General features: G+C 63.8%; 47 protein-coding genes (1 of these 47 running past the window's edge). 16 read left to right on the top strand and 31 right to left on the bottom strand.

From position 1 onward, the window contains the following. The 3 genes in view from FXB38_RS30935 to FXB38_RS30925 are tightly spaced (at most 40 nt apart) and all read left to right on the top strand, a layout consistent with a single transcriptional unit that may run on beyond the window. Window positions 1-201 carry the 3' portion of a K(+)-transporting ATPase subunit C gene (locus tag FXB38_RS30935; RefSeq protein WP_148754767.1) on the top strand. Its footprint begins 405 nt before the window's first position, so 201 of the gene's 606 nt are visible here — the last part of the coding sequence; its start codon lies beyond the left edge, outside the window; the stop codon is at window positions 199-201. 40 nt (window positions 202-241) lie between these two features. Next, window positions 242-2965, top strand: a complete 2724-nt coding sequence (locus tag FXB38_RS30930) for a sensor histidine kinase (protein WP_148754766.1) — start codon at window positions 242-244, stop codon at window positions 2963-2965. Then, window positions 2962-3651 carry a response regulator gene (locus FXB38_RS30925; protein ID WP_148754765.1) on the top strand — a complete coding sequence of 230 codons (690 nt, stop codon included), beginning with the start codon at window positions 2962-2964 and terminating at the stop codon, window positions 3649-3651. The genes FXB38_RS30930 and FXB38_RS30925 overlap by 4 nt, the downstream gene beginning before the upstream one ends. Window positions 3652-3674: 23 nt before the next feature. Here the strand turns inward: FXB38_RS30925 and ku are convergent, their stop codons facing one another. After that, window positions 3675-4559, bottom strand: a complete 885-nt coding sequence (gene ku, locus FXB38_RS30920; RefSeq protein WP_148754764.1) for a non-homologous end joining protein Ku — start codon at window positions 4557-4559, stop codon at window positions 3675-3677. Window positions 4560-4678: 119 nt separating this feature from the next. On the opposite strand from ku, the gene ligD reads away from it, so the two are divergent. Then, the gene (ligD, locus tag FXB38_RS30915; RefSeq protein ID WP_148754763.1) at window positions 4679-7348 is read left to right on the top strand and encodes a DNA ligase D; all 2670 of its coding nucleotides are present in this window, start codon (window positions 4679-4681) and stop codon (window positions 7346-7348) included. Window positions 7349-7444: 96 nt separating this feature from the next. Here the strand turns inward: ligD and FXB38_RS30910 are convergent, their stop codons facing one another. Next, window positions 7445-7609: a DUF3309 family protein gene (locus FXB38_RS30910; RefSeq protein ID WP_084292022.1), complete on the bottom strand. Its 165-nt coding sequence runs from the start codon at window positions 7607-7609 to the stop codon at window positions 7445-7447. Window positions 7610-7790: 181 nt separating this feature from the next. On the opposite strand from FXB38_RS30910, the gene FXB38_RS30905 reads away from it, so the two are divergent. Next, complete coding sequence (locus FXB38_RS30905; protein ID WP_148754762.1) at window positions 7791-8108, top strand: polyhydroxyalkanoic acid system family protein; 318 nt, start codon at window positions 7791-7793, stop codon at window positions 8106-8108. A 3-nt stretch (window positions 8109-8111) separates the two neighbouring features. On the opposite strand, the gene treY is transcribed toward FXB38_RS30905, so the two are convergent. From treY to FXB38_RS30875, 6 genes are read right to left on the bottom strand one after another with little or no spacing between them, the layout of a single operon-like run. Further along, window positions 8112-10895 carry a malto-oligosyltrehalose synthase gene (gene treY / locus FXB38_RS30900; RefSeq protein WP_148754761.1) on the bottom strand — a complete coding sequence of 928 codons (2784 nt, stop codon included), beginning with the start codon at window positions 10893-10895 and terminating at the stop codon, window positions 8112-8114. A gap of 1 nt (window position 10896) precedes the next feature. Continuing rightward, window positions 10897-12651 carry a malto-oligosyltrehalose trehalohydrolase gene (gene treZ / locus FXB38_RS30895; protein WP_148754760.1) on the bottom strand — a complete coding sequence of 585 codons (1755 nt, stop codon included), beginning with the start codon at window positions 12649-12651 and terminating at the stop codon, window positions 10897-10899. Then, window positions 12648-14726, bottom strand: coding sequence for a glycogen debranching protein GlgX (gene glgX / locus FXB38_RS30890; protein WP_148754759.1), 2079 nt, complete (start codon window positions 14724-14726; stop codon window positions 12648-12650). The genes treZ and glgX overlap by 4 nt, the downstream gene beginning before the upstream one ends. A gap of 3 nt (window positions 14727-14729) precedes the next feature. Further along, on the bottom strand, window positions 14730-16877 hold the full coding sequence (glgB, locus tag FXB38_RS30885; protein WP_246230258.1) for a 1,4-alpha-glucan branching protein GlgB: 2148 nt from the start codon (window positions 16875-16877) through the stop codon (window positions 14730-14732). After that, complete coding sequence (gene treS, locus FXB38_RS30880; protein WP_148754757.1) at window positions 16870-20163, bottom strand: maltose alpha-D-glucosyltransferase; 3294 nt, start codon at window positions 20161-20163, stop codon at window positions 16870-16872. The genes glgB and treS overlap by 8 nt, the downstream gene beginning before the upstream one ends. Window positions 20164-20174: 11 nt before the next feature. Further along, a complete protein-coding gene (locus FXB38_RS30875) occupies window positions 20175-22121 on the bottom strand; it encodes a maltotransferase domain-containing protein (protein ID WP_148754756.1) in 1947 nt (648 codons plus the stop codon). Between the two features lie 204 nt (window positions 22122-22325). On the opposite strand from FXB38_RS30875, the gene malQ reads away from it, so the two are divergent. Both malQ and FXB38_RS30865 read left to right on the top strand, forming a co-directional pair. Then, window positions 22326-24287 carry a 4-alpha-glucanotransferase gene (gene malQ / locus FXB38_RS30870; RefSeq protein WP_148754755.1) on the top strand — a complete coding sequence of 654 codons (1962 nt, stop codon included), beginning with the start codon at window positions 22326-22328 and terminating at the stop codon, window positions 24285-24287. A 30-nt stretch (window positions 24288-24317) separates the two neighbouring features. Next, a complete protein-coding gene (locus FXB38_RS30865) occupies window positions 24318-26123 on the top strand; it encodes a glycoside hydrolase family 15 protein (protein ID WP_148754754.1) in 1806 nt (601 codons plus the stop codon). A 4-nt stretch (window positions 26124-26127) separates the two neighbouring features. On the opposite strand, the gene FXB38_RS30860 is transcribed toward FXB38_RS30865, so the two are convergent. The 6 genes from FXB38_RS30860 to FXB38_RS30835 are packed head-to-tail and all read right to left on the bottom strand — an operon-like array spanning window position 26128 to window position 33623. Then, window positions 26128-26940: an HAD family hydrolase gene (locus tag FXB38_RS30860; RefSeq protein WP_148754753.1), complete on the bottom strand. Its 813-nt coding sequence runs from the start codon at window positions 26938-26940 to the stop codon at window positions 26128-26130. Next, the gene (locus tag FXB38_RS30855) at window positions 26937-27473 is read right to left on the bottom strand and encodes a gluconokinase (protein WP_148754752.1); all 537 of its coding nucleotides are present in this window, start codon (window positions 27471-27473) and stop codon (window positions 26937-26939) included. Before FXB38_RS30855 ends, FXB38_RS30860 begins: the two co-directional genes overlap by 4 nt. Further along, entirely contained in the window at window positions 27460-28209 is a 750-nt protein-coding gene (gene pgl, locus FXB38_RS30850; RefSeq protein ID WP_187435264.1) for a 6-phosphogluconolactonase, read from the bottom strand. Before pgl ends, FXB38_RS30855 begins: the two co-directional genes overlap by 14 nt. Beyond that, entirely contained in the window at window positions 28209-29720 is a 1512-nt protein-coding gene (zwf, locus tag FXB38_RS30845) for a glucose-6-phosphate dehydrogenase (RefSeq protein WP_148754750.1), read from the bottom strand. The genes pgl and zwf overlap by 1 nt, the downstream gene beginning before the upstream one ends. 41 nt (window positions 29721-29761) lie before the next feature. Then, window positions 29762-30760 (bottom strand): phosphogluconate dehydrogenase (NAD(+)-dependent, decarboxylating), encoded by a 999-nt coding sequence (gene gnd / locus FXB38_RS30840; protein ID WP_148754749.1) that lies wholly within the window; start codon window positions 30758-30760, stop codon window positions 29762-29764. Between the two features lie 13 nt (window positions 30761-30773). Then, window positions 30774-33623, bottom strand: coding sequence for a bifunctional transaldolase/phosoglucose isomerase (locus FXB38_RS30835; RefSeq protein ID WP_148754748.1), 2850 nt, complete (start codon window positions 33621-33623; stop codon window positions 30774-30776). A 212-nt stretch (window positions 33624-33835) separates the two neighbouring features. On the opposite strand from FXB38_RS30835, the gene FXB38_RS30830 reads away from it, so the two are divergent. The 4 genes from FXB38_RS30830 to FXB38_RS30815 all read left to right on the top strand — a co-directional run bounded on the left by FXB38_RS30830 (window position 33836) and on the right by FXB38_RS30815 (window position 39385). After that, entirely contained in the window at window positions 33836-34228 is a 393-nt protein-coding gene (locus tag FXB38_RS30830; RefSeq protein WP_246230256.1) for a hypothetical protein, read from the top strand. A 384-nt stretch (window positions 34229-34612) separates the two neighbouring features. Further along, window positions 34613-36556: a PrkA family serine protein kinase gene (locus FXB38_RS30825; protein ID WP_148754747.1), complete on the top strand. Its 1944-nt coding sequence runs from the start codon at window positions 34613-34615 to the stop codon at window positions 36554-36556. 19 nt (window positions 36557-36575) lie between these two features. After that, on the top strand, window positions 36576-37853 hold the full coding sequence (locus tag FXB38_RS30820; RefSeq protein ID WP_187435276.1) for a YeaH/YhbH family protein: 1278 nt from the start codon (window positions 36576-36578) through the stop codon (window positions 37851-37853). Continuing rightward, window positions 37850-39385, top strand: a complete 1536-nt coding sequence (locus FXB38_RS30815; RefSeq protein WP_148754745.1) for a SpoVR family protein — start codon at window positions 37850-37852, stop codon at window positions 39383-39385. Before FXB38_RS30820 ends, FXB38_RS30815 begins: the two co-directional genes overlap by 4 nt. Window positions 39386-39602: 217 nt before the next feature. Here the strand turns inward: FXB38_RS30815 and FXB38_RS30805 are convergent, their stop codons facing one another. The 6 genes from FXB38_RS30805 to FXB38_RS30780 form a co-directional block, all read right to left on the bottom strand. Beyond that, the gene (locus FXB38_RS30805) at window positions 39603-40040 is read right to left on the bottom strand and encodes a DUF1801 domain-containing protein (protein ID WP_148754743.1); all 438 of its coding nucleotides are present in this window, start codon (window positions 40038-40040) and stop codon (window positions 39603-39605) included. Further along, window positions 40037-40249 (bottom strand): hypothetical protein, encoded by a 213-nt coding sequence (locus FXB38_RS30800; protein ID WP_187435263.1) that lies wholly within the window; start codon window positions 40247-40249, stop codon window positions 40037-40039. The genes FXB38_RS30805 and FXB38_RS30800 overlap by 4 nt, the downstream gene beginning before the upstream one ends. Before the next feature lie 45 nt (window positions 40250-40294). After that, a complete protein-coding gene (locus FXB38_RS30795; protein WP_148754742.1) occupies window positions 40295-40726 on the bottom strand; it encodes an SRPBCC family protein in 432 nt (143 codons plus the stop codon). After that, window positions 40723-41046, bottom strand: a complete 324-nt coding sequence (locus tag FXB38_RS30790) for an ArsR/SmtB family transcription factor (protein ID WP_148754741.1) — start codon at window positions 41044-41046, stop codon at window positions 40723-40725. Before FXB38_RS30790 ends, FXB38_RS30795 begins: the two co-directional genes overlap by 4 nt. A 133-nt stretch (window positions 41047-41179) precedes the next feature. Further along, window positions 41180-41623, bottom strand: coding sequence for a DsrE family protein (locus tag FXB38_RS30785; RefSeq protein WP_148754740.1), 444 nt, complete (start codon window positions 41621-41623; stop codon window positions 41180-41182). A 40-nt stretch (window positions 41624-41663) separates the two neighbouring features. Next, on the bottom strand, window positions 41664-42284 hold the full coding sequence (locus FXB38_RS30780) for a hypothetical protein (RefSeq protein WP_148754824.1): 621 nt from the start codon (window positions 42282-42284) through the stop codon (window positions 41664-41666). A gap of 197 nt (window positions 42285-42481) precedes the next feature. On the opposite strand from FXB38_RS30780, the gene FXB38_RS30775 reads away from it, so the two are divergent. From FXB38_RS30775 to FXB38_RS30765, 3 genes are all read left to right on the top strand, one after another. Continuing rightward, window positions 42482-43066 carry an STM3941 family protein gene (locus tag FXB38_RS30775; RefSeq protein WP_148754739.1) on the top strand — a complete coding sequence of 195 codons (585 nt, stop codon included), beginning with the start codon at window positions 42482-42484 and terminating at the stop codon, window positions 43064-43066. Window positions 43067-43348: 282 nt separating this feature from the next. Beyond that, window positions 43349-44881: an SUMF1/EgtB/PvdO family nonheme iron enzyme gene (locus tag FXB38_RS30770; RefSeq protein ID WP_148754738.1), complete on the top strand. Its 1533-nt coding sequence runs from the start codon at window positions 43349-43351 to the stop codon at window positions 44879-44881. A gap of 16 nt (window positions 44882-44897) precedes the next feature. Beyond that, on the top strand, window positions 44898-45347 hold the full coding sequence (locus FXB38_RS30765) for a DUF4399 domain-containing protein (protein ID WP_148754737.1): 450 nt from the start codon (window positions 44898-44900) through the stop codon (window positions 45345-45347). 98 nt (window positions 45348-45445) lie between these two features. Here the strand turns inward: FXB38_RS30765 and FXB38_RS30755 are convergent, their stop codons facing one another. The 11 genes from FXB38_RS30755 to pqqA all read right to left on the bottom strand — a co-directional run bounded on the left by FXB38_RS30755 (window position 45446) and on the right by pqqA (window position 56921). After that, window positions 45446-46777, bottom strand: a complete 1332-nt coding sequence (locus FXB38_RS30755) for an adenylate/guanylate cyclase domain-containing protein (RefSeq protein WP_148754736.1) — start codon at window positions 46775-46777, stop codon at window positions 45446-45448. A 124-nt stretch (window positions 46778-46901) separates the two neighbouring features. After that, window positions 46902-47957 (bottom strand): 2-oxoacid:ferredoxin oxidoreductase subunit beta, encoded by a 1056-nt coding sequence (locus tag FXB38_RS30750; protein ID WP_148754735.1) that lies wholly within the window; start codon window positions 47955-47957, stop codon window positions 46902-46904. Further along, window positions 47954-49801: a 2-oxoacid:acceptor oxidoreductase subunit alpha gene (locus FXB38_RS30745; protein WP_187435262.1), complete on the bottom strand. Its 1848-nt coding sequence runs from the start codon at window positions 49799-49801 to the stop codon at window positions 47954-47956. Before FXB38_RS30745 ends, FXB38_RS30750 begins: the two co-directional genes overlap by 4 nt. Further along, the gene (locus FXB38_RS30740) at window positions 49771-51570 is read right to left on the bottom strand and encodes an FAD-dependent oxidoreductase (RefSeq protein ID WP_148754734.1); all 1800 of its coding nucleotides are present in this window, start codon (window positions 51568-51570) and stop codon (window positions 49771-49773) included. The genes FXB38_RS30745 and FXB38_RS30740 overlap by 31 nt, the downstream gene beginning before the upstream one ends. Window positions 51571-51810: 240 nt before the next feature. Beyond that, the gene (locus tag FXB38_RS30735; RefSeq protein WP_148754733.1) at window positions 51811-52488 is read right to left on the bottom strand and encodes a DUF4286 family protein; all 678 of its coding nucleotides are present in this window, start codon (window positions 52486-52488) and stop codon (window positions 51811-51813) included. Between the two features lie 25 nt (window positions 52489-52513). Next, window positions 52514-53500, bottom strand: a complete 987-nt coding sequence (gene pip / locus FXB38_RS30730) for a prolyl aminopeptidase (RefSeq protein ID WP_148754732.1) — start codon at window positions 53498-53500, stop codon at window positions 52514-52516. Continuing rightward, window positions 53490-54683, bottom strand: coding sequence for a pyrroloquinoline quinone biosynthesis protein PqqE (gene pqqE / locus FXB38_RS30725; protein WP_148754731.1), 1194 nt, complete (start codon window positions 54681-54683; stop codon window positions 53490-53492). Before pqqE ends, pip begins: the two co-directional genes overlap by 11 nt. After that, entirely contained in the window at window positions 54680-54991 is a 312-nt protein-coding gene (gene pqqD, locus FXB38_RS30720; RefSeq protein WP_148754730.1) for a pyrroloquinoline quinone biosynthesis peptide chaperone PqqD, read from the bottom strand. The genes pqqE and pqqD overlap by 4 nt, the downstream gene beginning before the upstream one ends. A 12-nt stretch (window positions 54992-55003) precedes the next feature. Beyond that, window positions 55004-55771 (bottom strand): pyrroloquinoline-quinone synthase PqqC, encoded by a 768-nt coding sequence (gene pqqC / locus FXB38_RS30715; protein WP_430640196.1) that lies wholly within the window; start codon window positions 55769-55771, stop codon window positions 55004-55006. Window positions 55772-55791: 20 nt separating this feature from the next. Next, window positions 55792-56721: a pyrroloquinoline quinone biosynthesis protein PqqB gene (gene pqqB / locus FXB38_RS30710; RefSeq protein ID WP_148754728.1), complete on the bottom strand. Its 930-nt coding sequence runs from the start codon at window positions 56719-56721 to the stop codon at window positions 55792-55794. Between the two features lie 119 nt (window positions 56722-56840). Then, window positions 56841-56921 (bottom strand): pyrroloquinoline quinone precursor peptide PqqA, encoded by an 81-nt coding sequence (gene pqqA, locus FXB38_RS30705; RefSeq protein ID WP_007595659.1) that lies wholly within the window; start codon window positions 56919-56921, stop codon window positions 56841-56843. A 263-nt stretch (window positions 56922-57184) separates the two neighbouring features. Here pqqA and FXB38_RS30700 point away from each other — a divergent pair, with 263 nt between their 5' ends. Next, complete coding sequence (locus FXB38_RS30700) at window positions 57185-57442, top strand: DUF6894 family protein (protein WP_187435261.1); 258 nt, start codon at window positions 57185-57187, stop codon at window positions 57440-57442. An 11-nt stretch (window positions 57443-57453) separates the two neighbouring features. Then, window positions 57454-57671: hypothetical protein (locus FXB38_RS43490; protein WP_210250960.1), on the top strand; the 218-nt coding region annotated here is incomplete at its 3' end.

Below are 57671 nucleotides of genomic sequence, written 5' to 3'. Positions count from 1 at the left end.
AGCGGGCTCGACCCGGATATCTCGCCGGAAGCGGCGCAATTCCAGGTACCGCGTGTGGCCAAGGTGCGGAATATGCCGGAAGCCGCCGTCAACCAGCTCGTGGTTTCCAATACAGAGGGCCGTCTGCTCGGCCTGCTCGGCGAACCGCACGTTAACGTATTGGCCCTGAACCTCGCGCTCGATCGCGCCGCCGCGAAGTAGCGGTCTAGGCTCGCGGCGCTCCGGTGACTATATTGGCCTGATGGTACGAGAGCGCCGCGATCCCGAACAACGTCCGTCTCCCGAGGCGCTGCTGGAAGCTGCGCGCCGGGAGGAGGGCGCGATCGGCAAGCTGAAGATCTTCGTCGGGGCCGCTCCCGGCGTCGGCAAGACCTACGAGATGCTGCAGAGCGCCCACGCCAGGCGCAAGGCCGGTATCGATGTCGTGGTCGGATTCGTCGAGACCCATGACCGCGTCGAGACCGAGGCGTTGGTGCGCGAACTTGAAGTGGTCCCGCGCAAGCTGCTCGATTACCGCGGCCAGATCGTCGAGGAGATGGACCTCGATGCCGTGATCGCACGGCGCCCGAAGATCGCATTGGTCGACGAACTAGCCCACACCAACGCGCCCCTTTGCCGCCATCCCAAGCGCTATCTCGACGTCGAGGAGCTGCTTTCCCACGGCATCGACGTCTACACCGCTGTCAACATCCAGCACATCGAGAGCCTGAACGATGTCGTCGCCCAGATCACCCATGTGCGGGTGCGCGAGACCGTGCCGGATTCGATCTTCGACCGTGCCGATGCGATCGAGCTGATCGACCTCACGCCCGACGATTTGATCCAGCGCCTGCGTGAGGGCAAGGTCTATGTCCCCAAGCAGGCCGAGCGGGCGCTGGAGCATTATTTCTCGCCGGGCAATCTGACCGCGCTGCGCGAGCTCGCGCTGCGGCGTACGGCGGAGCGGGTCGACGAGCAGCTGCTCACTCACATGCAGGCGAACGCTATCGCCGGTCCCTGGGCCGCGGGCGAGCGCATTCTCGTCTGTGTCAGCGAGGATCCGCGCGCGGCCGGCCTTGTGCGCTACACCAAGCGGCTGGCTGACCGGCTGCACGCGCCGTTCACTGCGATCTCGATCGAGACGCGGCGCTCGCTCCAGCTCTCTGATGAGGAGCGCGACCGGCTGGCCGATACGCTGCGGCTCGCGGAGGCGCTCGGCGGCGAGGCGCTGACCATTCCCGCCATCGGCCGCCGTATCGCCGACGACGTCATCAACTTCGCCCAGGGCAATAACGTCACCCAGATCGTGATCGGAAAGTCGACGCGCTCGCGCTGGTTCGAGATGGCGCGCGGCTCGGTCGTGCATGATCTGGTGCGCCGCGCCGGCAATATCAGTGTTCACGTCATCCCCGGCAATGAGCTGCCGGACGAGGCGGCGCCCAAGGCGGCGGTGCAGACCGCGGCGCGGTCCGAGCCGTTCAATCCGCGGCCCTATCTGAAGGCGCTCGGCATCGTGCTGGTCGGCCTCGGCGCCGCGGTGCTGCTGCAGCCGCGCTTCGGCATCGAGAACGTGGACCTCGTGCTGCTCACCGCCGTGGTGGCGGTCGCGGTGCGCTATGGCTTGTGGCCGTCGCTGCTCGCGAGCCTCGCAGCGTCGCTCGCCTACAATTTCTTCTTCCTGCCGCCGGTCTACACCTTCACCATCACGGATCCGACCAACGTCGCGGCGTTCTTCTTCTTCATGCTGATCGCGATCCTGGTGTCGAACGTCGCCGCGCGCGTGCGCACGCAGGCCGACACCGCGATCGGCCGCATCAGGACCACCGAGCAGCTCTACGCCTTCAGCCGCAAGCTCGCCGGCACCGCCACGCTCGACGACGTGCTGTGGGCGTCTGCCTATCAGATCGCGCTGATGCTGAAAGTGCGCGTCGTGCTGCTGCTGCCGGAGGAGGGTCTCTTAACGGTGAAATCCGGCTATCCGCCGGAGGACCAGCTCGACCAGGCCGATCTCGCCGCCGCCAACTGGGCCTGGAGCAACGACCGTCCCGCCGGCCGCGGTTCGGATACGTTGCCGGGCGCCAAGCGCCTGTTCCTGCCGATGCGCACCGGGCGCGGCCCGATCGGCGTCATCGGCATCGACAACGACCGCACCGGACCGCTGCTGACACCGGACCAGCGACGGCTGCTGGACGCGCTGGTGGATCAGGGCGCGCTCGCGATCGAGCGCGTGCTGCTGGTCGAGGACATGGACCGGGTCAAGCGTACTGTTGAGTCCGAGCGGCTGCGCTCGGCGCTGTTGACGTCGATTTCGCACGATCTGAAGACGCCACTCGCCTCTGTGCTGGGCGCAGCGTCGACCATGCGCGATCTCGCCGGCGCGCTGTCCGACACCGAGAAGCGCGATCTGCTCGCCACCGTGATCGACGAGTCCGAACGGCTCAATCGCTTCATCGCCAATCTGCTCGACATGACCAAGCTCGAGTCCGGCGCCATCGTGCCTAACACGGCGCTGCACGATCTCGGCGAGATCGTCGGCAGCGCGCTGCGGCGGGCTTCAAAGATCCTGACCGCACACAAGGTCGAGCTGGTTCTGGCCGCCGATCTGCCGATGCTTGAGCTCGACGCCGTGCTGTTCGAGCAGGTGCTGTTCAACCTGCTCGACAATGCCGCGAAATACTCGCCGCCAGAGACAACGATTGCGATCAAGAGCCGGCGCGAGCACGATCAGGTGGCGCTGGAGATCGCCGACGAGGGCGCCGGCATCCCGCCCGACGAGCTCGAGAGCGTGTTCGACAAGTTCTATCGTGCGCAGAAGGGCGACCATGTCCGTCCCGGCACCGGGCTCGGGCTTGCCATCTCGCGCGGCTTTGTCGAGGCGATGCGCGGCACGATCGCGGCCGCCAACCGCACTGACCGGAGCGGCGCGGTCCTCACCATCCGTCTGCCCGTTCCGGCGCAGATCCACGCATTGGATACCGCCGCATGAGCGCCGCCCCGATCAAGGTTCTTGTCATCGACGACGAGCCGCCGATCCGCAAATTGCTGCGGATGGGGCTTTCGACCCAAGGCTACGAGATCCTCGAGGCGTCGAACGGCAAGATCGCGCTGGAGAAGCTCGCCGAAGAGCCCGCGCTGATCATCCTCGATCTCGGCCTGCCCGACATCCAGGGCCACGAGCTGCTGCGCACCATCCGCGCGCGCAATGAAGCCGTGCCGATCGTGGTGCTGTCGAGCCGCGGCGACGAAGCCGGCAAGGTGCAGGCGCTCGATCTCGGTGCCGATGATTATCTGACGAAGCCGTTCGGCATGGACGAGCTTTTGGCGCGCCTGCGTGCAGCCTTGCGCCACCAGCTTCAGGTGCAGGGCGAGCGCCCGATCTTCCGTTCCGGTGATCTCTCCGTTGATCTGGTTCGCCGCATCGTTAGGCTTGGCGAGCGCGACGTCAAACTCTCGCCGAAGGAATACGACCTTCTCCGCGTGCTGGTGCAGCACGCCGGCAAGGTGCTGACCCATCGCTTTCTGCTGAAAGAGCTCTGGGACGAGCTAACCGATGCGCAATATCTGCGCGTCTACGTCCGCCAGCTTCGCCAGAAGATCGAGGCGGATCCGGAGCGGCCGCAATATGTGCTGACCGAGACGGGGATCGGGTACCGGCTGAAGGCAGGGGATTAGGCTCCTCCCGCCGACGGGGTAAATCAGCCCGCCTTCCTGTGCCGCGCCGTCGTCCGCTGCGTTTTCCGCGTGGCCCTCTGTCGCCCCGTGGCGCGGCGCGCATGCGACCTCGCCGCCGCCTTCTTCCCGCCGCGCCCCTTCAGGCTCTGCTTCAGCGCATCCATCAGGCTGACGACGTTGCTCGGCCGTTCCTCGGGCTCGGGCATCGCGATCTTCTTGCCGCTGGCCTTGCGCTTGACCAGCGCTTTCAGCGCGGTCTCGTACTCGTCCTTGAACTTGCTCGGGTCGAAATGCGCCGCCTTGGTGTGGAGGATGTGCCCGGCGAGCTCGACCATGTCCTTGGAGATCTTCGGGCTCCTGATGTCGTCGAAGAACTGGTCCTCGTCGCGCAGCTCGTAAGGGAAGCGCAGTGTGGTGCCGAGCAGGCCCTTGCCGAGCGGCTCGATCGCGATGATGTGCTCGCGGTTGGTGAGCACGATCTTGGCGAGTGCCACGCGATCCTGGTCCTTCATGGCGTCGCGGATCACGGCAAAGGCATCCACCGCAGCCTTGCCTTCGGGCGCGATGTAATAGGGATGGTTGAGATAGCGCTGGTCGATCTCCTCGCTCGGCACGAAGCTTTCGATGTCGATGGTGTGATTGCTCTCGATCTGGACCGCCTCGAGCTCCTCAGGCTCGATCTCGACAGATTTGCCCTTGCGCAGCTCGTAGCCGCGGCCCTTCTGGTCGCTCTCGACGACATCGCCGGTCTCGGCGTCAATCATCTGCTGCTTGAGCCGGTTGCCGGTCTCGCGGTTGATCATGTGAAACCGCGTCTTCTCGGCCGCCGTGGTCGCGGGGTAGAGCGCGACCGGGCAGCTGACCAGCGACAGTTTCAACGTTCCCTTCCAATAGGCACGGGGCGCCATTTCCATTCTCCAGCGTTCTCAATGCGTTTTGGAACCCCAACCACTCCATAGGGTTTTGGTTCCGGGTGGGACTTTGGCCGTGATAGGCTTCAACGCAATTAGAGAATGCGGGACCGGTCGTGCTGCGAAAACTCTCCACCTACCGACAGAAGCGCGATTTCGAGAAGACGCCCGAGCCGTCAGGTGAATCGGCGGTCACGCCCTCGAAGCAGCGACGTTTCGTGATCCAGAAGCATGACGCGACCCGGTTGCATTACGACTTCCGCCTCGAATTCGACGGCGTCTTCAAGTCCTGGGCGGTGACCAAGGGCCCTTCGCTCGATCCGCACGACAAGCGGCTGGCTGTCGAGGTCGAGGACCATCCGCTCGACTATGGCGATTTCGAGGGGACCATTCCCGAAGGCCAGTATGGCGGCGGCACGGTGATGCTGTGGGACCGCGGCACCTGGGAATCCGATGATCCCGAAGCCGGCTTCAAAAAGGGCGACCTCAAGTTCACCCTCCACGGCGAGAAGCTGCATGGCAGCTGGGTGCTGGTGCGGATGCGGCACGACCGCAGCGGCGGCAAGCGAACCAACTGGCTGCTGATCAAGCACCGCGACGAATATGCCAGCGAAGATGAGGATATTCTGAGCGAGGACAAGTCCGTCGCGTCCGGCCGCGCTATGGAGCAGATCGCCGGCGGCAAGGGCCGTGCCCCAAAGCCGTTCATGCTGGCAAAGGAGGCCAAAGGCAAGGCCGATGCGGTCTGGCAGTCCAACCGCGCCGAGGAGACCAGGGGGCGGACCGTCAAGCCAGCGCCGCGCGCGGCCTTGAAGTGGGTCAAAACCTCGAAAAAGAAGGCGACGACCGCGACCGCGGCCAAGAAGGTCTCGGAGATGCCAGACTTCGTGGCGCCGCAGCTCTGCACTCCGGTCGAGCGGCCGCCGGCGGCCGACGGCTGGTGCCACGAGATCAAGTTCGACGGCTACCGCGTGCAGCTTCGCGTCGAGGACGGCGAAGCGACGCTGAAGACGCGCAAGGGCCTCGACTGGACCGATAAGTTCGCTTCGATTGCGAAGGAGGCCAGTGCACTGCCGGACGCGCTGATCGACGGCGAGATCGTCGCGCTCGACCACAACGGTGCGCCGAATTTTTCATCGCTCCAGGCCGCACTGTCCGACGGGAGGACGGAGGACCTGATCTTCTTCGCCTTCGACCTCCTGTTTGACGAGGACCTCGATTACCGTCGTCTGCCGCTTGGGGAGCGCAAGGATCGCCTCAAGGCACTCCTCGAAGCGCGCAAGAAGAAGACGAGCCAGATCCGCTATGTCGAGCATTTCGAAAGCGGCGGAGACGCGGTGCTGCAATCGGCCTGCAAGCTCGAGCTCGAAGGCGTGGTCTCGAAGAAGCTCGATGCGCCTTACCGGTCGGGTCGTACCGAGAGCTGGACCAAGGCCAAATGCCGCGCCGGGCATGAGGTCGTGATCGGCGGCTGGAAGACGACGGCCGGGAAATTCCGATCGCTCATGGCGGGCGTCTATCGCGGCGATCACCTCGCCTTTGTTGGCATAGTCGGCACCGGCTTTGGCGCCGACAAGGTCAAGCGCATCATGCCGTTCTTGAAGGAGGCTGCGTCGAACGAAAACCCGTTCGGCGGCAAGAACGCGCCCAAGAAGACCCGCGAGGTGCATTGGCTGAAGCCGGAGCTGGTGGCCGAGATCGAATTCGCTGGCTTCACGGCCGACGGCAATATCCGTCAGGCCGCGTTCAAGGGCTTGCGGCAGGATAAGCCGGCCGAGGAGGTCGAGGCGGAAACGCCTGCGGATACCGAACTCGCGAAGCCTTCCGCCAGGAAGCATGCTGTGCCGAAGACGGGCAAGCAATCGAAGGGCGCTGCCACCGCCGAGGTGATGAGCGTCGTCATCTCGAAGCCGGAGAAGGAGCTATGGCCGGACGGCGGCGACGCCGAGGGCGTCACAAAGCTCGATCTCGCGCGCTATTTCGAGGCCGTCGGCGGCTGGATGATCGAACATCTCAAGGGCCGCCCCTGCTCGATTCTGCGTGCGCCGGACGGAATCGGCGGTGAAAAATTCTTCCAGCGGCATGCGATGCAGGGCACCTCGAACCTGCTCGAGCTCGCAAAAGTCTCCGGCGATCGCAAGCCCTATTTGCAGATCGACCGCGTCGAGGGGCTTGCCGCGGTCGCGCAGATCGGCGGCGTCGAGCTGCACCCCTGGAATTGCGCGCCTGACGCCTATGACACGCCGGGTCGGCTGGTGTTCGATCTCGATCCTGCGCCGGACGTCAAATTTGCCGATGTCGTCGAAGCGGCAAAGGCGATGCGGCAGCGGCTCGCCGATGTCGGCATGGAGAGCTTTTGCAAGACCACTGGCGGCAAGGGCCTCCACGTGGTGGTGCCGCTGCTCCACGGCGCGCGCGACAAGGTGAGCTGGAAGGAAGCCAAGGCGTTCGCACAAGGCATCTGCCAGTGGATGGCCGATGACGATCCCGAGCGCTATCTGCTCAACATGTCGAAGAAGCTGCGCAACGGGAAGATTTTCCTGGACTATCTGCGCAACGATCGCATGTCCACCGCGGTGGGGCCGCTGTCACCGCGTGCCCGCGATGGCGCGACCGTGTCGATGCCGGTCACCTGGGCGCAGGTGAAGGGCGATCTCGATCCGAAGAAATTCACGGTGAGAACCGTGCCCGCCTTGTTGTCGCGTTCGAAAGCCTGGAGCGGCTACGACGAAGCGGCTACGTCGATCAAGGCGGCGGTGAAGAAGCTGGCGGGGAAAATGAAGTAGGGTGGGCAAAGCGAAGCGTCCCCACCATCCTTTTTGTCTTGCAACGAAGAGGTGGGCACGGCGCGTTGCGCCTTTGCCCACCCTACGAGATATCGACTAGATCCGCCCCAACAGCAGGAGGATCAGCAGAATGATGATGACGAGCCCGAGGCCGCCGCCGCCGTAATAGCCAGTGCCGTAGAACGGCCCACCGCCGATGCCGCTGAAGCCGCCGAGCAGCGCGATGACCAAAATGATCAGAATGATCGTACCAATAGACATGCTAGTCTCCTCCAACCCTTTGTTGAAAGGGTCGTTGCAACCTGTCCCGTTGTTCGGAGCCAACTTGCCGCAGGTTTTAAAGTTCCGGATTTGAAACGGGTCGACAGCTCCCAACTTGCATGGAACCTTTGACCGTCCGACCGGCATGACTATGTGAGGATCAGCCAGCACAGGCAGGGCCATGTCAGCACCGCTTGTCGTTTCCATTCCGCATCGCCTCGGCCGCGAGGAAGCGGTGCATCGGCTCAAGACCGGGCTCGGCCGCGCCGCGGCGAGCATTCCCGTGATGCAGGTCGAGGAGGAGCGCTGGAGCGGCGACACTCTGGCCTTTCGCATTCGCGCGCTCGGGCAGATTGCGACGGGCCAAGTCGATGTCGCCGACGATCACGTCAAGGTCGAGGTGGTGCTGCCGTGGCTGCTGCAGCGCTTCGCCGAGATGGCGCAGGCGACTATCCGCAAGCGTGGACAATTGCTGCTGACCAAGGACGAGAGAAAATAGGCGTCAGGCGCGGACGCGCTGTCTCGGAGGCCTGATGGCGCTTGCTGCGCGGGTTTCGATGACCGCAGCTGGAAAGTCGCGAAAGGCCTGCGCCAGCGGCAGTTCGTTGCCCGCAAGGCCCGGCGCGGTATAGCCGCTGATGTCGACGGTGGCGTCAAACCCTTCGAGTGTGGGCCATTCCCGCCCGGCTTGCGTGAATGGTGCGAACTGGCGTGCGACCACGACCACGGCGGCAGCGCGGCCGCGGCGACGGGCAAAGGCGATGACGTGGTCCGCGTGTGCGCCACGGACATCGAGCGGCTGATAGTCGCCCTGCGCGAAGACGTCGGCGAGCTCGTTGCGCAGTTTGAGGAGATGCCGCGTCCAGGCGAGCTTGAGCTGTCCGTCCAGCCAGCTCTTGATCAGTCCACTCCAGTCCAGCGTTTCCAACGAACCCAGCGCCGCTTGCCGCAAGGCAAAATCCACCGGGCGGCGGTTGTCGGGGTCGACCAGCGACAGGTCCCAGTATTCGGTGCCCTGGTAGAAATCGGGCACGCCCGGCAGCGTCGCCTTCAGCGTGAGTTGGCTCAGCGAATTCAGCGCACCGAGCAGCGCGACGCGGCGGGCGAGGGTCTGCATCGCCTCCAGGAATTCGCCTGACAGCGTGGGATCGAGGATTTTCTCGATGAAGCTCTTTACGCCGCTCTCATACGTCTCATGCGGATTGAGCCAGCTCGTCTCTTCCTTGCCCTCGCGTGCGGCCTTCAACGCATAGGCCTGGATGCGCTCGACGAAACTGGCATCCCTTTCCTCGAGCGGCCAGGCGCCGAGCAGGGTCTGGTAAAGCATATACTCGAACGTCGCCGATGGCGCGCGCAGATTGCCGTGGAGCGCGAGGTGCGGTGCGTTCAGCACCTTCCAGCGCGAAACCGCGCTGGTCCATTCGCCCGGAATTTCGCTGAGCGCCGCGATCCGCGCACGCGCATCCTCGCCGCGCTTGGTATCGTGGGTCGCGGTCGCCGTCATCCCTTGCGGCCATTCCCTGGCGCGGGCCCGCATCGCCTCGTGGAAGGTGGAAATGCTGAGGCCTTTGCTTGCGGGATCGCCGCCGACCTCGTTCAGCGCCAGCAGCCGGTGGAATTGATAGAAAGCCGTGTCCTCCAGCGACTTCGCCATCATCGGCCCGGTGAACTGCTGCACCTTCAGCGCAAAACGGCGCACGCGCGGGGCGCTGTGCGGCGGGCGGCCGGGCTTGAGCAGGTCCATGGTGAGCGCATCGCGCAGGAAGTCGAAAATGCCTTCGTCCGCGGCGAACCATTCGGCGCGGGCGCGCGCGATGGTGTCGTCGATCAGTTTTCGATCGAGCGCGGTCGGGCCGCTATGCGTCAAATAGGTGCGATAGACCGGGAAGTGCAGCACATACAATTCCAGCGCCTGCCGCAAGCTGTCGGCGGAAAAGTCGCGGGTCGAGTAGTGACCATTGGCGATGCGCGCGAGCAGCCGGGCCAGCACGGTAAATTCGCTGGTCAGCAGTGTCTCCAGCACGCGCCGCTTGGCGTCCTTGACATAGGGCGCCAGTCGCGGCGGCCGGTTGCTGATCTGCCGCCAGGTCTCGTCCAGTGCCTCCAGCCCCTTGGCGTCGACCAGCACCTGGGTGATGGCGTTCATCCATTCATAGCCGGTGGTGCCCTGGACGCCGGCGAAATGCGGCAGTCGCTCGTGTTCGCACAGGATCTTTTCGATCACCGTGTAGAACGGCTTTGTGTTGCCTTGCGCGTCGCGCACCAGCCGGCGCAGCCGCTGGCAATATTGCGCGGGATCGCGCAGGCCATCGATATGGTCGAGGCGGATGCCCTGTAGCTTGTCGTCGGCAACGAGCTGCTTCACCAGCCGGTGCGTGGCCGCGAAGGTGCTTGCGTCCTCGACGCGCAGGCCGGCGAGCCCGTTGACGTCGAAGAAGCGGCGATAATTGATGTCGCTCGACGCAAGGCGCCAATGGCCGAGCTTGTAGTTCTGCCGCTCCAGCAGATGATGCAGCGCCAGCGTTTGCGCCGGGCGATCTTTTCCTGAGCGATAGGCGGCGAGGCCGTGCGCGATGATGTCGGCGGCGCCGGCGATCTCTTTCAGTTCCGTCTTGAAGCCGGGAGCTTCCTTGCGGTTCGGCCGGCGCAGGCCGGTGTAGCGTGCGGCGAGCGAGAGCAGGCGTTTGCCGGCCTCGGTCTCGGCAGCGTCCGCCTCCTTCACGATCATCCGCAGCAGCTCGCCATAGCGCTCCGGCGCGATCGGCAGGCGATGCTCGAAATACCAGGCGGAAAAGCTGCCTTCCTCGGGATCATAGCGCAGCGCGATGTCGCTGCGCTCGAGCGCCTCACCATAGGAGGAGCCAAGGATCGGCAGCAGCACGCCGCCACGGGCCCGGTGGGGCAGCAAATCCCAGTCGATATCGAAGGCGGCCGCATGCGGCGAGGTCTGCCCCCATTCCAGCACGTCCAGCCACCAGGGATTGTCGGCAAAATGCACGCCGACATGGTTCGGCACGAAGTCGATGATGAGACCGAGATCGTGCTGCGCGAGCGCGTCGCTGAGCCGCGCAAAGCCAGCCTCGCCGCCGAGCTCTGGATTGAACTGGCTGTGATCGACGGTGTCGTAGCCGTGGGTCGAGCCCTTGCGCGCCTTCATGACCGGCGAGGCGTAGAGATGCGTGATCCCAAGCGCCTTCAGGTAAGGCACCACCGCGGCAGCCTTATCGAAGTCGAAATCCGCGGTGAGCTGGAGCCGGTAAGTCGCGAGAGGAATCGCGGAGGGCATATCAACCTCCGAGATGCCAGATCACCGACCAGGGCGGAAGCCGATCGCCGCTTGCGCTGCCCCAGATCGGCGCGCCCGCATTGCCGATGGAATGCGCGATATCCTTGTCCGACAGATTTGCAGTCAGGCGCAGCGTGGTGCCGTCGCCCATGCGCCAATGGGCGGCAAGCAAGCCGTTGTCGGAAGCCTCGGCGTCGCCGAAGCTCGCGTCCTTGAGCCGCGGTGCGATCTCCTTGCGACGAACTGCGAGCAGCTTTCGCACCAGCGCGAGCCGTGCATCCTGCGCCGGCGTGCGCCCGGTCCAGTCCAGCACGGCCGATTGCAGTGTTGCCGGATCGAACGGATCCGGCACGTCATCGCCATATTTCTCGTAGGCCCAGGCGTATTCCTGCCGGCGGCCTTTGCGGACAGCGTCGATAAGGCCGCCGTGGAAATCACAGAAGAACGGGAAGGGGGCCGTCGAGCCCCATTCCTCACCCTGAAACAGCATCGGCACCATCGGTACGAGCAACGTGACCGCAAGTGCAGCCTCGATCTGCTCTGGCGATGCCAAACTCTCCAGCCGGTCGCCGAGCGGGCGATTGCCGATCTGGTCGTGGTTTTGCAGGAAGTTGACGAAGCTTGCCGGCGGCAATTCGCCACTCGCTTCGCCGCGCGGCTTCTTGCCCCAGAATTCCGAGATCTCGCCCTGGTAGACGAAACCCGAGCCGAGCGCGCGCGCGAGATCCAGGCGCGGCGTCTGGTAGTCGGCGTAATAACCGGCGAGCTCGCCGGTCAGCATCACATGCCAGACGTGATGATAATCATCGTTCCACTGCGCGCGATATTTGCCGTTCGGCGGCTCCTGTGCGGCATCGAGCAGGCTGGCGCGGTTGTCGCCGTTCTCCAGCACCAGATGAATGTGTCGTCCGGTGGCCTTGGCGAGCTCACCGGCGGCCGCGCTGAGGTCGTGCAGCACTGATTGTTCACCGGGGATCGCCATGATGTGGTTGGCGGCATCCAGCCTCAACCCGTCGAAACGGTAGTCGCTGAGCCAGGACAGCGCGTTTTCGACGGCGAAGGCCCGCACCTGCGGCACGCGATAATCGATCGCGCTGCCCCAGGGCGTGTGCGCGTCGGTGAAGAAGGTCGGCGCGTAGCGGCCAAGATAGTTTCCTTCGGGGCCGAAGTGATTGTAGACGACGTCCAGGAACACCATCAGCCCGCGCAGATGGGCTTCGTCGATCAGCGCCTTCAGCTGTTCGGGGCGGCCATAGGCGCTGTCGGGCGCATACCACAGCACGCCGTCATAGCCCCAGCCGCGGCGGCCGGCGAAATCGGCCAGTGGCATCAGCTCCAGCGCCGTGATGCCCGTCGCGACGAGATGATCGAGCTTGTCGATCATGGCGCGGTAGGTGCCATCGCGCGTGAAGGTGCCGACATGGGTCTCGATCAGCACCGTCTCTTCCCAGGGGCGGCCGCGCCAATCCTTCGCGCGCCACGCGAAGGCATCGTGATCGATCACCTCGCTCGGGCCGAACACATCCTCGGGCTGAAAGGCCGACGCCGGATCGGGCACGTCGATCTCGTCGTCAATCCGAAACTTGTAGGTGCTACCGACCGGCAGCCCGGCGATCTCGGTGACGTACCAGCCATCCTGGCGGCGCTGCATCGCGTGCCCTCTTCCGAGCAGGAGATCGACGCGACGCGCGCCAGGCGCCCACAATCGGAACGATATGCCGTCCTTGGTCGGCTTCGCCCCGAACGATGGCCTCATAGCGCCCCCGCGAAGGCGAGCACCGAGCGCGGCGGCGCCTTGCTGTCGCTTCCGGGCAGGAAATCAACGCTGTTCAGCTTGGCATCCGTCGTGTTCAGGATCTGCTGCCAGCTCTTGTATTCGGGCATTTTTGGCAATTTGAATGCGATCTCTTCGGGGGCGGCGTTCAATACGATAAAGATCGCCGCGCTGCCCGGTTCCATCGGTCCCATCACATAAGAGAGGAACCGGCCCTCCGGGAATTTCCAGTCGTTTTCCGTCATCTCGTCGCCGGCGGGCGTCAGCCACAGCGCGCCGTAGGAGATGCCGTCCTTCGGTCGGCCGTCGAGCCAGCGATGGCTGCGAAGTTGCGAGAACCGGCGGCGGATCTCGGCGAGGTCGGCGACGAAATCGATCATGTCGTCTCCGTCCTTGCCGAGATTGTCCCAGCCGACCCAGCCCACCTCGTTGTCCTGGCAATAGGCGTTGTTGTTGCCGGACTGCGTGTTGCCAACCTCGTCGCCGGCGAGGATCAGCGGAATGCCCTGCGCCAGCATCAGGCAGGCCAGCACGTTCTTGCGCAGCTGCCGCCGCAGGCTGAGGATGTTCGGATCGTCGGTCGGGCCCTCGACACCGCAATTGTTGCTGTGGTTGTCGCTGGAGCCGTCGCGATTGTCCTCGCCGTTGGCCTCGTTGTGCTTCTCGTTATAGCTGAACAGGTCGGCGAGCGTGAAACCGTCATGCACGGTGATGTGGTTGATGCTGGCGCGGGGGCGCCGTCCGTCGTGGTTGAACAGGTCGGAGGACGCGGTCATGCGGCTGGAGATGTCGCCGATCAGGCTGCCTTCGCCGCTCCAGTAGCGGCGCATGGCGCTGCGATAGCGGTCGTTCCACTCCGACCATTGCGAGGGGAATGCGCCGACCTGATAGCCGCCGAGGCCGAGATCCCAGGGCTCCGCAACGAGCTTGACGGTCGCGAGCACCGGGTCCTGCCGGATCGCGGTGAGGAACGAGATGCCGCGATCATAGCCGTTCGGGCCGCGTGCCAACGTGGTGGCGAGATCGAAGCGGAAGCCGTCGACATGGCAGACCTCGACCCAGTAGCGCAGCGAATCCATCACCATCTGCAGCACGCGCGGATGGGTGAGGTTCACCGACGAGCCGCAGCCGGTGAAGTCGTCATAGTAGCGCGGGTTCTCGCGGTTCAGCCAGTAATAGGAGGCATTGTCGATGCCGCGGTAGCACAGCGTCGGTCCGAGATGATTGCCTTCGGCGGTGTGGTTATAGACGACGTCGAGCATCACCTCGATGCCGGCATCGTGCAGGCGCGCTACCGTGGTGCGGAAGGAATCGAGCACGTTGTCCTGGGCGTAGCGCTGCTCCGGCGCAAAGAAGGACAGTGTGTTGTAACCCCAGTAATTGACGAGCTTCTTCTCCACCAGCACGCGGTCGTCGACGAAGGCGTGGATCGGCAGTAGCTCGACCGTGGTGACGCCGAGCTTCTTCAGATGCTCGATCATCGCCGGCGACGACAGGCCGCCATAGGTGCCGCGCAAATTCGGCGGCACGTCATCGCGCTTCTGCGTCAGGCCCTTGACGTGAGCCTCGTAGATGATGGTGTCTTCCCAGGGAATATTGGGCCGGATTTCGCGCCGGCCCCAGTTGAAGGTCTCGTCGACCACGACGGCCTTGGGCATGCCGCGCGCATTGTCGCGGCGATCAAAGGACAGATCCTCGCGCGCCGAGCCGGTGCGGTAAGCGAAATGCGCGTCGCTCCAAACCAGCCGTCCGGCGAGCCGCTTGGCGTAGGGGTCCAGCAACAGCTTGTTGGAATTGAAGCGGTGGCCGTGCTCGGGCTCGTAGGGGCCGTGCACGCGGTAGCCGTAGAGCTGGCCCGGCGAGACGTCGTTGAGATAGCCGTGCCAGACGTCTTCGGTACGCTCCGGTAATTCGACGCGCTCCAGCTCGCGCCGGCCCTGGGGGTCGAACAGGCAGAGCTCGACCTTCTGCGCGTTGGCGGAAAACAGCGCGAAATTGGTGCCGCGTCCGTCCCAGCTTGCGCCGAGGCGTGCGTGCGATCCAGTAGTCAGACGCATCGGTCAGCTTTCCGGAACGAGGAAGATCGCGGCGAGCGGCGGAATGGTGAGGCGGAGCTCGGGCGTCTTGCCGTCAACGGTCTGGACCTCGCCGATGTTCCCGACATTGGTGCCGCCATAATGGGCGGAGTCCGAATTGAACACCTCTTTCCACTTGCCGGCAAACGGCACGCGAACGCGGTAGTTGCGGTAGACGTTCGGGGAGAAGTTGACGATCACCAGGCACCGCGCGTGCTCATCAAATCCCTTGCGCATCCAGGCGAACACGTTGCGGTTGGCGTCATCCGTGATCAGCCATTCGAAGCCGGCCTGGTCGCAATCCATCTGATGCAGCGCCGGCACCGCGCGATAGGCCCGGTTGAGGTCGCGGATCAGTGCCTGGATGCCGGAATGATATTTGTATTCGAGCAGGTGCCAGTCGAGCGACTGATCGTGATTCCACTCGCGGCTCTGCGCGATCTCCGCGCCCATGAACAGCAGCTTCTTGCCGGGATGGCCGAACATGAAGCTGTAATAGGCGCGCAAGTTGGCAAAGCGCTGCCATTCGTCGCCGGGCATGCGACCGAGGAGCGAGCGCTTTCCGTGCACGACCTCGTCATGCGACAGCGGCAGGATGAAGTTTTCCGAGAACGCGTAGTGCAGGCCGAACAGGATATCGCCGTGATGATGCTTGCGATGGATGGGATCCTTGCTGATGTAGTTCAGCGTGTCGTGCATCCAGCCCATATTCCACTTGTAGCCGAAGCCGAGCCCGCCGAATTCCACCGGACGCGAGACCTGCGGCCATGCCGTGGATTCTTCGGCCGCCGTGGTCGCCTGCGGGAAGCGCGCGAACAGTTCGGTGTTGAAGCGGCGCAGAAAGTTTATGGCCTCGATGTTCTCGCGGCCGCCATACTGGTTCGGGATCCACGCGCCGGGCGGGCGGCTGTAATCGAGGTAGAGCATGGACGCGACCGCATCGACGCGCAGGCCGTCGATGGCGTAGCGTTCGAGCCAGAACAGTGCGTTCGACACCAGGAAGTTCGTCACTTCGGTGCGACCGTAATTGTAGATCAGCGTACCCCAGTCGAGGTGGCGGCCCTGCAGCGGGTTGGCGTGCTCGTAGAGCGAGGTGCCGTCAAAGCTGCCGAGCCCGTGCGGATCGTCCGGGAAATGACCGGGCACCCAGTCGAGCAGCACACCGATGCCCTCGCGATGGCAGGCATCGACCAGGGCGGCAAAATCCTCGGGCGAACCGAAGCGGCTGGTCGGTGCATAGAGGCCGGTCGGCTGATAGCCCCAGGAGCCGTCGAACGGATGCTCGCTGACAGGCAGGAATTCGAGATGAGTAAAGCCCATATCGCGCGCATAAGCCGGCAGCTGCTCGGCGAGCTCGCGATAGGTCAGCCATTCGTCGCCGTTCTTGCGCCGCCACGAGCCGAGATGGACCTCGTAGATCGACATCGGCGCCGAGAGCGCGTTGATGCCGTCGGGCGCAGGACGCGGCCGTGGCAAATGCGCTTCGTCGAACACGATGGAGGCCGTCTTCGGCCGAACCTCGCTGGCAAATGCCAGCGGGTCGGATTTCAGCGGCAGCAGATGGCCGTGTGGCCCGATGATCTCGAATTTGTAGTGGTCGCCGGCCTTGGCGTGCGGAATGAACAATTCCCAATAGCCGGCGCCGCGCACCCGCATCGGGTGACGCCGCCCATCCCAGAAATTGAAATCGCCGACCACGGACACGCGTCGCGCATTCGGGGCCAGCACCACGAAGCCGATGCCGTCGATGCCCTCCAGCCGCATCGGATGCGCGCCGAGCTTGTCGTAGATCCGCTGATGGGTACCTTCGCCGAGCAGGTAGAGGTCGAAATCGGTCAGGATCGGCGGGAAGCGATAGGCATCCTCGAACTCGACGACGTTGTCGCCGAATTTGGCGCGGAGCTGGTAATGCTTCGAGCCGTTGGGCAGGGCACCGATGAACAGGCCGGAATCGTGGACGCGGTCGAGCTGGGCGACCTCGCCATGCTCGCCGACGGCCTCGACATTCGAGGCTTCGGGCAGGAAGGCGCGCACCACGCTCTTGCTCCCCTCGGGGTGCAGCCCGAGATAGTGGAAGGGGTCGGAGTGGCGGCCCTCGATGATCGCGTAGGCTTCGGCTGGCAGTTTAGGCATGGGCTTCGCTCTCGGCATTGGACAGAATGCGAAGCAGGCCGGTCAGCGGCGCATTGAGCCCCTCCGGCCGGTGGGACAGCTCGTACTCTACCTCGTCGAACGCTTGATCAAGCAGGAAAAACCTTAACATGCCGTCCGCGGAATGGTTCTCTTCCGGCCAGAGCCGTCGATCGGTCATGGCCTCGCGATAGGCGGACAGGAAGGTCGCGGTGGCGCGCTCGCGCCATTCGTCCAGCGCCGCCGTGAGCCGGCCCTGCTCGTCGCTGCCCCCGGAGATCGCCCGGTTAAGCGCCGCGTTAACCGAAAGATCAATCGAGCGGACCAGGCCCGCGACGTCACGCGCGGCAGGCAGCTTGCCCCGCTTGTCTGCCAGCGCGAGACGCGGATCGCCGTCGAAATCGATGATGAAGATGTCGTCCTTCACGATCAGAATTTGCCCGAGGCGGAAGTCGCCATGATGACGGATGTTCAACCCGCCGATGTCCGATGGCAAGAGCGCATTGAGGTGGTCGGGCAGGGTCGCGCGCACCGCGACCAGCTGGTCGATCAGCGGACGGTCGCCCTCACGCAGGCCATCGCGGCTGTCAGCCAGCCGTTCGATGACGCGCTCAGCGCGAGCCTTGAGGTCTGAGATCCAGCGCTTGACGTGCGCGGAGCCGATCGGCTCTGGCGCGAGAGCGGCGGGCTTTGCGGCGGCCAGAGCCACGTGCAGCTCGGCAAGTCGCCGGCCGGTCTGCGCCATGAAATGCAGATAGGGCGCCTGCTCCTGGGTGGCCCGGGGCATCTCGTCCACCGGCCCCAGCCGCTGCTCATCGATGTAGCGGTCGAGATAACCCGTGGTCACGACCCAGCCGTCGCCCTGGTTTTCGACATAGGCGTGCAAAACGCCGACCGCGCTGCGGCTATCGCCTTCGACCAGCTCGACGCTGCCAAGCAGCGCCGGTGTATTGGGGAAGCGCACGATCTCCGTGAGATAGTGGCCGATCTCGATCTCCGGGTTGGCGCCGCTTTCGAGCTGGCGATAGATCTTGGCGACATACTGGTTGTCGACCAGGGCTGTGCTGTTCGATTGCTCGATCGCGCGGATGCGCGCGGGCTCCTTCACGATGTACTCGGAAAACAGGCTGGTCGGCCTGAATTCGAGCCTCAGATTGTTCTCCTCCACCACCAGGTTCTGCGACAAGCCTCGCAGGAACAGTCCGATGAAGATCTGATCCGTGGCGACGTCGAGCAGCGTGCCTTCGCGCGCGCCCTGGCGTACGGCGGCAAGTGCCTTCGGGTTGAAGCGTTCACGGTCGAAGCGCATCCACTCGATCTGCATCGGCAGCACATAGCGCGTGGTGACGCCGTCCTTCGCCGTCTCGAAGAATGCGATCCAGGGCCGGTTGTCGCCGATGTCGCAGAACGGCACCGCCGAGGTCAGCGTGGGCTTGATGTGCTTGGGGTTGTGCTCGGGATACCAGCGCGTTCGCGACAGGAAGCCCGGCAGCACGTCGTGCTCGAACACGCCGCGTTCGCGGGCCAGCGATACCCAGGTCGAATTGACCGGGACCACCAGCGTCTCGAATTCCGGCACGGCGCTCGGCGCCACCAGCTCGGACTTGTCGCGCTCCTGAAGCTGGAACCAGTAGAAGCCGTAAGGCCCCAGCGTGATCATGTAAGGCAGCTCGCCGATCGGCGGAAAACGCGTGCGGCCGAGCATCTCCTGCGGGATGCGGTCCTTCCACGGCGACAGATCGAGCTCGGTCGCCTGCGCCGCGCGCGACAGATTCGCGACGCAGAGGATCACCTCGTCGCGATATTGCCGGACATAGGCGAGCACGGCGCGGTTGGCCGGGCGGATGAAGGTCATGGTGCCGCGGCCAAAGGCCAGCGTCGACTTGCGTACCGAGATCAGCCGCTTGGTGGCGCTGAGCTGCGAGGACAGGCTGCGCGACTGCGCTTCCACGTTGACCGACTCGTAGCCGTAGACGGGATCCATGATCAGCGGCGCATAGAGACGGGCGGGATCGGCGCGCGAGAAGCCGCCGTTGCGGTCCGGGCTCCACTGCATCGGCGTGCGCACGCCGTTGCGGTCGCCGAGATAGATATTGTCGCCCATCCCGATCTCGTCGCCGTAATAGATGATTGGCGTGCCGGGGAAGGACAGCAGCAGCGAGTTCATCAGCTCGATCTTGCGCCGGTCATTGTCCATCAGCGGCGCGAGGCGCCGGCGGATGCCGACATTGATGCGGGCGCGCGGATCATTGGCGTAAGTGGTCCAGAGATAGTCACGCTCGACGTCGGTGACCATCTCCAGCGTCAGCTCGTCATGGTTGCGCAGGAATAGCGCCCATTGGCAGCTCGCGGGAATGTCCGGCGTCTGCCGCAGAATGTCGGTGATCGGGAAGCGGTCCTCCTGCGCGATCGCCATGTAGATGCGCGGCATCAGCGGGAAGTGGTAGGCCATGTGGCATTCGTCGCCACGGCCGAAATATTCCTGCACGTCCTCCGGCCATTGATTGGCCTCGGCCAGCAGCAGCTTTCCCTTGGAGTAGGCATCCATCTCCTGGCGCAGACGCTTGATGATCGCATGCGTCTCGGGGAGGTTCTCGTTCGAGGTGCCTTCGCGCTCGCAGAGATAGGGAATCGCATCGAGCCGGAAGCCGTCGACACCGGCATCGAGCCAGCGCTTCATCACCTGGATGAGAGCGCTGACCACGCGCGGATTGTCGAAATTGAGATCCGGCTGGTGCGAGAAGAAGCGGTGCCAGTAGAACGCACTGGCCTCGGGATCCCAGGTCCAGTTCGACTTCTCGGTGTCGGTGAAGATGATCCGCGTGCCCTGGTATTTCTGGTCGGTGTCGCTCCAGACATACCAGTTGCGGGCGCTCGAGCCGGCAGGACTGCGGCGCGCGCGCTTGAACCATTTGTGCTGGTCGGACGTGTGATTGACGACGAGCTCGGTGATGACGCGCAAGCCGCGCTTCTGCGCCTCCTGGATGAAGCGCTTGAAATCCTTCATCGTCCCGAAATCGGGATTGACGGCGCCGTAGTCGGCGATGTCGTAGCCGTCGTCGCGGCCGGGCGAGGGGTAGAACGGCAGCAGCCACAGCGCGGTGACGCCGAGATCCTGCAGATAGGGCAGCTTCTCGGTCAGGCCCGCGAAATCGCCGATGCCGTCGTTGTTGCTGTCGGCAAAGGCCTTGACGTGGAGCTGGTAGATGACGGCGTCCTTGTACCAGAGCTCATCCACGATCTCGGCAGCCTCGACCTTCTTGGCATCGACGGAAGACAAAACATTCATGGCGTGAATCCTTACGCCAGACAGCGGAACAAGAGCGCCGGATCGCGGTCGGGATCGATACGCAATTTGATCCCGCCCCATTCGATGCGGGACTGTTCGCCGGTGAGGAGATTTTCGAGGGCGGTGACGTGGCGGCGTTCGCCGCCGACATCGATGGTGAGGTCGCCGAGCGGCAACCAGAACTCGCGCGCATGACGTGAGAGTGCGATCGTCGCGACAACGGTGTTGGCCGGATCAACCGCCTCCTTGGCGAAGGCGATGGTCTCGCCGTCCTCGATGCTGAGAAAGCGCAGGTCCACCGTCTGCTGAAGCGCAGCGTTCTCGTTGCGGATGCGGTTCAACTCCGTGATGTAGGGCTTGATGTTGCCGGCCTTGTCCCAGTCGCGCTGCCTGATCTGATACTTCTCGGAATCCTGATATTCCTCGCGGCCGGGAACGGCTTCATGCTCGAGCAGCTCGAACCCGCTATAGACGCCGTAATTGCCCGACAGCGTTGCGGCCAGCGCGAGCCGCGATTTGAACGCCCAGGCCTCACCGCTTTGGAGGTGATAGGGCAGCAGGTCCGGCGTGTTGACGAACAGGTTCGGCCGATAAAAGTCGCGCTCCGGATAACGCGTCAGCTCGCCGAGATATTGCTCCAGCTCCCACTTCCCGGTGCGCCAGGGGAAATAGCTGAAGGATTGCGCGAAGCCGAGCTTGGCGAGGCCCTTCATCAGCTTCGGCCGTGCAAAGGTCTTGGAGAAAAGGACCACCTCGGGATGCCGGCGGCGGATGTCCAGGATGAGCCACTCCCAGAACGGAAGCGGCGCGGTGTCGTGATTGTCGATGGCGAAGATGGTCACGCCGTGGTCGATCCAGAACAGCATCGCGTCGCGAAACGCGTTCCAGAGCCCGACCCGGTCGACGGAGGCGAAATCGGGGATGACGATATCCGAATAGGGACCATCCGCCGTGCGTACGGAACGGTCCGGCCGCCATTTGAACCACTCCGGATGCTGGATCAGCCAGGGATGGTCCGGCGAGCATTGCACGGCGAAGTCGAGCGCGAGCTCGAGGCCGTATTCCAGGCAGGTCGCGACCAGCGCGCGGAAATCCTCGATGGTGCCGATCTCGGGATGCAGCGCATCATGGCCGCCCTCGACCGCGCCGATCGCATAGGGCGAGCCGGGCTCGCCCTCGGTTGCGACAGGGGCATTGTTGCGGCCCTTGCGGCGGGTACGGCCGATCGGGTGGATCGGCGTGAAATACAGCACGTCAAAACCCATCGCGGCGATGTCGGGTACCCGCGCGATGCAGTCGCGGAGCGTGCCGTGCTGGCCGGCGACCTGGCTCTGGCTGCGCGGCATCATCTGATACCAGGCGCCGAAGCGCGCTCTGTCGCGGTCGATAACCAACGGAAACAGCGGCGAGCGGGTGAGGTCGGGTCGCGCCTGGCTCTCGGCCATGGCCGCGCCCAATTCGGCCGCAAGCAGCGGCGCGACATCGCCGCTGCCGAGATAGTTTTCGCATTGCCTGACAATCACGGCCGCGGCGTCCTGCCGCGCACCATGCGCCTTGGTCAGCAGGCCCGCGCCCTCGATCGCATCGAGCGTGACGTCGCCGCCGGACAGCTGCTTGCGCTCAAGCCCGTGACGCCAGGTGGCGAATTCGTCGGTCCAGGCTTCGATGGCGTAGACATATTGACCTGATACGACTGGTGTGAACGCACCGGACCAGCGGTCATCGCCATGGTGGGTCATGATCTCGCGCTGCCATTCGCGGTCCTGCTCGCCGCGCCAGATCAGCGCGGCGCTGATTGTGGCGTCGCCGTCGCGATAGATGTCGGCCCACACCTCGACGCGATCGCCCGCGATCCGCTTCACGGCGAAGCGGCCGCCGTCGATCAACGGATAGACGTCTTCGATCAGGAAAGCGCTGCCGGCAGCGGCACTCTCGACAGTTTGAATTGTCTTGTTCACGGTGATGCCATTGACAAGAGTGCAGGGGCCCGTTTCCCTTGTCGGGAACCTACGCTTGGTACCTATATAGAAAGCCGCTTGTGTGTCATTGGTTCCCTTGGGAACGGCAGGCGCAGTTTGCGAGTTAAGTGCGACTAACCTCTTCCGCGACCACGTTAAAATCGATGCCCCCGGCCTGAGAATGGCCTGCAAGCTGCGTGCCGAATGGACCTTTTAGCTCAAGCCCGGATCAAGGGCGTTCAATCCGAATTCGTCGATGCCCTCGGAAAGCTGCGGGTCACCGCGCCCGGCGCGCTGAAATCGATCCTCGACGCCCTGCCCGAGAAGCGGGTTTACCGCTTCGTCAGCGGGCCGGTCGTGGTTCGCGCTCTCGGCAGTCCCCGCACCGAGCTGGCCGCCCTCGGCGCTGCGCCCTTGCAATGGCAAATCACGGGCAGCGGCAATGTGATCGCGCAAGGCGAGACGCGCGAGCCCGTGATCGCCTGGCCGAACGGCCTGCCGCTTGGTTATCATCGGTTGACGCTGACCGACGCGGCAGGTGCGACGGAAGAGGTGCCGATGATCGTGGCACCCGAGCGCGCCTTCGGCGGCGATTTCGACCGCGGTTGGCTGCTCGCCGTGCAGCTCTACGGCGTCCGCTCGAATCGCAATTGGGGCATCGGCGATTTCACCGATCTGGCCGGCCTGGTCAGGCTCGCCAAGCAACTGGGTGCCGACGGCGTCGGGCTCAATCCGCTGCACGTCCTGTTCGACGATCATCCGGCCGATTGCAGCCCCTATTCGCCGAACAGCCGGCTGTTTCTCAATCCGCTCTATATCGACGTCGAGGCCATCCCGGAATTCTCGGCAGACTTCATCCCGGACGCGGCCACGACCGCCGCGCGGCTGCGCCGAGGTGATCGTGTCCCGTATGCCGATATGGCGGCTCTTAAATGGCTGGGCCTGCGCGCCGCCTTTGACAGTTTCGTGAAAAGCGCGAGCGGCGTCCGCCGCAACCAGTTTGACGCTTTCCGTGCCGATCGGGGGCCGCTGCTGTCGCGCTTCGCCTGCTTCGAGGTGCTGCGACATCGTTTCAATGTGCCATGGTGGGAATGGCCGGTGGAATGGCGGCAACCGGACGATGCCAGATGCGCCGAGCTCCGCAGGGGTCCCGACCGCCGCGAGGTCGAGTTCGTCGAATTCGTGCAGTGGACCGCTGACGCGCAATTGCACGCCGCCAAGCAGCTGTCTGCCGAGCTCGGCATGCGCGTCGGGCTCTATCTCGACGTTGCCGTCGGCGTACAGTCCAACGGCTTCGACGCCTGGAACGAGCAGACGGCGATCTCCCGCCACCTTGCGGTCGGCGCGCCGCCCGACGTGCTCAATACCGTCGGGCAGGACTGGGGCCTCGCCGGCTTCAACGCCGGCGGCCTCGAGGCGCAATCCTTCGTGCCGTTCGCCAACATGGTGGCCGCCTCGATGCGGCATGCCGGCGCGATCCGGCTCGATCACGTGCTGGGCCTGAAGCGTTTGTATCTGGTGCCGCGCGGCTTCAAGCCCGACAACGGCGCCTATGTGCAGATGCCGCTCGAGGCGCTGCTGGCCGCGGTCGTGCGCGAGAGCGTCACCCATAAATGCATCGTGATCGGCGAGGACCTCGGCACCGTGCCGGAAGGTTTTCGCGAGACCATGCAGGATTTCGGCATCTGGTCCTATCTCGTGATGATGTTCGAGCGCGACGATGCCGGCCATTTCCGGAATATCGACCACTACCGGCCAAACGCGCTGGTGACACTGAACACGCATGATCTCTGCACCTATGCGGGCTGGCGCTCCTTTAGCGATCTCAGGATGAAGCGCTCGCTCGGGCTCGATCCCGGCGAGGACGACCAGGCGCGGTGGAACGCGCTCGGCGGACTCGACCAGATCCTGCGCCAGAACGGCATTACCGGCAACGATCTCTATTCCGTGCTCAATTTCCTGTCGCGCACGCCGTCGCGGCTGCTCGCGGTGTCGATGGAAGATCTGCTCGGCGTGATCGACCAGCCCAACATTCCCGGCACGATCGACGAGCATCCGAACTGGCGCCAGCGTCTGCCGGTTGCGCTCGACAAGATCGCCGCCAAGGTCGATCTCGCGGCTTTAAGGGCCGCGACGCGGGAACGTTCCCTGATCGGCGGGAGTTGATCGGCGGGTATCTTTCAGGCTCGCAAGACATTGTCAGAGAAGATCGAGGATTATGCGCTGATCGGCGACTGCGAGACCGCGGCGCTGGTCGGGCGCAACGGCTCGATCGACTGGCTGTGCTGGCCGGCCTTCGATTCCGACGCCTGCTTTGCCGCGATCCTCGGCACGCGCAAGGCCGGCCGCTGGCTGGTCGCGCCGGGCGAGGACGTCACCGCGGTCTCGCGCCGCTATCTCGGCGATACCCTCATCCTCGAAACGCGATTTGAGACCAAGAGCGGCACCGTTGCGCTGATCGACTTCATGCCGCCGCGGGGCAAGGCCTCCGACATCGTGCGGCTGGTGCGCGGCCTCACCGGTACCGTCAAGATGCGGATGGAGCTCGTGATCCGCTTCGGCTTCGGTGTGGACATTCCCTGGGTGCGCCGCTGCGAGGATCGCTCGCTGCTGGCAGTCGCCGGCCAGGACATGACGGTGCTGCGCACACCGGTCGAGACGCGCGGCGAGGACCTGACCACCGTCTCCGACTTCGAGGTCAAGGCCGGCGAGACCGTTCCGTTCGTGCTGACCTATGGTCCCTCGCACCTCGATCCGCCCGAGCCGATCGATCCCGAAATCGCGTTCCAGGAGACCGGGAAATTCTGGACGGAGTGGAGTGGCCGTTGCGTTCGCGAGGGCGACTACCACGAGCTCGTCATGCGCTCGCTGATCACGCTGAAGGCGCTGACCTTCGGCCCGACCGGCGGCATCGTCGCGGCGCCGACCACGTCGCTGCCGGAAAAGCTCGGCGGCGCCAGGAATTGGGACTACCGCTTCTGCTGGCTGCGCGATGCCACCTTCACGCTGCTGGCGCTGATGAACTCGGGCTACACCGAGGAAGCCTCGGCCTGGCACAATTGGCTCCTGCGCGCCGCCGCTGGCTCGCCGGCGAACATGCAGATCATGTACGGCATCTGGGGCCAGCGGCGGCTGCTGGAATGGGAGGCGGGCTGGCTCGATGGCTATGAAGGCGCCCAGCCGGTGCGGGTCGGCAATGCCGCCCACGCCCAGCTCCAGCTCGACGTCTATGGCGAGTTGATCGACGCCTTCCACCAGTCGCGCATGGCCAAGCTCAAGCTCGACAATGAGGCGACCTGGGCGCTGGAATGCGCCGTGCTCAATCATCTCGCCGAGGTCTGGGACCAACCCGACCACGGCATCTGGGAGCGGCGCGGCAAGCCGAAGCATTACGTTTTCTCCAAGGTGATGACCTGGGTCGCCTTCGATCGCGGCATCAAGAGCGCCGAGACCTTCGGCTTCAAGGCGCCGCTCTTGCATTGGCGCGCCTTGCGCGGGGCCATTCACCGCGACGTCTGCCACAGGGGATTTGATGCGGAGGAGAACGCCTTCGTCGAATCCTATGGTTCGAAACTGCTCGATGCCAGCGTGCTGCTGCTGCCGGGCGTAGGCTTCCTGCCGTCGGACGATCCGCGCATCGGCGGCACCATCGCCGCCGTCGAGAAGCACATGATGCGCGACGGTTTCGTGCTCCGGCACGATCCCCGCGAGATCTCCGAGGAGAAACAGCCGATCGAGGGCGCGTTCCTGGCCTGCACGCTGTGGCTGGCCGACGCCCATGTGCTGGCGGGCAATCTCGACAAGGCACAAATGCTGTTTGATCGCGTCGCTGCGCTGGCGAACGATGTCGGGCTGCTCGCCGAAGAATACGATTCCGTCGCCCGCCGCCAGACCGGAAATTTCCCGCAGGCGCTGACCCACATCGCGCTCATCAACACCGCGCACAATCTTTCGGCAGCAAGGCACGCGAGCGAGAAGCCGGCGATGCAGCGATCGAAGTAGTGACTTAGCCGGCCCCGTTCCGCTTCAAGATCATCTCCATCGCTTCCGCAAAGCCATCCTGCTCGTTGGTTGCGGTGACGTTTGTCGCCTGGTCCTTGACGCTGTCGGTGGCGTTGCCCATGGCGATCGAGACGCCGCTGACGCGGAACATCGCAAGGTCGTTCTGCATGTCGCCGACGGTTGCGACCGCGTCGGTGGAGATGCCCAGCCGCTTGGCCATGGCCTGCACGAACGTGCCCTTGTCGAAGCCGGGCGGGGTGACGTCGAGATAATAGGTCTGCGAGCGGACGGCAGTGGCCTCGCCGCCGAGCGCCTGCTGCATCGCCTTCTCGCAAGCCTCGAGGCCCGCCGCATCGGCGCTGGCGCCGACAATCTTGCAGGCGCTGGCGAGATAGGGCGAGAAATCCGTTACGATGGTCGGATCGGAGCGGATCGTGTGCTGCTCATGCGCGACATATTTGCCGGCCGGGTTGTCGATCAGCCATTTGTCGTAGGTGAACAGCCAGATGTCGGCGCCGAATTCACGGAGGATCCGCAGTGACCGTTCGGCGGCGCTTTTCGGGATCAAATGCTGCTCGACCGGGTTCATCTCGGGATCGACGATCGAGGAGCCGTTGAACGGGCCGACCGGCAGCCACAGCGCCAGCGGCTCGATCAGGAAGCGCATGCCGATCGCAGGCCGGCTGGAGGTGATGGTGAAGCCGATGCCGGCCTGGTGCAGCCGCTGCACGGCGGACCTCGCGCGCTCCGTCAGCGTCTTGTCCTTGGTCAGCAGCGTGCCGTCGACGTCGGAGACCACCAGTGATATTTTCGTCATGGCTTGCGTTTCCCGCCGTCGATTTTCAACTGCCGCACGATGCCGTCCACGATCGCCTCGACCGATTCATCGATCGACGCCGTGATGACATGCTCGCTCGCCTCGGGCGGCTCCAGCGTGTTGAACTGGCTGGTGAGGAGCCCGGGCGGCATGAAATGACCCTTGCGGTGCGCGAGCCGGTCGGCAATCAGCTCCTGCGTACCCTTCAGGAACACGAAGCGCACGTCGTCGCGTCCGCGCAGCAGCACGTCGCGATAGGTGTGCTTGAGTGCCGAACAGGCGATGATGACGTGCTCGCCCTTGTTGCAGACCCGCGCGATCTCGTCGGCGATGGCGTTGAGCCAGGGCCAGCGGTCCTCGTCGGTGAGCGGACGGCCGGCTCTCATCTTCTCGACATTGCTCGCGGGGTGAAAGCTGTCGCCGTCCTCGAATCGCCAGCCCAGCCGCTTGCCGAGCAATTCCGCCACTGTGCTCTTGCCCGAGCCCGACACGCCCATCACGATCAACGCACAAGGTGCTTTAGCGCCCGCCACGAATCCCCTCCGGAAGCGCGGCCTGGTCGACCAGCCAGAGGGTCCCGCCATTCGAGCGCGCGCGTACAGCCGGCAGAGTCTCGCCATTGAGGAGGCGCGTCAAGATCGGCTGCTTGTCATGCCCGGCAATCTCGAACAGCATCTCGCGGCAGGAGGCCAGCGCAGGCAGCGTCAGCGAGACCCGCGGCACGAAGGGCGCGACATTAGCCTTGGGGACGCCGACGACCCAGCGCGTAGTCTCCTCGACGGCGGGATAGCCGGGAAACAGCGAGGCGGTGTGGCCATCAGGGCCTGCGCCCATCAGGACGAGGTCGAACAGCGGCCGCGCCGGATCGAGCTGGTCCGAGCCGTAGAAGGCCTGCAGCTCGCGCGCATAGATTTCCGCACTCTGGTCGGGACTCTCGGCTGTGGTCGGAATCGGATGGATATGGCCTGGTGGCGCGTTGCGATCGAGGAAGATCTCGCGCGCGACGGCCATGTTGTTGAGGGGATCGCTCTCGGGGACAAAACGCTCGTCGCCGATGAACCAGTGCACGCGATCCCATGGAATCTTGCCACGCCAGGCCTCGCTGCCGAGCAGCTGATAGAGCTTCTTCGGGCTCGAGCCGCCGGTGAGGCAGATTGCGATCCGGCCGGGATTAGCAACCACCCGCGCCACCACCCGCTCCGCGGCGGCCTGCGCCAGGGCTTCCGCGTCGGCCACGACGATCAGCTTCGGCTGCCCGGCCGTCGCCATCACGAAAATTTCCGCCAGCTGCGGCCGTCGCGCCGCAGCAGCTCGTCGGCACAGGCCGGGCCGTCGCTGCCGGCGGGGTAGGTTTCGATGCCGTTGCTGCCCGCATTCTTCCAGGCATCGAGGAATGGCTGCACCGCCTGCCATCCGGCTTCGATGCCGTCGGCGCGCTGGAACAGGATGTTGTCGCCGATCATGCAGTCGTAGATCAGCGTCTCGTATCCGGTCGAGGGATCGGCCTGGAAATAATCGCCGTACTTGAACTTCATCTCGACGCCGTCGATGGTGATACTCGGTCCTGGAATCTTGGCGTTGAACTGAAGCTCGATGGTCTCGGTCGGCGCAATGCCGATGGTGAGGAAGTTCTGCGAGAGGCGATCGACCGCCGTGCCGGAAAACATCGAGAGCGGCGCCTGCTTGAACTTGATCGCGACTTCCGTTCGTTTATGTCCCAACGCCTTGCCGGTGCGCAGATAGAACGGCACGCCGGCCCAGCGCCAATTGTCGATCATCAGCTTCAGCGCGACAAAGGTCTCGGTGGCGCTGCCGGGCTTGACGTCCTCGGTCTTCCGATAGTCCGGTATTTCGTCGTCGCCGATCCGGCCCGCGAGATATTGCGCGCGCACCGAGTTTTTCAGCGCTTCCTCGCGACTCGGCTGCTGGACCGAGGTCAGTACCTCCGCTTTCTCGGAGCGCACGGAATGGGCGTCGAAACGCGCCGGCGGCTCCATCGCGACCAGCGACATCAGCTGAAACAGATGGTTCGGCACCATGTCGCGCAGCGCGCCGGTGGCGTCGTAGAAGCCGCCGCGATGGCCGACGCCGAGCTTCTCCTCGACCGTGATCTGGATGTGGTCGATGTGGTTGCGATTCCAGATCGGCTCGAACATGCCATTGGCAAAGCGCAGCACCAGAATGTTCTGCACCGTCTCTTTGCCGAGATAATGATCGATCCGGTAGATCTGGTGCTCGCCCATGATCTTCAGCAACTCGGCATTCAGGGCCCGCGCCGAGGTGAGATCGGTGCCGAACGGTTTTTCGATCACCAGCCGCCGCCAGGCGCCGTTCTCCTTCATCATGCCGGTGCGGCCGAGCTCGCGTGCGGTCGGTGCGAATGCAGCGGGCGGGGTCGCCAGATAGAACAGGCGATTGCCGCCGGTGTCTTGCGCGCATTCCAGCGAATCCAGATGCTCGCGCAGGCGATCGAAGGAGGGCGGGTCCTTCGGATCGGCCTCGACGAAGGTGACGCACTCCAGCAGTCTCTGGGCGATATCGTCGTCCACGGGTCGCGTTGCGAATTGCTTCAGGCCCTTCAACAGACCGTCGCGCAGATCGTCATCCGACATGGCGTTGCGGCCCACACCGACGACGCAAAATTTCTCCGGCAGCAAATGTTCTGCGGCAAGATTGTAAAGCGAGGGGATCACGAGACGGTGCGTGAGATCGCCGGTGGCGCCAAAAATGACGAAGGCGCAATTTTCCGGCTTGGGCTTTGCTTGCGGGTCTTTTGTCACGAACGATTGGCCTTCGCTGTGTTGCTTGTTGCTTCGACTTCTTATTCGGGCTTCGAAGCGTCCGGCTGCTTCGGCTCCTTGTGGCCGCCGAACCCCGCGCGCATCGCCGAGAGAATTTTTTCGGCGAAGGTGTGGTCCTTGCGGGAACGGAAACGTGTGTAGAGCGCAGCGGTCAGGACTTCGGCCGGCACGGCCTCGTCGATCGCCGCATTCACGGTCCAGCGTCCCTCACCGGAATCCTCCACGAAGCCGGAATATTCAGCCAGTGCGGGGCTGTCGGCGAGCGCGGTCGAGGTGAGATCGAGCAGCCATGACGGGATCACGCTGCCGCGCCGCCAGACTTCGGCGATGTCCGCGAGATCGAAATCGTAACGATGATCGGCAGGCAGGGCGTCGATATTGGCGTTTTTGAGAATGTCGAATCCTTCCGCATAGGCCTGCATCAGGCCGTATTCGATGCCGTTGTGGATCATCTTGACGAAATGGCCCGCGCCGACGGGACCGGCATGGATGTAGCCCTGCTCGATGCGCGGATCGCGCCCGTCACGTCCCTCCGTGCGCGGAATATCGCCGGCGCCGGGCGCTAGGGCTGCGAAGATCGGATCGAGCCGGTCGACGACCTGTTTCTCGCCGCCGATCATCATGCAATAGCCGCGGTCGAGCCCCCAGACGCCGCCGGACGTGCCGACGTCGACATAGTGGATACCGCGCGCCTTCAGCGCCTTGCCGCGGCGGACGTCGTCCTGCCAGAAGGTGTTGCCGCCGTCGATGATGACGTCGCCCTCCTGCATCACGCCCGCGATCGTGTCGATCGTTTGCTCGGTGATGCGGCCCGCAGGCAGCATCACCCAGGCCGCGCGCGGCCGCTCCAGTTTCGAGATGAACTCTTCCAGCGTCGCCGAGCCGACAGCGCCATCCGCGGCGAGACCGGCGACGGCCTTGGCGTCCTTGTCATAGACCACGGTCGAATGGCCGTGGTGCATCAGCCGGCGAACGATGTTGCCGCCCATCCGGCCGAGGCCGATCATGCCGAGTTGCATTGAGAAATTCCTCTTAATTCAGCGCGTCAGTAAGCGCGGCATTGAGCGCAGCGAGACCTTTCTTGAGCGGCCCCTTCAGGTGCACCCGAAGCGCGCGACGGCCGCGCTCGGTGAGCACGTCGAAATCGCCGCGTGCCTGCGCCGCCTTGATCACGCCAAAACTTGCCTTCTGGCCGGGCACGGCTAGGTCCTTGGCGTCATCTGCAGTGATCTGGAGGAACACGCCGCTGTCGGGCCCGCCCTTGTAGGCCTGACCCGTGGAGTGCAGGAAGCGCGGTCCGAATTCGGCGGCAGTCGCCAGATGCCGTTTCTCCAGCACGGCCGTCCGCATCTCCTGCAGCGCCTCGATTGTGGCCTTGTCGCGCGCGATGTAGCCGAGCAGGGCAAAATAATCGCCGCGCCGCGAGCGCGTGATATGTGCCCTGAGCCAGGAGGTGAGGTCGCCATTGGCTCCCATCGTGCGCAACGCGGCGGCGTTGGTGTCGTCGGTGTAGAGGTCGAATTCCGCGGTGCTGACCACGGGCTCTTCGGCCGGCAGCGCGCCGGTCTTCTCGTAGGCTGACGTCAGCTCGCGGGTCTTGATCTTGGCGGCTTCGACGTCGGGCTGGTCGAACGGGTTGATGCCGAGGATCGAGCCTGCCACCGCCGTCGCCATCTCGAAGCGGAAGAACTCCTGACCGAGATGGTCGATCGACTTCATGACGATGCGCACCACGGGATGGCCGGCCGCCTCGATCCCGGCAAGTGCCGAGTCGTGCGCGGCGTCTGTCTCGCCCTCGGTGCGGATGTCGATGAAGAAGCGGTCGTTGCCGTAGAGCGAGGACTCGCCCAGCGGCTCGCCGGCGATCGGGATCAGGCCCTTGCCCTCCTTGCCGGTCGATTCCGCGATGAGCTGCTCGGCCCAGGCGCCGAAATCGGCGATCTTCTTCGACGACAGGATTGTCACCTTGTCGCGGCCTTCGAGTCCGGCGAGGCCCATGGCGAGGCCGAGCTGGACGCCCGGGTTCTCGCTTGGCGGCACGTCCGGTCCGCAGGAGCGTGCCATCGAGAGCGCATGCTTGACCAAGGTCTTGACGTCGATGCCGGCCGTGGCCGCCGGCACCAGGCCGAACGGCGACAGCACCGAATAGCGGCCGCCGATCGACGGTTCGCCATGGAAGACGCGGGCGTAGTTGAGCTTCTTCGCCGCCTTTTCCAGCGAGGAGCCCGGGTCGGTCACCGCGATGAAGCGGAAGCCGGTCTTGGCCTTCGGGCCGAGCGCCTGCGCGACGCGCTCATGGAAATAATCCTTCATCGCGTTCGGCTCGGTGGTGCCGCCGGATTTGCTGGAGACGATGAACACGGTCTTGGCGATGTCGATCTTGGCCTCCATCGCCCGCACCTGCGCCGGATCGGTGGAATCCAGCACGTGCAGCTTCGGGAAGCCCGCTTTCCTCGCAAAGGTCTCGGCCAGCACCTCCGGTCCGAGGCTCGATCCGCCCATGCCGAGCACGACGGCGTCGGAGAAGTTCTGGCCCTTCACGCGGTTGGCATAGTCCTCGTAGTCGGCGACGTCGGCTTTTGCCGCGCTGTCGAGCCAGCCGAGCCATTTGTCCTCGTCCGCCCCGGTCCAGACCGATTTGTCGCGCTGCCAAAGCCTGCGGATCTTTGCCGATGCGCGCCATTCCTCGGTGCTCTTGGCCACGGCCTTGCCGAGGCCGTCCCCCAGCGAGAGCTGCTGGCGGTCGATCGCGGGGCCGAGCACGGTGGCGCGCTTGTGGGCGACGGCGCCGTAGAGCTTGTCGGCGGCATCGGCGAACTGCTTGACGCCGTCCTTGACGAGCTCCTCGGTGATGGCATCGAGCGAGACGCCGGAGCGCTCCAGCTCTTCCAGCACGCGGCGGGCGTCGTCGACGTTCTCCTCCAGGCTGTCGCGCAGCTTGCCGTGGTCGCGGAATGCATCCAGCGTCGCCGGCGGCATGGTGTTGATGGTGTCGGGGCCGATCAGCTCCTCGACATAGAGCACGTCGCTGTAGTCCTTGTTCTTGGTGCCGGTCGAGGCCCACAGCATGCGCTGCGGCTTGGCGCCCTTGGCGGCGAGCTTGTCCCAGCGCGGGCCCGAGAACAGGCGCTTGTAATCCTGATAGGCGACCTTCGCGTTGGCGATCGCGACCTTGCCCTTCAGCGCGGCGAGGCGCTCCTTCTCGGACGGATCGTTGGCCCGCGCGATCTTCTCGTCGAGCTGCTTGTCGACCATGGAGTCGATGCGGCTGACGAAGAAGCTCGCCACGCTCGCGACGTGCGAGGGGTCGCCGCCGCCGGCGATATATTTCTCGAGGCCGGCGAGATAGGCCTCGGCGACCTCGAGATAGACCGCCTTTGAGAACAACAGCGTGATGTTGATGCTGACGCCGTCGCCGATCAGCGTTTCGATCGCCGGCAGGCCCTGCGGCGTCGCCGGCACCTTCACCATCAGGTTCTTGCGGTTGACGTCCTTCCAGAGCCGACGTGCCTCGGTGACGGTCCCGGCGGTGTCCATCGCCAGATAGGGCGAGACCTCGAGGCTGACATAGCCGTCATGGCCTTTGAGGCGGTCATAGACCGGCCGCAGCACGTCGGCGGCGTTCTGGATGTCCTCGATCGCGACCGCCTCGAACAGATCGGCCACGGTCCGGTCGCCGCGCTTCAGCGCCTTGCCGATCGAGGCGTCGTACTCGTCCGAGCTACCGATCGCCTTCTCGAAGATCGACGGATTGGAGGTGACGCCCTTGAGGCCGTCGTCGTCGATCAGCCGCTTCAGGTCGCCCTTGGCGATGAAGCCGCGGGCGAGGAAGTCCAGCCAGACGGCTTGTCCGTGCTTTTCCAGTTCTTTGACGGGATTCATGATGCTTATTTATCTCCAAGCCTGCGGGCGGAGGGGGTTTCCGCGCCGGTCCTGACGCGCTATCCTTTAGCTCACATGCTCCCGGGAGGGAACCAATCAAGGGTATTGGCGTCATTCTCTCAGCTTAACTCCGTCGCGATCATGGCGATCCAGGCGGCAGTCGTCCTTTTGCGTAATAAAAATTTGGCCGCGATGGTTCGGCCGAGGCGTTGTTGCGTGAGGACATCGGTCGCGTCGCGAAGTGTCGTCAGCGGTTATCGATCCGTCTGATCGTCATTGGCTCGGTCGCGAATGGCCATGCTGGGGGAAGCATGCACGCAAATCCTGATGGCGTTGCCGTAGCCGATCACGGGCCATCGATCGCGTCGACCGTCTGCATCGGCGCATCCCATGATCTCGACATCGGTCAATCCGTCATGCGGCTCCTGGTCGCGGCGCACCTCGCGATGATGCGGCGGCGCGCAAGCGTTGCTTTCAAAAGGCTTGCTTTCAAAAGGCTTGCTTTCAGACGGCTTGCCTTCAGGTCAAGCGCGGCAGCTCTTCTGCATCCGGGCCGCCACGCAGAACGACGTTATCCGTTCGGAGGGTTTGGCGACCGATTATGATACAGCGCTGCGCGCTTGCCCACGCATCGCATCGCAGCAGGAAGATGAACGCGGCGCGCAAGGCATCGCCCTGCAAGCGTCATAAGTTTGCCGCTGGCAAATTGTCATGTTGCAGTGCCCGAGGGACTCGTCCCCGGTATTGCCCGGATGTGGCGAGCGAGTGACATTTTCTGGAAATGAGCGAAGATGGATAGAGATTCGCACAAATTACAGGCAAGTGCCTGTTCGTAATTCAGCGAGTGCCTACCTTGTGCGTTGCGTCGTCTCGGCACCCGGGTGTCCAATGATGGTCATGTGCTCACGCTGATTCGAGAAGCGGCCTGAGGAACGGTCCAGTAACTGCTTTCGTTTCAGCTTGTAGCGGAACTCACGCGGAGAGGGATCATGTACAACGATTCTCTATTCAACGCTTTCGCTAAGTCGTTCGAGGCGAGAAGCCAGCACGACATGTCGATGGCGGAATACCTGGAATCGTGTCGAAGCGATCCCATGAAATACGCGAACTCGGCCGAACGGTTACTGGCGGCGATCGGCGAGCCCCAGACGATCGACACGGCCAAGGACCCACGCCTTGGCCGTATTTTTTTGAACCGCACGATCCGCACCTATCCGGCCTTCGCCGGCTTCTACGGCATGGAAGAAACCATCGAGCGCATCGTCGGTTTCTTCCGTCATGCGGCGCAGGGCCTCGAAGAACGCAAGCAGATCCTCTATCTGCTCGGACCGGTCGGCGGCGGCAAATCCTCGCTCGCCGAGCGGCTGAAGTCGCTGATGGAAGTGCATCCGATCTACGTGCTCAAGGCCGGCGATGAACTCTCGCCGGTGTTCGAGAGCCCGCTCAGCCTGTTCGATCCCGATCAGCTCGGTCCGATGCTGGAAGAGAAGTACGGCATTCCGCGCCGGCGTCTCACCGGCTTGATGAGCCCGTGGTGCTACAAGCGGCTGGAGGCCTTCGGCGGCGACATCTCGCAATTCCGCGTCGCCAAGATTCAGCCGTCGCGGCTGCGCCAGATCGGTATCGCCAAGACCGAGCCCGGTGACGAGAACAACCAGGACATCTCCTCGCTGGTCGGCAAGGTCGATATCCGCAAGCTCGAAACCTACGCGCAGAACGATCCCGACGCCTACAGCTATTCCGGCGGCCTCAACCGCGCCAATCAGGGCGTGCTCGAATTCGTCGAGATGTTCAAGGCGCCGATCAAGATGCTGCATCCGTTGCTGACCGCAACGCAGGAAGGCAACTATATCGGCACCGAGAACATCGGCGCGATCCCGTTCACCGGCGTCATCCTCGCGCACTCCAACGAGGCGGAGTGGTCGAGCTTCAAGGCCAACAAGAACAACGAAGCCTTCATCGACCGCATCTGCGTTATCAAGGTGCCCTATGTCCTGCGCTACACCGAAGAGCAGAAGATCTACGAAAAGCTGATCCAGGGCTCCGAGCTTGCGTCTGCACCGTGCGCGCCGGCGACGCTGGAAACGATGGCGCGATTCTCGGTGATGTCGCGGCTACGCAAGCACGAGAATTCCACGCTGTTTGCCAAGATGCGGGTTTATGATGGCGAAAGCCTGAAGGAATCCGATCCCAAAGCGCGCAGCGTCCAGGAATACCGGGATGCCGCCGGCGTCGACGAAGGCATGGACGGTGTCTCCACGCGCTTTGCCTTCAAGATCCTGGCCGCGACCTTCAATCACGATCCGCAGGAGGTTGCCGCCGACGCCGTGCACCTGATGTATGCGCTGGAACAGTCGATCCGCCGCGAGCAGCTTCCTGAGGAAATCGAAAAGCGTTACCTCGAATTCATCAAGGCGGAACTTGCGCCGCGTTATGCCGAGTTCATCGGCAACGAGATCCAGAAGGCCTATCTGGAATCCTACTCGGATTACGGCCAGAACCTGTTCGACCGCTACGTGGATTATGCCGATGCCTGGATCGAGGACCAGGATTTCAAGGATCCCGACACCGGACAACTCCTTGATCGCGATCTCTTGAACCAGGAGCTGACCAAGATCGAAAAACCGGCCGGCATCGCCAACCCGAAGGATTTCCGCAACGAGGTGGTCAAATTCTCGTTACGGTCGCGCGCCCAGAACGGCGGCAAGAATCCGACCTGGACCTCCTACGAGAAGATTCGCGATGTGATCGAAAAGCGGATATTCTCTCAGGTCGAGGACCTGCTTCCGGTCATCTCGTTCGGGTCTAAGAAGGACGGCGAGACGGAGAAGAAGCACGGCGAGTTCGTCGCACGCATGGTGGAGCGCGGCTACACCGAGCGTCAGGTTCGCCGACTGGTCGAATGGTACATGCGCGTGAAGCAAGCCGGTTGAGACGGATGAGAAAGTGGCCATTCACATTATTGACAGGCGCCTGAATCCAGGCGGCAAGAGTCTTGAGAACCGGCAGCGGTTCTTGCGTCGGGCCAAATCCCTGGTGCAGGGCGCCGTCAAGAAGACCTCGCAGGAACGCGACATCAAGGACGTCCTGGAGGGTGGTGAGGTCACGATACCGCTCGACGGCATGCACGAGCCGCGTTTCCGCCGTGAAGGCGGAACGCGCGACATGGTGCTGCCCGGCAACAAGAAGTTCATCGAGGGCGACTACCTCCAGCGCTCCGGCCAGGGCAGCGCCAAGGATTCCGGTCCCGGCGAAGGCGACAGCGAGGACGCCTTCCGCTTTGTGCTCAGTCGCGACGAATTCGTCGATCTCTTCCTCGACGATCTCGAGCTGCCCGATCTCGCCAAGCGCAAGATTGCACAGACGGAGAGCGAGGGCATCCAGCGCGTCGGCTATACCACGTCGGGGTCGCCGGCCAACATCTCGGTCAGCCGCACCGTAAAGCTCGCGCTGGCGCGCCGCATCGCGCTCAAGCGTCCCAGCAAGGACGAGATCGAAGCGCTGGAAGCCGAGATCGCCGCCTGCGCCGACGAGGACGAACGCGTGGAGCTTCTCGCCCGGCTCGAAAAGCTGAAGGCGAAGACCAAGCGCATTCCCTTCATCGATCCGCTCGACATCCGCTACCGTCGCTACGAGAAGGTGCCGCGGCCGGTGGCGCAGGCCGTGATGTTCTGCCTGATGGACGTCTCCGGCTCGATGTCCGAGCATATGAAGGATCTCGCCAAACGCTTCTATATGCTGCTCTACGTGTTCCTGAAGCGGCGCTACAAGCATGTCGAGATCGTCTTCATCCGCCACACCGACCGCGCCGAGGAAGTGGACGAGCAGACCTTCTTCTACGGCCCGGCCTCCGGCGGCACGTTGGTCTCCAGCGCGCTGCAGGCGATGCATGAGATCGTGCGCGAACGCTTCAATCCGGCGGACTGGAATATCTACGCGGCGCAAGCCTCTGACGGCGACAATTCCTATTCCGACGGCGAGCTCACCGGCCTGCTGCTGACCGAGAAAATCCTGCCGGTCTGCCAGTTCTTTGCCTATCTCGAGGTCGGAGAATCCGGCGGCAGCGCCTTCGATCTGTCCGATTCCTCGCTCTGGACCCTTTATGAGCGCCTGCGCAACGGCGGCGCACCGCTCTCGATGCGCAAGGTCAGCGAGCGCAGCGAGATCTTCCCGGTGTTCCACGATCTGTTCCAGCGCCGCGAGACTTCTCAGGAGAAAGCCGCTCCATGACGGAACGCTTGTTCGAAGGCGCCGATTGGGATTTCCACACCTTGCAGCGCATCACCGATGCCTGCGAGGAGGTGGCGTTGAAGGATCTCGGGCTCGACGTCTACCCGAACCAGATCGAGGTGATCACCGCCGAGCAGATGCTGGATGCCTATTCATCCGTCGGCATGCCGCTGTTCTACAAGCACTGGTCGTTCGGCAAGCATTTTGCGTATCACGAGGCGTCGTATCGCAAGGGCCTGATGGGCCTCGCCTATGAGATCGTGATCAACTCCTCGCCCTGTATCTCCTACCTCATGGAGGAGAACACGGCGACGATGCAGACGCTGGTGATCGCGCACGCCGCCTTCGGCCACAACCACTTCTTCAAGAACAACTACCTGTTCAAGCAGTGGACCGATGCCGAAGGGATTCTCGACTACCTGGATTTCGCCAAGAAATACGTGATGCAATGCGAGGAGCGCTACGGCCGCACCGAGGTCGAGCGCACGCTTGACGCGGCGCACGCGCTGATGTCGCACGGCATCGACCGTTATCCCGGCAAGAAGAAGCTGGATTTACGCGAGGAAGAGAAGCGGGCAGGGCGCCGCCGCCAGCACGAAGAGGAAGTCTTCAACGACCTCTGGCGCACCGTGCCCAAGGGTGCCTCGAAGAGCAGGACCGCGATCTCGCTCGAGCGGCGCCGCAAGCTGCTCGGCCTGCCGCAGGAAAACCTGCTCTACTTCCTGGAGAAGAGCGCGCCGCGGCTGGCGCCCTGGCAGCGCGAGCTGCTGCGCATCGTCCGCCACATCGCGCAATATTTCTATCCGCAGAGCCAGACCAAGGTGATGAACGAGGGGACGGCGACCTACGTCCACTATCGCATCATGACCCAGCTGCATCAGCAGGGCCGCATCACCGACGGCAACTTCCTCGAATTTCTGGGATCACACACCAATGTGGTGTTCCAGCCCGAGTTCGACGATCAGCGTTTCTCGGGCTTCAACCCCTATGCGCTGGGCTTCGCCATGATGCAGGACATCGAGCGCATCGTCACCAGTCCGTCGGACGAGGACCGCGAATGGTTCCCTGACATCGCCGGCAAGAACGACGTGATGGGCGTGCTGCGCGACGTCTGGGCCAATTACCGCGATGAAAGCTTCATCGCCCAGTTCCTGAGCCCGAAGCTGATGCGGCACTTCCGCATGTTCCATCTGCACGACGATCCGGAGGAGCGCGCCGGCATCCGGGTTGACGCCATTCACGACGACCGCGGTTTCCGCCGCGTCCGCCGCGAGCTGGCGCGGCAGCACGACGTCGGCTACATCGACGCCAATATCGAGGTGGTCGATGTCGATCTCTCCGGCGACCGCCGGCTGATCCTGCACCACCGCGTCATCAAGGGCTCGCAGCTCAACGAGACCGATGCCAAGCGGGTGCTCCAGCATCTGGCCGATCTCTGGACCTACGACGTCGCGCTGATCGAGGTCGACGGGAGTGACAAGGTGCTGCGCGAATACGTCGTGAGCCCGCGGCCGATCACAGCGGCGGCGTAACGCGGTTGACTGCGCGGAGCCAAGAAGGCGAGATGCGCGTTAATGTGCCCTCGCCCCTTGTGGGAGAGGGCAGCGACACTGGTAGACACAAGCTCACTGGGGTGAGGGGTATCTCTCGGCATTTTCCCGTGTCGATAGAGACCCCTCATCCGGCGCTTCGCGCCACCTTCTCCCACAAGGGGAGAAGGAAGGCGTTCGTGGCTGCGCAACACGTGCTCTAGGCCGATTGCTTCTTCGCCGGCTTCTTCTTCGCCTTGGACGCATTCAGCGCCACGGCCGCGCCGATCAGTGCCTTCAGCGCCTTTTCGTTGATCTTGGCGCCCTCGGGAATATCGATCGCGCGCCGTACATTGCCGTCGAGGCTGGAATTGAACAGGCCGGCCGGGTCGTCCAGCGCCGCGCCCCTGGCAAAGGTCATCTTGACGACGGCCTTGTAGGTCTCGCCGGTGCAGATAATGCCGTCGTGCTCCCACACGGGAACGCCGCGCCATTTCCATTCCTCGACGACCTCAGGATCGGCCTCCTTGATCAGCTCGCGGATTCGCTTCAGCGTCTCGCCGCGCCAGTCGCCGAGCTCCTTGATCCTGCCGTCGATCATCTTGGCAGGCGAAGGTGCATCGGTGTCCTTCGCGGCTGCCGTCACCGCCTTTTTCATGATCGCGCCCCGCTGCGCCGGCCGACATAGGGCAGCGCGAACAGATAGAGCCCGGTCGCGAGCAGCGGGATCAGCGGCACGAAGGCCAGCAAGCCGATCCATGTCGCTTGAATCTGCATGGTCAGCGCAACAATATTGGCTATCACGGCAAGCGTGAAGGCAAGCGACAGCCAGCGATGGATCTGTCGAATCCACATGTTCGAGCTCATCTAGGTCTCCTGTGGGAATGTTCGGAATGGACGCTCGTGGCAAGGCTATTCGGCCCGCGCCAGCAGCTCGTCCAGCTTGGTGAAAAACTGCTTCCAGCCGGCATGCGCGCCGCCATAGGCCTGCTTCTGGCTGGGGCGGAAGCCCGCCTGCTCGACGCGCAGATGCGTGCCGGCGCCTTGCGGGGTGAGCGTGAACGTCACCACGCTTTTGAGGTCGTAGGCTGAATCCTCATGCGTGAAATTCCAGGTGTAGGCCAGCGAGCGCTGCGGCTCGATGGCGAGCACCTCGCAATCGAGCACGCCGCCCCATTCGCCGCGGAGACTGAAGCGGTGACCGACCGTCGGCTTGAAGTCGTTCTTCATCAGCCATTCCTCGATCAGATGCGGCTGCGTCAGCGCGCGCCACAGCCGCTCCGGCGGATAAGCAAATTCCCGCTCGATGACCACGGAACGTGTTTCGGTCGCAACCTCAGTCATTGGTCCATCCTCTTGAGGAGATCGTCGAGCGCATCGAGCCGGTTCTGCCAGAAGCCCGCCATCTGGCTGGTCCAGTCGATCAGCGGATTGAGCGCGCCTGGCTGCGCGCTGTAATGGGTCTGGCGTCCTTCATGGCGGTCGCGCACCAGGCCCGCCTGCTTCAAGGCGCCGAGATGCTTTGAGACCGCCGGTTGGGAAACGCCGGATCGCGCCGTCAGTGCCCCGACCGTCTGCTCGCCCTCGCGGCACAGCCGCTCGAAGATCGCCCGCCGTGTGGGGTCGGCGAGCGTCCGGAACAGAAGTTCGGGGGCGGCGGACATGCGAAATCCATAACTCGTAGATTATGGATAATTCATAACCACAGGGTTATGGGTATGTCAAGCGGGACGGGATGAGTTGGAAGAGGGCGCTATGCACTCTCGCCGTCGCAATGGCGGAGAATGTGGCGGCGCCCTACGGCCGCAGATACAGATACCCCTGCGACTGCAGCTCGGCCAAACGAACCACGCCGCCCTTCTCCGCGCTGACAAACCCCGGCAGCAGATCCGTCAGCGTGATGTTCTGCGCCTTCATCGTGTTGCCGCAGGCGGCGAGCTCGACGCCGTCCCTGGAGAAATCGCCGATCCGCTTGCTGATGTCCGGGTTGGCCTGCGCCAAGTGGAATGCCTTCAACGCCGGCCCGTGGATTATCAGCGCGATCGTGACATGGTCGGGGCCGCCGACGCCGTCGATGTGGTTCTGGATATTGCCGAGCACGAAATTGACCTTGTCGGCGTCGCTGAGGTGATAGACGACCTTCAGCCTGTCCGATTTCGCTTCCGTTGCAGCATTGGCGCGCGAGGCAAACGCCGCGCCCAGCGCCGAGACGGTGCTCCACAAGATGTTCCGGCGGTTCATCGCGGTCTCCCTCGCAGCGACTGGCTTTGCCGGAGACATATCATTTGTGGCGGAGCGCGGCGAGTTCCTTGCGGTCGGTCACGAGCGCGGCGCACTCGCTGTTATCGGTCCGGTCGAGCCGGAAAATCCCGTCGTCGTGGCCTGCGACCAGCGACCGCTCGGCCTCGTCGTCCGGCTTGTTGTGCAGCCAGACCCTGATGCTCGCGAGCCGCACGATGGCCGATTTGTCGTCCTTCGAGAGTGCGACACCGATGCCACCGCCCTCGCAATCGACGCCGCAGCCGAGGCGGACCTCGCCGCCGTCCTTGGTGAACGCCACGTGGTGACAGGAGCCGCTGGAGTCGAAATCGCCGTTGCGGTGGCGATACCGGAAGCCGAGCCGGAAGGAGTTGTGGAGCTGCCTGTCCTCGCTGTCGATCTCCGCCGAGACCAGCAGCGTCATCGAGGCGACCTTCTGCATCGGATGCCGCGCCAGGTGCTCGGCATCGTAGCGGCGGACGAAGCAGGCATAGGCCGTCTTGCCGGGCGTGCCCGCATACATGCGCGCGTTGAAGGTCTCGGCTTCGGTCTTGCTCGCCTCGCGGATGTCGTCGGCCTCCTCGGCCCGGGCGGCGCCGATGAAGGCGGCAAAAGCAAGCGGAAGGATGAGGGCAAGCTTCATGATCGCACCGGATACGTCAGCCATTGACGGCCCGCATCGGCAGGGTGGGGGCCAACTGGCCGTTAGTCGCAAGCTGGACACGGTGCGTTCAACTGCGCCTCGCGCGGGCAGCCTCGCGCAAGGTTCCAGGCTTAACCGTTGCAAGGGAGGGGCGTGGATAGACCCCAGATTGTTGCAAATGGCTGGAGGCGATCGAAATGTCCGAAAGTCAAAACTTGCCCAATCTTGCGATCGGCTATTCGCGAGCCCGCCTGCTGACGCTTTTCGGTGGCAGCGGGCTACTGACGCTGCTCTTTGCCGGGCTCGCATTCACCTGGCAGGAAGGCAAGAACATCACCTCGTTCCAGGTCGCCGCCTGCTATGTCGGTGCGGTGTTCTTCGGCCTTGCCACCTGCCGCATGCTCTGGCGGCTGTTCTCCGCGCGGCAGCCGGTGGTCTTCATCAGCCGCGTCGGCATCCGCGACACCAGGCTCGCCGGCGAGACCATCGCCTGGAGCGCCGTGCGAAAGATCATGCTCTGGGAGCAGCGCACGCAGAAATTCGTGGTACTCAAGGTCGACCCACTCATCGCCGAGCGATTTTCCGGAGGATTTGCGACGCAAGCCTTGGTGCTGATGAACAAGGCGCTTGGCGCTGACAGCGTGATCGTCAAAGCGGGCGGCCTGACCATGAACACCGAAACATTGCTCGAGACCTGCAAGCAATATTGGGGCGCGGGACGACCGGCCCACGCGGACCATGCCGTGCCGGAGCCTCAGCCCGCGCCGGAGCCTGTCAGCTAGAGTTCGCCAAAGCGGGCGTCTCGACCATGCCGGCCGAACTCGTCCGTCACCCTGTCTCTCCCCCTTCCGCGGAGCCGAGATCGGTGCTCCGAGCGTTGCCTTAGTCGCAGGTTGGGGCAAGAAGGTTCAGGCAAATGGGTAAGCCCTTTGCTCTCCGGAACTCGCTGTCGGCGATCCCTTCGCCGTTGTCCCGGTTCGTCAATGTGATAGCGTTCACACGCGATTGGTTCTCGAAGTCGTAGGCTGGGGCCGCCTCTTGTAGGTTTTGTGGAGTCCCCCGCAATGGGCGAAATTCGCAACTTCAGATCCGGGAATACGAACGAGCCGCCTCCGCACGGCGGGATGCCTCGTCGTCTCGCAGCCATCATTGTCGGTGACATCGCATCCTACAGCCGCTTGATGCAGGCCGACGAGGAAGGCACGCATGTCCGCGTCAAGCGGATCGAGCGGGACCTCATCGAACCCAGCATCGTCGAGCACCATGGAAATCTGGTGAAGACCACGGGCGATGGTTTCATCGCCATCTTCGACAGCCCCGTCGAGGCCGTTCGATGCAGCATTGTCATCCAGCAGAACCTCGTTGGCCGCAATGCCTCGATACCGAGGGACTCCCGGATCGAATACCGAATTGGCGTCAATCTCGGTGATGTCATCGTTGAGCCGGACGACATCTACGGCGATGGCGTCAACATCGCCACACGCATCGAGGGCATTGCCGAGCCCGGTCAGGTCTACATCTCGGGCGCGATCTACGAGCAGATCAAGCACAAGGTGGTGTGCGGCTATGAGTCGCTCGGGGATCGCAAGGTCAAGAACATCACGGATCCCGTGCGCATCTATCGTGTGCTGCCGGATGCAGATGCAGTCGGCAGGACGCGCGGCCGGCGCGAGAATACCCTGATCTTTCTCCTGGGCATCACGCTGCTGGTCATTGCCACGGGCGTGCTTTGGTATCTGCTGGCGCAGCCGGAGGGCAGGGTGGGCGAGCAGGCGGCCACGCCGACCGCTTCTCCGGCCGCATCGCCGATCCCGCAGCCGTCGCCGCGCGAGGCGGCGACGCAGACACCGCAACCGTCGCCCTCACTGGCCTCAGCGCCTGCGTCGCCCACTCCTGCGCCCAGCCAACCGACAGCGGCACCGGTCCGTGAACCCGAGATGATCGCTGTTCGCGGCGGCAGCTTTGCGATGGGAAGCAATGATGATCCGACCGAACGTCCTGTCCACCAGGTCACGGTCAAGCCATTCTCGATCGGAAAATATCCGGTGACAGTGCAGGAATGGAACGAATGCGCCGCCGCCAAGGCGTGCGGATTCACGGCCACCGGCAAGGACGATGCGCCAATCACCAATGTGAGCTGGACCGACGCACAGCAATATGTCGCGTTCCTCGTGCAGACGACGAAGAAGCCTTACCGGCTCCCAAGCGAAGCCGAATGGGAACATGCGGCGCGCGGCGGGACGTCGACAAAGTATTGGTGGGGCGACAAGTCCCAGCAGGGCATGGCCGGGTGCAAGGACTGCGGTGATGCCGTGGCCGAGCAGCCGGCGAAAGTCGGCAGCTTCAAGCCCAATCCTTTTGGTCTCTACGACATGGGCGGCGCCGTCGACCAGTGGGTCGAGGACTGCTGGCACAAGAGCTATCAGGGCGCGCCCAATGACGGTTCGGCATGGAGCGGTGGGGACTGCAGCTCGCACGTCCTGCGCTCGGGCTCCTGGAAGAACGACTTGAGATACGTGCGCCCGTCCAACCGCGACGGTTACGATACCAATGTTCGTTACCCGACGCATGGCTTCCGTGTCGCGCTCAGTCCTTAACTGCCGGAGTAGATTGATGCAAATCCTTCGCTGCGTTGCGCTGTCGGCGGTGCTCGCATTGCTCCCGGGCATGGCCTTCTCGCAGGGTAAGGCTGCTCCAAAGGACGCAAAGGTTTATTTTATAACCCCGTATGACGGGCAAAGGGTGCGCGGCGGATTCCTGGTCCGGTTCGGCCTGCGCAACATGGGTGTGACGCATGCCGGCGACGACTATCAGAACGCCGGCCACCATCATTTGCTGGTCGACGTCAACGACCCCATCGATCCGAAGGAGCCGATCCCGCAGGACAAGTCGCATCTGCATTTCGGGGCAGGGCAGACAGAAACTTTTCTCGAGCTTCCGCCCGGGACCCACACCCTTCAACTGGTGCTGGGCGATGCGAAGCACTACCCGTTCGACCCGCCGGTTGTCTCGGACAAGATCACCGTGCGCGTCAGGCAGCCCGTTTCAGCGCGGAGCAAATGATCAACGCAGGCTGGGCTCTCGCCCGGGCCGCGCGTTGCAACTGGTGCAGAGCGATGCCAAGCATGATCCGTTCGAGCCGCCGGTCGTTTCGAGCAAGATCACGGTGCGGGTGAGATAGAGCTTTCGGCGGCAAAGATTTGCCATTCGCCGGGAACGCCCTTCAGTGGCGTGACACCACGGCTGCCAAAGCGGAGGCCAGACCCAGCGACGAGATCCTTCACGGTGCTCGACACCAATACTTCCCCGGCGCCGGCCAGCGCCGCGACCCGTGCCCCGATGTGGACGGCGATCCCGCCGACATCATCGTCGATGATCTCGCATTCGCCCGTATGCAGGCCGGCGCGAATATCGATGCCGAGCGACCTGACTTCATCAGCGATCGCTCGAGCACAACGGACCCCGCGCGCAGGCCCGTCAAACGTCGCGAAAAACCCGTCGCCGGTGGTCTTGACCTCATGGCCCCTGAAGCGAGCGAGGATGCTGCGGACCATGGCGTGATGGTCGTCAAGCAGGGCGCGCCAACGACGATCGCCGAGGCTGGCGGCCTTTTCAGTCGAACCCACGATATCGGTGAACAGCACCGTTGCCAGCACGCGATCAGCCACTGCGGAACCACGTGCTCCCGTCAGGAATTCCTCGATCGCATCGGAAATGTCGTCGGCGTTCTCGCCGACATAGAAGAGGTGATCGCTCCCGGGAAATTCCGCCAGACGCGCTCCGGGAATTTTCGCGGCGACGTCGCGCCCGCCCGCGACGTTGACGACTTGGTCCCCGGTCCGGTGGATGACGAGGGTTGGCACACGAACTGCCGGCAATACGCCGCCGATCTCGATCTGGCTGTTCATGCGCATCAAGGCCGTCACTGCGGCCGGGCTGGCGCCCAGTCGCTCGTTGCGCCCCCACCAGCGCTGAAACGCGGCGTCGTTCGCCCGCGACGGCGCGAACTTCTGGATGCTGCCGCCGGTGCCCCAGGCTTTCTCGACATAGTCGAAGAATGCCGCAAGCGCCTCGTCGGTCGCAAACCAATAGGAGAAGCGCGAAAAGCTGCCGTAAAGCACGAGCGCGCGGCACCGATGCGGATAGGTGGCCGCAAACAGAATGGAGAGTGGCGCGCCCTCTGAGATCCCGAGCAGGGCAGCCTGCTCGATGCCAGCCGCGTCCATCACGGCACGCAGATCGTCCATGCGCACGTCGAGGCCCGGGAGTTCGCTGACGCGATCGGATCCGCCGGTACCTCGCTTGTCGAAGGTGACGACGCGCGCGTAGCCCGCAAGGCGGGTCAGGAAGCGAGCGAGGTCGGGTTGGTCCCAGTAGTTCTCGACGTTGGACACGAAGCCCGGCACCAGAACAAGATTGATCGGACCGTCGCCGAACGCCTGGTAGGCAACGTGGACGTCTCCGCTCCTGGCGTACTGCGTAACCGGCTGCATACGTGATCCCTGCCTGCAGGCTGACCATAGCAAACAAGATTTGCAGACGGAAAGCCGTCACTTTGGTCCAAAAGGCTAAGGCGCGCTCGGGGACGAACGCGCCTCGGAATCGCGACGCCGGTGTTTAACGCAGGCTGGCGTTGAACTTGTCCAGCGCCGCCGAGCCCGGGCAGAGCGTATCCGCTTCCAGCGTGTTGAGCGGCGCCTCGACCGTGTTGAGATGGCTGTGCAGATCTTCCGCGTCGGGATCGACGTAAAGCAGCCCGGTGACGATCTGGCCCTTGGCGGCGTGCCTCGCGAGGAAGGTCTGGGCGCCGAGCCGGTCATGCGGATCGTAGTCGGCGTCGATCTTGCGCAGCGCGATCTTGCTGCCGTCATGCTGCTCGACCACCTGCACCGTGCCCGGCGCATAGTCCACTGCAATGGGATCGCGGCCGACCAGCACGTCGAGCCGGTTCACGGCGTCGTTGTGCTCGCGGACATAATCAAAGCTCTTGGTCGAGCCGGCGTGGTTGTTGAAGGCGATGCAGGGGCTGATGACGTCGATGAAGGACGCGCCCTTGTGGCCGATCGCAGCCGCGATCAGCGGCACGAGCTGGGCCTTGTCGCCGGAGAACGAGCGCGCCACGAAGGTGGCGCCGAGCTGCAGCGCGATCGCGACGAGATCAATCGCGTTGTCGGTGTTGGTCACGCCCTTCTTCGACTTCGAGCCACGGTCGGCGGTCGCCGAGAACTGGCCCTTGGTCAGGCCGTAGACGCCGTTGTTCTCGACGATATAGGTCATGTTGACGCCGCGCCGGATCGAATGCGCGAACTGGCCGAAGCCGATCGAGGCGGAATCGCCGTCGCCGGAAACGCCGAGATAGATCAGATCGCGATTGGCGAGATTGGCCCCGGTCAGCACGCTGGGCATGCGGCCGTGCACGGAGTTGAAGCCGTGCGAATTGCCGAGGAAATAATCCGGCGTCTTCGACGAGCAGCCGATGCCGGAAATTTTTGCCACCCGATGCGGCTCGATCGAGAGCTCGTAGCAGGCTTCGATGATCGAGGCCGTGATCGAGTCATGGCCGCAGCCGGCGCACAACGTCGAGATTTTTCCTTCGTAGTCGCGATGCGTGTAGCCGAGCTCATTCTTCTTGAGGCCCGGGTGATGAAATTTCGGCTTGGCAATATAGGTCATGACACGGCCTTGCGGAGCGGGGTCACCTTGAGGTGATCCTGGTGGTCGCCAATGGCTTTTGCGATGTAGCGGGCGGTGATCGGTGAGCCGTCGTAATGCACGATCGGCACGAGGCGGATCGGGTCGATGCCGTTCTCGTTGACGATGAGCTGACGGAGCTGGCTATCGCGGTTCTGCTCGACGACGTAGACGAAATCGTGCTCGGCGAGGAAGCTCGCCACGCTCGAATGGAACGGGAAGGCGCGGATGCGCAGGCGATCGAGCTGATGCCCGCGTGCCTCAAGCAATCCGATCGCTTCGTCCATCGCCGGCGAGGTCGAGCCGAAATAGATCACGCCATATTTGGTCGGCCGCTCCGCATTGGCCTGGAGCGGCCGCGGCACCAGGTCCTGCGCGGTCTCGAACTTGCGCACCAGACGCTGCATGTTGTCCGCATAGACCGAGCCTTCCTCGGAATAACGCGCATAGCGATCACGCGACGTGCCGCGGGTGAAATAGGAGCCCCTGGTCGGATGCGTGCCGGGATAGGTGCGGTAGGGAATGCCGTCGCCGTCGACGTCGAGGTAGCGGCCGAAGTCACGGCCTTCTTCCAGCATCTCCGCCGTCATCACCTTGCCGCGGTCATATTGCTTGGAATCGTCCCATTTCAGCGGGCGGCAGAGCCGGTGGTTCATGCCGATGTCGAGATCGAGCATCAGGAAGATCGTGGTCTGGAGCCGCTCGGCGAGATCGAACGCGGCGGCCGCGAACTCGAAGGCCTCGGCCGGATCTTCCGGGAACAGCAGCACATGCTTGGTGTCGCCGTGCGAAGCATAGGCGCAGGCGATGATGTCGCATTGCTGGGTGCGGGTCGGCATGCCCGTGGAGGGACCGGCGCGCTGGATGTTCATGATCACGGCCGGGATCTCGGCAAAGTAGGAGAGGCCGATGAACTCGGTCATCAGGGAGATGCCGGGGCCGGATGTGGCGGTGAAGGCGCGTGCGCCATTCCAGGAGGCGCCGATGACGATGCCGATCGAGGCCAGCTCATCCTCGCCCTGCACGATCGCGTATTTCGCCTTGCCGGTCTCCGGATCGTGCCGATACTTCTTGCAATGGGCGGTGAAAGCCTCCGCCACCGACGAGGACGGCGTGATCGGATACCAGGCGCAGACCGTTGCGCCGCCATAGACGGCGCCGAGCGCGGCCGCGCTGTTGCCCTCGATGAAGATGCGGTCACCGACCGTGTCGGACTTCTTCACCCGCAGCCCGATCGGGCATTTCAAATTTTGCAGTGCCCAGTCGCGCCCCAAATGCAGCGCGTGGACGTTGGAGGAGAGCAGCTTCTCCTTGCCTTTGTATTGCTCGCCGATCAGCTGCTCGATCAGCTTCGGGTCCATGTCGAGCAGCGCCGAGAGCGCGCCCAAATAGATGATGTTCTTGAACAGCTGGCGCTGGCGCGGATCGGTATAGGTCGAGTTGGTGATCGCGGTCAGCGGCACGCCGATCACGGTGATGTCGTCGCGGAATTTGGTCGACGGCATCGGCTTGGTGGAATCGTAGAACAGATAGCCGCCGGGCTCGATGCCGGCGACGTCCTTGTCCCAGGTCTGCGGGTTCATCGCCACCATCAGGTCGACGCCGCCGCGGGCGCCGAGATGGCCCTCTTCCGTCACCCGCACCTCATACCAGGTCGGCAGGCCCTGGATGTTGGAGGGGAAGATGTTGCGTGGGCTAACCGGCACGCCATGACGCAGGATCGCGCGCGCAAACATCTCGTTGGCGCTGGCCGAGCCGGAGCCGTTGACGTTGGCGAAGCGGACGACGAAGTCGTTTACGCTGCTGATCGGCTTTTTGTCGGACATGCTGAACCCGCGTGAGTCATTTCGATGAGATATTTCTGCATGTCCCAGGCTCCGGTGGGACAACGCTCGGCACAGAGCCCGCAATGCAGGCAGACATCCTCGTCCTTCACCATCACGCGCCCGGTCTTGAGGTCGGAGGAGACGTAGAGGTCCTGGTCCGGATGCGGTGAGGGCGCCTTCAGGAGATGGCGCAGATCGGTTTCCTCGCCATTCTCCGTGAAGGTGATGCAATCCATCGGGCAGATATCAACGCAGGCATCGCATTCGATGCAGAGCGAGGTCGAGAACACGGTCTGGACGTCGCAGTTCAGGCAGCGATGCGCCTCGCCGAGCGCGAGCTTGACGTCGTAGCCGAGCTCGACCTCGGTGCGGATGTCCTTCAGCGCGATCACCTTGTCGCGATGCGGCACCTTGAAGCGCTTGTCGTTGGAGATGTCGTTGTCATAGCTCCATTCGTGGATGCCCATCTTCTGCGACGAGACATGCACCTCCGGCAGCGGCCGTTCGGTGATATCCTCGCCTGACAGCATCTTGTGGATCGACAGCGCGGCGTCATGACCCTGCGCCACCGCCCAGATGATGTTCTTGGGCCCGAACGCGGCGTCGCCGCCGAAGAACACTTTTGGGTTAGTCGAGACGAAGGTCTTCGGATCGACCTTGGGCATGTGCCATTTGTCGAACTCGATGCCGCAGTCCTGCTCGATCCAGGGGAAGGCGTTCTCCTGGCCAACCGCGACCAGCACGTCGTCGCATTCGAGGGTCTGGTCCGGCTCGCCCGAGGGGACGAGGTTGCGGCGCCCCTTGGCATCGTACTCGGCCTTCACCTTCTGGAACGTGATGCCGGTGAGCTTGCCGTTGTCGTGGATGAAGGCGACGGGGACGAGGAAGTTGAGGATCGGAATGTCCTCGTGGATCGCGTCTTCCTTCTCCCAGGGCGAGGCCTTCATCTCCTCGAAGCCGGAGCGCACGATGACCTTGACGTCCTCGCCGCCGAGGCGGCGCGCGGTGCGGCAGCAATCCATCGCGGTGTTGCCGCCGCCGAGCACGATCACGCGCTTGCCGATCTTGTCGGTGTGGCCGAACGAGACCGAGGACAGCCAGTCGATGCCGATATGGACGTGAGCGGCGGCCTCTTTCCGGCCCGGAATGTCGAGCTCGCGGCCGCGCGGCGCGCCGGAGCCGACGAAGATCGCGTCGTATTTCTCCGCGAGCAGCGCCTTCATGCTCTCGATGCGGTGCCCGCCCTTGAACTCGACGCCGAGATTGAGGATGTAGCCGGTCTCCTCGTCGATCACCGAATTGGGCAGGCGGAATTTCGGGATCTGGGTCCGCATCATGCCGCCGGCTTCGGGATCGCCGTCGAACACGGTGCAGTGATAGCCGAGCGGCGCCAGATCGCGCGCCACCGTCAGCGAGGCCGGTCCGCCTCCGACGAATGCGACGCGCTTGCCGTTCTTGGCTGAAGGCTTCGGCAGGCGGTGCTTGATGTCGTCCTTGAAGTCGGCGGCAACGCGCTTGAGGCGGCAGATTGCCACCGGCGTTTCCTCGACGCGTCCGCGGCGGCATGCCGGCTCGCACGGACGATCGCAGGTGCGTCCCAGAATTCCGGGAAACACGTTCGATTTCCAATTGATCATGTAGGCGTCGCTGTAGCGGCCTTGTGCGATCAATCGGATGTATTCGGGAACCGGGGTGTGCGCAGGACAGGCCCACTGGCAATCGACCACTTTGTGAAAGTAGTCGGGGGCCGCGATATCGGTCGGTTTCATTCCTACCCTGTCCGCGCAGGCTCAAAGACCCGGCGGCCTTTTCTTGAGCTTGTCGGACGCTTAACGCGCGGCGATCTGGTTTCTGAATGACGTCATTGGGTTAGCTTATTAGAACCGGTCCGAAGTACAACGGCAAATTTGGGTGAATCATCCGCTTTCATGGGAGCTGCGCGCAGACAGCATTAATGGCCGTCCGCAGCCAATGCGGCGGTGCAATATGTTGCGCTGCATGCCGGTGCGTCAGCCGTGCGTGATGTTGCTCTTCGCGAGGTCCCACATCAGCGCATAGGTGCCGACGGAGACGGGCAGCGGGAAGGGCGCGGCCGCAGGACCGGTGAAGCGTTCGGCGATGACAGCCGAGACCGCGCCGACGCGCGTGCCGTCGATCAGCACGAACCAGTCGCGCGCGCCTTCGTTACGCACCGCCGGAATATCCGCCGTTGCGCCCGACAATTCCGGTTCGCTCTCGAGCAGATGCATCGAGATGATGCCCTCGCGCTCTCCGGGTGCCAGCTTTTCTTGCAGTGCATCACGCCATGCCCCTGCATTGTCCGACATCGGCCGCAGCCGCCCGAGCCCGAGCGCAGCACCGCGTCCAGTGCCCTTGCTGATGGTGATGCGCGCAACCACGCGCAGCATGTTCTTGAAATGCGCAATGGTCCGCCGCGACCATTCGGTCTGGTTGGCGAGCCGCGCCCGGTAGGCGGGACTGTCGAGCACGTCCAGCGTCGACGTCGAATACAGCGCGAGATATTTGGGATTGGCGGCGTGCGCGACATAGCGCCGCGCCTCCAGGAAACCCTCGATCGCGACACGCTCTTCCAGATGCTCGCGATCGTACCAGCGGTTGAAATCAGCTTCATCTGCGGCGTCGATGTTCATCGACGTCAGCAGCATGCCTTTCCCGGCGAGCGGCATTTTCTTGTTGTCCTTGCTTCGCGTGTTATCGCGCGGCCTTCGACGCGAAGTCGGCGATCGACTTCATCACCGCGTCCCGCACGCCGGCATCATAGAGCGAATGTCCGGCCTCTTCCACGATCCGAATCTCGGAACCCGGCCAAACTTTCGCGAGCTGCGCGGATGTCTCAGGAGGGCACAACAGATCGTAGCGGCCCTGCACGATGATGCCGGGGATGCCGGCGAGCCGGCCGGCGTTTTGCAGCAGCTGGTTCTCGGTCATGAAGCTGTCATTGATGAAGTAATGCGCTTCCATGAACGGTGTCGCCGGCAATGTGCGCCAGACGTTCAGCGAGGCGAGGTCGATCCGCGTCTTGGCCGGCTTGTGCTCCGATAGAGCGCGTTCGGTGTCATGCCAGGCGCGCGAGGCCGGTCCGTGCACGGCCGGATCGGCATCGAGGATGCGGCGATAATAGGCGTCCACCGGTTGCGCGCGTTCCTCCGGCGGCAGCACGCTCAGAAAATCGTCGTGCAGCGCTGGATAGAACTGTGGCAGGCGCGAGGTGAAGGCCGTCGCCACCTCTGCCCGCGTGCCCAGGAAGGTTGCGCGCAGCGCAATGCCGGAGACGCGCTCGGGGTGGGCCTGCGCATAAGCCAGCGCCAGCGTCGCGCCCCAGGAGCCGCCGACCACCATCCAGCGGTCGAAGCCGAACTTTTCGCGGATCTTTTCCATGTCCGCGATCAGATGCGCCGTCGTGTTGTGCTGGCGCGAGCCCTTGGGACGGCTGCGGCCGCAGCCGCGCTGGTCGAACAGCACCGCATGCAAACGCTCGGGATCGAACAGGCGGCGATGATCCGGCTGGCAGCCGCTGCCGGGGCCGCCATGCAGATAGATCGCAGCAATGCCGCCAGCACGGCCGACGCTCTCGACATAGAGCTCGTGGCCGTCGCCGACGTCGAGCATGTCGGACGTTAGCGGCGCAAAGGGATCGGCACGTCTGGCCGATGCGGCCGCGTCGGCGTCAGGCATCATTCCCGGATTCCAGAGTGCCGCCGGCGAAGTTGCGATAGAGGAAGCGGTTGGTCTCGCCCTCGGCCTCGCGCTCGGCCTGCTTGAAGATGGTCTCGTGCAGCGGCGACAGCGCGCAGGCAGGGTCTGTGTTGGCGGCATCGCCCGTCAGTGCAAAGGCCTGGCAGCGGCAGCCGCCGAAATCGATCTCGCGGAACTCGCAAGACTTGCACGGCTCCTTCATCCAGCCGGTGCCGCGATAGCGGTTGAAGGCGTCCGAGTTCTGCCAGATCCAGGCGATCGAATGGTTGGAGCGCACCGACTCGAAATCGAGCCCGGTGATGCTCTCGGCGGCGTGGCAGGGCAGCACCTTGCCCGCGGGCGAGATGTTGAAGAACTGTCGGCCCCAGCCGCCCATGCATTTCTTCGGCCGCAGCGCGTAGTAGTCGGGCACGACGTAGTCGATCGCGAGCGTACCCTTCAGCCGCTCGCGCGCCTCCTCGACGATGCGGGTGCATTCATCTAATTGCTCGACCGTCGGCATCAGCGCGGCGCGGTTCTTCAGCGCCCAGCCGTAATATTGCACATTGGCGACCTCGAGCCGGTCGGCGTCGAGATCGATCGACATCTGGATGATGTCGGGGAGCTGGTGCAGGTTCTGCCGGTGCATCACCGCGTTCACGGTGAGCGGCAAATCGAGCTCGCGCGTCCACTTTGCGACCTCGATCTTTTTATGATGTGCACCCTTGTAGCCGGCGACGCGGTCGGAGAGGCCCTCTTCGACGCCCTGGAAAGAGATCTGCACGTGGCACAGCCCGGCGTCGGCAAGCGCGCTGAGCCGCTCGCGCGTCAGCAGCACCGCCGAGGTGATGAGGTTGGTGTAGAGGCCGACGTCGCTGGCATGCTTGACCAGCTCGACCAGGTCTTTCCGCGCCGTCGGCTCGCCGCCGGAGAAATGCACCTGGAGCACGCCGATCTCGGCGAGCTCGCTCAGCACCTTCTTCCACTCATCCGTCGTCAGCTCCTTGCCGGAGCGGTCGAGCTCGACGGGGTTGGAGCAATAAGGGCATTGCAGCGGGCAGCGATGGGTGATCTCGAGCAGCACGGCGAGCGGAATGCCAAATGTCTCCGCCGTCGAGCGGCTCTTCTCTAGCACCGCGAGGCTGTCGCTGGCATCAGGCGGGATGGTTGGGAGCACATCGCTCATGGCGTCTTCTCCCGGGCTTCGGTCAGAAAGCCCTTGTCGGCGAGATCCTGCAGCATGACGATGACGTCGGCGAGGATCGCCTCGCGCGGTGCGGCGTATTTTTCCGCCAGCAGGTCGGACACGTCGCCGACACTGCGCTTGCCGTCGCAAAGCTGCAAGACCTCGACCGCGATCTCATCAGGCGCCAGCACGCGTTCCGGCGCCAGGATCACCCAGACTTTTCGCGTCTCGTCATACTTCAGCCTGGCATGCCGCGGCAGCACGGGGCGGCTTGCCTCGCTGACACTGATGTTCCGCGGCCCGGCCATTGCTCTCGTCCCTCAACTCGCTTTTTTAGTTTCCTGGGGCACGAACGCGCCCGGCGGAATGTTGCCCTCGACATAGGCGTGCTGGAGCGCATCGAGCTGCACCCACAAGACGTTGGTCTTGAAGATCAGCGCGTTGCACACCTGCGCGCGCTGCTCCGGCGTCGTCGCATGCGCCTTGACGTAGTCGAGCGCGAAGCCGGCATCACGCGGTGCCTGCGCGAGGCGTCGCTTGAAGTAGCTCATGATGTCAGGATTGACGAAGTCGTAATGCTCCAGCATGCCGGAGATGCGTTCCTCGTGCAGGTTCGGCGCGAACAGTTCGGTGAGCGAGGAGGCGATCGCCTCCAGCGGGCTCTTCTCGCGACAGTAATGCACATAGGCCTCCACGGCGAACCGCGTCGCCGGCAAGATGCCTTCGGTGGATTCCACGTAAGATGTGTCGAGCCCGAGGCCTTCGGTCAGCTTCAGCCAGCGCTCGATGCCGCCCTCGCTGCCGACATCGCCGTCATGGTCCTCGATGCGGTGGCGCCATTCCAGCCGTGTGGCGCGGTCGCGGAAGCGCGAGATCACCACCGCGTCCTTGATCGGGATCGTGCTCTGGTAATAGTAGCGGTTCAGCGCCCAGGCCTGCACCTGGCCCTTGTTCAGCTTGCCGCCGTGCAAGAGCTTATGGAACGGATGCAGGCTGTGGTAGCGCGTAGCGCCAATGTGGCGCAGCGTCGCCTCCAGCTCCGCGGCCGAATTGAGCCTGATGTCCTTGCCGACCGAGAGCGCAGTCATTCCAGTCATGGACGCGGCATTCACAGCACGATCTCCGTTCCGTCGGCAGGTATCTGCCAGCCCGCCGCTTCAGCCGTCTTGCGTTCAGGCGAGGAGGGCAGCAGTGCCGGGTTCGAGTTGTTGATATGGAGAAACATCTTCCTGTCGATAGTGAGATCGGCCAGCCGGGCGATCGCGCCATCGTCACCGAACATCGCGACATGGCCCATGCTCTTGCCGGTCTTGTGGCCGAGCCCGGCCTTGATCATCTCGTCATCCTGCCAGACCGTGCCGTCGAAGAACACCAGCGCGGCGCCGTCGATCTCGGCCTTGAGCGCGTCGGTGATTTCGGCGCAGGCGGCGATGAAGTAGAAGCATTTTCCGGTCGACTTGTCGGTGATCTTCAGGCCCAGCGTATCGCCGTCGCCGCTCTCGCCGCCCGGATGCGCCTTGCCTTCGAGATACCAGGCCGATTTGCCCGGCACCGCGAAGGGCCGCACCTCTAACCCCGAGCGCGCGCCGTCGGTGAGACGCGGCTCGAACGGCTCACCGATACCGATCGGCTGCCGCCGCACGTTCTTTTCGTTGAGCACATTGAAGATGGTGTTGCTGTTCAGGATCGCCAGCACCTTCTCATGCGCATAGACCGTGAACGGCGAGCCCTCGCGCATCGAGAGCAGGCCCGCGACCGCATCCACTTCGCTGTTGGTCAGGATCACGCCTGCGATCGGCGTATGGCGCAGCGCGCCTGCCTTGGGATGCAGCTGCGGCGTGGCATTCAATTGCTGGCGCAGATCAGGGGAGGCGTTGATCAGGAACCAGTGCTCGCCGTCGCCGCTGAAGGCAACCGAGGCCTGGGTCCGATAAAGCTCATGGCCGTGGTGACGCGCCGCCCGGCAGCCCTCGCAACCGCAATTCCATTGCGGGACTCCGCCGCCGGCCCCGGCGCCCAGGACGACGACGCGAAGCATGATCCGTCTCCTGGAAGCAACGTCGCCAGGTGGATCCTAGGCCAACACAGTTTCCATCGTCCGGAAACCGATCGTGACCGGCAAGACCCACCTGCGCAGAACGCCTACTCACCAACCGCTTACTTGCGGGTGGCGCTCACATACATGTTGATTTCCATGCCGCAGGGCACTTCAACGATCTTGGGGGCTTTCCAGGCCATTTTGGCGCTCCATTCTTGAGATTTCGGACGTATCCGCCCGGGGGCTAAGTTACTGCGGGCGCAAAAGTTCGCCAGTGAAATTTTCCCGAGAACGGCATGTTGCGCCGCGAAAAATGATGGTGGAACATCACTTCTGACGACGCTGCCTTGCGGCAGGCGCATTCGGTCGCGAACCCTGCCCTGATAAAGCAGTTGTGAGTGCAGTGCAGCTTTCAATCCGGTACAGGCGCCCCAAGTGGAATCGCCCCAAGTGGAATTCGGTGATGCCCAGATATTTCTTCAACACCCGTATCGGCGATGAGTTGATCGTGGATCCCGATGGCGAGGATCTGCGCAATCCCGATCGCGCCTGGGAGGTCGCCCGCCAGATGATCCTGGAGGTGCTGAAATCCGAGGGGACCCAGCCGGCGCTCATGGAGGCGGTGATCGAGGTCACCGACGTCGAAGGCGAGATCGTGCTGGAATTTCCCTTCACCGAGGCCCTGCTGGACATCCCGGACCAGTCCGCGACGCGGCATTAGGGCTTCCGTCATTGCGAGGACCGGACGCCGCAGCTCTTTCCGCCGTCATTGCGAGCGAAGCGAAGATTCCATGGGGGGTGGATAGCGACCGAGTCTGGAGCCAGACTGGAGTTGCAAAACCACCCAACCTGGAGACACCGATGTTGCTCGATCATCCTTCCGACGGACCGACCGCTATCCGCACGCAGTTTGGCGCAATTTTTGTGTCTTTGGAACTGAGCCGTTCGAC

The organism is Bradyrhizobium cytisi (genome assembly GCF_008123515.1).
GTDB lineage: Bacteria > Pseudomonadota > Alphaproteobacteria > Rhizobiales > Xanthobacteraceae > Bradyrhizobium > Bradyrhizobium cytisi.
The sequence above is the reverse complement of the archived record's forward strand: the minus strand, read 5'-3'. Positions and strand labels throughout refer to the sequence as shown.

Excerpts from the sequence above, each read along its gene's own strand:
- FXB38_RS30930 (WP_148754766.1), top strand. The coding sequence starts at position 242 with ATGGTACGAGAGCGCCGCGATCCCGAACAACGTCCGTCTCCCGAGGCG.
- FXB38_RS30925 (WP_148754765.1), top strand. The coding sequence starts at position 2,962 with ATGAGCGCCGCCCCGATCAAGGTTCTTGTCATCGACGACGAGCCGCCG.
- ku (WP_148754764.1), bottom strand. The coding sequence starts at position 4,559 with ATGGCGCCCCGTGCCTATTGGAAGGGAACGTTGAAACTGTCGCTGGTC.
- FXB38_RS30910 (WP_084292022.1), bottom strand. The coding sequence starts at position 7,609 with ATGTCTATTGGTACGATCATTCTGATCATTTTGGTCATCGCGCTGCTC.
- FXB38_RS30905 (WP_148754762.1), top strand. The coding sequence starts at position 7,791 with ATGTCAGCACCGCTTGTCGTTTCCATTCCGCATCGCCTCGGCCGCGAG.
- treY (WP_148754761.1), bottom strand. The coding sequence starts at position 10,895 with ATGCCCTCCGCGATTCCTCTCGCGACTTACCGGCTCCAGCTCACCGCG.
- treZ (WP_148754760.1), bottom strand. The coding sequence starts at position 12,651 with ATGAGGCCATCGTTCGGGGCGAAGCCGACCAAGGACGGCATATCGTTC.
- glgX (WP_148754759.1), bottom strand. The coding sequence starts at position 14,726 with ATGCGTCTGACTACTGGATCGCACGCACGCCTCGGCGCAAGCTGGGAC.
- glgB (WP_246230258.1), bottom strand. The coding sequence starts at position 16,877 with ATGCCTAAACTGCCAGCCGAAGCCTACGCGATCATCGAGGGCCGCCAC.
- treS (WP_148754757.1), bottom strand. The coding sequence starts at position 20,163 with ATGAATGTTTTGTCTTCCGTCGATGCCAAGAAGGTCGAGGCTGCCGAG.
- malQ (WP_148754755.1), top strand. The coding sequence starts at position 22,326 with ATGGACCTTTTAGCTCAAGCCCGGATCAAGGGCGTTCAATCCGAATTC.
- FXB38_RS30860 (WP_148754753.1), bottom strand. The coding sequence starts at position 26,940 with ATGACGAAAATATCACTGGTGGTCTCCGACGTCGACGGCACGCTGCTG.
- pgl (WP_187435264.1), bottom strand. The coding sequence starts at position 28,209 with ATGGCGACGGCCGGGCAGCCGAAGCTGATCGTCGTGGCCGACGCGGAA.
- gnd (WP_148754749.1), bottom strand. The coding sequence starts at position 30,760 with ATGCAACTCGGCATGATCGGCCTCGGCCGGATGGGCGGCAACATCGTT.
- FXB38_RS30835 (WP_148754748.1), bottom strand. The coding sequence starts at position 33,623 with ATGAATCCCGTCAAAGAACTGGAAAAGCACGGACAAGCCGTCTGGCTG.
- FXB38_RS30825 (WP_148754747.1), top strand. The coding sequence starts at position 34,613 with ATGTACAACGATTCTCTATTCAACGCTTTCGCTAAGTCGTTCGAGGCG.
- FXB38_RS30815 (WP_148754745.1), top strand. The coding sequence starts at position 37,850 with ATGACGGAACGCTTGTTCGAAGGCGCCGATTGGGATTTCCACACCTTG.
- FXB38_RS30805 (WP_148754743.1), bottom strand. The coding sequence starts at position 40,040 with ATGAAAAAGGCGGTGACGGCAGCCGCGAAGGACACCGATGCACCTTCG.
- FXB38_RS30800 (WP_187435263.1), bottom strand. The coding sequence starts at position 40,249 with ATGAGCTCGAACATGTGGATTCGACAGATCCATCGCTGGCTGTCGCTT.
- FXB38_RS30795 (WP_148754742.1), bottom strand. The coding sequence starts at position 40,726 with ATGACTGAGGTTGCGACCGAAACACGTTCCGTGGTCATCGAGCGGGAA.
- FXB38_RS30790 (WP_148754741.1), bottom strand. The coding sequence starts at position 41,046 with ATGTCCGCCGCCCCCGAACTTCTGTTCCGGACGCTCGCCGACCCCACA.
- FXB38_RS30785 (WP_148754740.1), bottom strand. The coding sequence starts at position 41,623 with ATGAACCGCCGGAACATCTTGTGGAGCACCGTCTCGGCGCTGGGCGCG.
- FXB38_RS30780 (WP_148754824.1), bottom strand. The coding sequence starts at position 42,284 with ATGAAGCTTGCCCTCATCCTTCCGCTTGCTTTTGCCGCCTTCATCGGC.
- FXB38_RS30775 (WP_148754739.1), top strand. The coding sequence starts at position 42,482 with ATGTCCGAAAGTCAAAACTTGCCCAATCTTGCGATCGGCTATTCGCGA.
- FXB38_RS30770 (WP_148754738.1), top strand. The coding sequence starts at position 43,349 with ATGGGCGAAATTCGCAACTTCAGATCCGGGAATACGAACGAGCCGCCT.
- FXB38_RS30765 (WP_148754737.1), top strand. The coding sequence starts at position 44,898 with ATGCAAATCCTTCGCTGCGTTGCGCTGTCGGCGGTGCTCGCATTGCTC.
- FXB38_RS30755 (WP_148754736.1), bottom strand. The coding sequence starts at position 46,777 with ATGCAGCCGGTTACGCAGTACGCCAGGAGCGGAGACGTCCACGTTGCC.
- FXB38_RS30750 (WP_148754735.1), bottom strand. The coding sequence starts at position 47,957 with ATGACCTATATTGCCAAGCCGAAATTTCATCACCCGGGCCTCAAGAAG.
- FXB38_RS30745 (WP_187435262.1), bottom strand. The coding sequence starts at position 49,801 with ATGTCCGACAAAAAGCCGATCAGCAGCGTAAACGACTTCGTCGTCCGC.
- FXB38_RS30740 (WP_148754734.1), bottom strand. The coding sequence starts at position 51,570 with ATGAAACCGACCGATATCGCGGCCCCCGACTACTTTCACAAAGTGGTC.
- FXB38_RS30735 (WP_148754733.1), bottom strand. The coding sequence starts at position 52,488 with ATGCCGCTCGCCGGGAAAGGCATGCTGCTGACGTCGATGAACATCGAC.
- pip (WP_148754732.1), bottom strand. The coding sequence starts at position 53,500 with ATGATGCCTGACGCCGACGCGGCCGCATCGGCCAGACGTGCCGATCCC.
- pqqE (WP_148754731.1), bottom strand. The coding sequence starts at position 54,683 with ATGAGCGATGTGCTCCCAACCATCCCGCCTGATGCCAGCGACAGCCTC.
- pqqD (WP_148754730.1), bottom strand. The coding sequence starts at position 54,991 with ATGGCCGGGCCGCGGAACATCAGTGTCAGCGAGGCAAGCCGCCCCGTG.
- pqqC (WP_430640196.1), bottom strand. The coding sequence starts at position 55,771 with ATGACTGCGCTCTCGGTCGGCAAGGACATCAGGCTCAATTCGGCCGCG.
- pqqB (WP_148754728.1), bottom strand. The coding sequence starts at position 56,721 with ATGCTTCGCGTCGTCGTCCTGGGCGCCGGGGCCGGCGGCGGAGTCCCG.
- pqqA (WP_007595659.1), bottom strand. The coding sequence starts at position 56,921 with ATGGCCTGGAAAGCCCCCAAGATCGTTGAAGTGCCCTGCGGCATGGAA.
- FXB38_RS30700 (WP_187435261.1), top strand. The coding sequence starts at position 57,185 with ATGCCCAGATATTTCTTCAACACCCGTATCGGCGATGAGTTGATCGTG.